This is a genomic window from Pollutimonas nitritireducens (assembly GCF_002849615.1).
GTDB classification, from domain to species: Bacteria; Pseudomonadota; Gammaproteobacteria; order Burkholderiales; family Burkholderiaceae_B; genus Pollutimonas; species Pollutimonas nitritireducens.
This window is the reverse complement of sequence record NZ_PDNV01000003.1, coordinates 343,813-386,865: the sequence shown is the minus strand read 5'-3', so window position 1 is coordinate 386,865 and position 43,053 is coordinate 343,813. Positions and strand designations below refer to the sequence as shown.

Genomic DNA, 43,053 nt, shown 5'->3' with positions numbered 1-43,053 from the left:
AACGTGAAACGCCTTTGCGCCGATGATAGTGGACGTACGTCTGTGAAAGTAGGTCATCGTCAAGCTCTTATGCAGTAAGAAAACCCCCGCCCGTCTCAACGTGCGGGGGTTTTTGTTTGGGCGCGCGAAACGGACAGATCAAGCCGGATGCGGTCTTGCAAGGTCGCAACATCCAGACAGGCTCGGTACCAGGCTGGCTATCACACCAGAGCACGTGCCAGAACACAGGCCACGTGTACGGCATGGCTGTTCGATTCGCCGTGCCCAATGCCATGTGATATCTGGTGCCGGCAGCTGGTTCCATCTGCAATCAGTAATGTGTCGGGTTCCGCCTTACGAATAGCCGGAAGCAACGAGAGTTCGGCCATTTGCATCGATGCCTCGTAGTGATTTGCTTCATAGCCAAAACTCCCGGCCATGCCGCAGCAGCTGGATTCGATCAGTTCTGTTGTCAGATCCGGGATCAACGCCAGTACTTGCTGTATGGGCTTGACGGCATCGAACGCTTTCTGATGACAGTGGCCGTGCAGCAAGGCGCGCTTTTCTGGCAGTGGACCCAGCTTCAAATTCAGGCGTCCCGCTTCATGTTCGTGAGCCAGAAATTCCTCGAATAGAAATGCATTTCTTGCCACTAATTGCGCATCGTCGCCCAAGCCCATTACCAGGAACTCGTCGCGGAGGGTCAACAGGCAGGATGGCTCTAGGCCGACAACGGGAATCCCGTGGCTTACGAAAGGCTGCAGGGCTTCCACAACCCGGCGCGCTTCCTGTTTCGCCTGGTCAACCATGCCGGCCGATAAGTAAGTGCGGCCGCAACATAGCGGCCTTTTTGGATTTGCATCGGTGGAAGACGGCCCTGCAATATGCACCCGGTAGCCAGCAGCCTGCAAGACTTTGTAGGCGGCAATTGCATTTTCAGACTCAAAATAATTATTGAACGTATCAACAAACAGAACGACGTTGGCGGTTTGGGCATCTGTCGCCGAAGCTTGCTTCAAGAACGTGTCGTCACGCCACGTTGGCAATGAGCGTTTTGCGGAAAAGCCCAGATATCGTTCCGATAGCGCCGCAGCGCCCGGGAGTGTATCGCGCAGATTGAACAGGAAGGGAAAGCGGGCAGCCCAGGGTGCCCAGCGTGGCAATGTCGCAATCAGTTTGTCTTTAAGTTTTAGTCCATACTTTCCTTGCCATTGATACAAAAACTCAACCTTCATTTTGGCCATATCGACGCCTGTCGGACAGTCTCGTTTACAGCCTTTGCAGCTTACGCATAAATCCAGTGTTGCCCGCATTTCATCCGATGTGAAAGCATCGGGGCCAAGTTGCCCCGATAGCGCCAGCCGCAGCGTATTGGCGCGACCGCGCGTCAAGTGCTGCTCATCCCGCGTAATGCGATAGCTGGGACACATCGTGCCGGCATCGAACTTGCGGCAGTGGCCGTTGTTGTTGCACATGTCCACAGCCTTGGCAAAGCCGTGGGTGGGGTCGCCTCCTGTTCCTGGCGGCGTAGTGGTGCCGGTGGACGGGTCATTGCTGACATTCCACACGGACCAGTCCAGAGCCGGCTTGAAGGAGATGGTTTTATAGCCTGGTGCGTAACGGAACAGGGATTTATCGTCCATTCTGCCGCAACGGACGATCTTGCCGGGGTTCATCAGGCCATCGGGATCGAAGATATCTTTGATCTCTTCAAACGCCTTTGTCAATCGAGGCCCGAATTGCCATGATACCCATTCGCTACGCACCAGGCCGTCTCCGTGCTCGCCGGAGAACGCCCCTTTGTACTGGCGTACCATTTCGGACGCCTCTTGGGCTATTGCACGCATCTTTTCAGCCCCGCCGGCTCGCATATCCAGAATAGGACGTACATGCAGCGTGCCTACAGATGCATGCGCATACCAAGTGCCCCGCGTGCCGTGCCGTTGGAACACTTCAGTCAGTTTGCTGGTGTACTCGGCCAGATGTTCCAGCGGGACGGCGCAGTCTTCAATGAAAGAAACCGGTTTGCCATCGCCGCGCATGCTCATCATGATGTTCAGACCGGCCTTGCGCACTTCCCATAGCGCTTTCTGTGACGCGACATCGCTCATTTCGACCACGGATCCGGCCAAGCCCAGATCTCCCATCAGCTCAACCAGTTCTGCGAGCTTGCGGAGTTGCTCTGCTTTCGATTCGCCGGCAAACTCGACCAGCAATATGGCTTCGGGAGCACCGATCAAGGCCTGATCGATAACCGGCTTGAACGCCGGGTTGCTTCGAGCCAGCTCTATCATCGTGCGGTCCACCAGTTCTACCGCACAGGGGTCCAGCTTGACGATATGGCGTGTCAGGTCCATGGCCTGGTAAAAGGTGGGAAAGTTGACAACGCCCAGCGTTTTGTTTGCCGGCAAGGGTGCCAGTTTCAAGGTGATTTTTTTTGAATACGCAAGTGTGCCCTCGCTGCCTACCAGCATATGCGCCAGGTTGACTCCGCCATCGCTGGTATATGGCCTTGGACTCTGCGGATGGAAGATATCCAGGTTATAGCCGCCGACTCTGCGCATGACTGACGGTACCCGGATTTCAATTTGTTCGCGCTCGCGTTCGGCTATTGCATACAGGCGAGACACGAGTTCGGTGATGCGTGGCGAAGGATTGCGCATTTGCGTTTTGTCGCCAAAAATCGCTTCGGTGCCATCGGACAACAGGGCGTCGATACTATGGACGTTATGCACCATGTTGCCATAGGCGATCGAGCGCGATCCACAGGAATTGTTGCCTGTCATTCCGCCCAGAGTGCATTGGGCGGCTGTACTGACGTCGACGGGAAACCATACTCCGTGAGGTTTGAGCCAGGTATTCAGGTGATCAAGCACAGTGCCTGGTTCAACCGTTACGGTCATGGCGTCAAGGTCGAGATCGCCGATATGGTTCAGGTACTTGCTATTGTCGATGACGAGGGCCGCGCCAACGGTTTGACCGCATTGCGAGGTGCCCCCGCCGCGAGCCAAAACCGGGATACCCAGCTGTCGGCACAGGCTTAGCGCCGCTCGTACATCATCGATGCTTTTGGGTATCAGTACGCCTACCGGTTCAATTTGATAAATAGATGCATCGGTCGCATAGCGCCCTCGTGATACTTTATCGAACAAGACCTCGCCTTCGACTTCAAGCTGCAGGCGAGCCGCCAGTTCTTTCATATCTGCGGCCGAATGCAGGTGGGGCTGCCGAGTTAAGGGGACGTTCATCGGATTCCTGTTTCAAGTCTTGCTTGATTCGCTCAAGCCGGGTCAGGGGGAGTTGGACGATGCGGGTTTCAGGCTTTCGAGTACAGCTTCGCCTTTGCGCTGGAGGTGCAGGCGCATGATGGACGCTAAGCGGGCGCCATCGCGCGCGGCGAGGGCATTGACCATGTCGACATGTTCGAGCATGGCCTTGTCCCATTTGTCGTGGTTCAGGTTGGAGCGAAAGCGCAGGTTCTGCAGCCTAAGGTTGATGGTTGTGTAAACCTGCGACAGCAATTGATTTTTTCCCGCGGCATTGATGCGGTCGTGGATTTCGCGATTGACGTGGTAATACGCCGGAAGATCGCGGCGCGCATGGCAGGCCTGCATTTCAAAGGTAAGCGCCTTGATTTCGGCAATTTCCTGGTCGGTGATGTGCATGCAGGCGAGGTCGCCGGAAAGCGCTTCGAGAGCGCCCATTACTTCGAAGCTTTCACGGATGTCTCTTTCGGACAAGGCTATGACTTGGGCGCCCTTGTTAGGCTGTATCTGAACCAGCCCGTCGGCGGCAAGCAGGCGGAATGCTTCCCGTAGCGGCGTGCGCGAGACTTGCAGTTGGTCACACAAGGCGCGTTCGTTCAACCGTGTACCAGCTGGAAGCTGACCTTCGATAATCATTTCACGCAGACGTTCGGCGACCGCCGTTGGCAGGGTACGCCGATCAACCGCCAGCGTAGTAGCGGTTTCGACGGCGGGTGATGGTGGACCTTCAATTGTGCTGCCTGGTTGTTCGATTTTCATTTGGTATACAAAATGTGAGGGTTGTTTTGTATGTTGGATGAGGGATCCATACGGAGATGCAGGTGATTTTTCGCCATTCTGTCGATTGTAAGCCACTTTCCCGACACATTTATAGTGTGATGCAGCATAGATAGTTCTTGCATGCGGCTTGCTTCCTGTCTATTATTTACTGGAATTTGTATCTTGTATACCAAGTAAAGCGCGAGGCCCAATTATGATTCCGTTGCATTCCCATTCCTCCGGGCGCCATTTTTTGCAGATTCCGGGGCCCACCAATGTGCCTGACCGTGTGCTGCGTGCCATTGATAACGTCACCATCGACCATCGAGGTCCGGAGTTCGGAGTGCTGGGTAAAGCCGTTCTGGCTGGCATGAAGAAAGTGTTCAAGACAAAGGCGGATGTGGTTATTTACCCGGCCTCAGGTACAGGAGCCTGGGAAGCGGCGCTAGTCAATACGCTTTCGCCCGATGACCTCGTGCTCATGGTGGAAACAGGTCATTTTGCAACGCTTTGGAAGAGGATGGCGAGCAAGCTCGGATTGAAGGTCGAATTTTTGGCGGGTGATTGGCGTCACGGCATCGACTCTGCGCAAATCGGCGCGCGTCTGAAAGCGGATAAAGACCACCAGATCAAGGCGGTTTGTGCTGTGCATAACGAGACCGCAACAGGCGTTACCAGCAATATTGCTGCGTTGCGTAAGGCTATCGACAGCAGCGGGCACCCGGCCTTGTTGATGGTCGACACCATTTCGTCTCTGGGCTCAATGGATTACCGCCATGATGAGTGGGGCGTCGATGTGACGGTTGCCGGGTCACAAAAGGGACTGATGCTGCCTCCTGGTCTGGCGTTCAATGCAATAAGCGCCAAGGCATTGGCAGCGTCTGAAACTGCGGCGTTGCAGCGTTCGTATTGGGATTGGAAAGAGATGCTCGCCATCAACCCCTCGGGCTATTTTCCCTATACGCCGGCCACCAATTTGTTGTACGGACTACATGAAGCACTGGAAATGTTATTTGCCGAAGGGCTGGATAAGGTTTTCGTCCGGCACTATCGTTTTGGCGAAGCAACGCGGCGGGCGGTGCGAGCATGGGGACTGGAGATTCTGTGCCTGAACCCAGACGAATATAGTTCAGCCCTGACAGCCGTGGTCGTACCCGATGGTCATAGTGCCGATGCATTCCGAAAGACCGTCCTTCACCATTTCAATATGTCGCTGGGCCAGGGGTTGAGCAAACTGTCCGATAAAGTATTTCGGATCGGCCATCTTGGCGATCTGAACGAACTGACCTTGTGTGGCACGCTGGCAGGCGTGGAAATGGGTCTGGAAATATCAGGAATACCGCATAAAAAAGGCGGAGTACAAGCTGCAATGGATTACCTGAGCGAATCAAGTATGGCGGCCTTGACGCGAGCTGCGTAGACCGTTTTCGTAGCACCAACCGGAGGAGACACCACATGAAGCATCTGACTCGCAGGCTAGCAAATAAAACCTATATGCTGTCGCCATTGGCCATGCTGGCCAGCCTCGGCATGGCATCTGCCCATGCCGCCTGGGAACCCACCAGGTCGGTCGAAGTTATTGTTCCTGCCGGTGCGGGCGGGGCTTCCGATCAAATGGCCAGGACGATCCAAAGCATCATCCTCAAGCATAAGCTGATGAAGCAGTCCACCCTGGTTATGAACAAGGGAGGAGCCAGCGGGGCCGAGGGCATCATGGATACCAAAGCCTCGAAGGGGGATCCGCATAAACTCATGGTTGCCTTCTCGGCTATCTACACGTTGCCTATTGCGGTCGACCTGCCATTCAACTGGACGGATCTGAATCCGGTTGCCATGATTGCGCAAGACGAGTTCCTGCTCTGGACCAATGCCGGGGATGGCTACAAGACCGCGGCAGATTACTTGAGCGCCGTGAAAGCCGCGCCTCCAGGATCGTTCAAAATGGGTGGAACGGGCGCCAAGCGTGAAGACCAGATTATTACCGTCGCGCTGGAAAAAGCGGCAGGTGTCAAATTCACCTATGTACCCTATAAAAGTGGCGGGGAGGCCGCCACCCAGCTGGTAGGCAAGCATACCAATTCCAACGTCAACAATCCCAGCGAGAATATTGCTCAATGGCGAGCTGGCCAGATAAGCGCTTTATGCGTGTTTTCCGATGAACGCATGGCTTATAAAGATAAAGTCACCAAGGACCTTTCCTGGAATGATATTCCCACATGCAAGGAAGCTGGCTATGACGTTCAGTATCAGATGCTGCGCGGCTTTTTCCTGCCTGGCGGTACGACGCCCGAGCAGGTTGCGTATTACGCTGATTTGCTCAAGAAAGTGACCGATACGCAAGAGTGGAAAGATTATCTGGCCAAACAGGCGTTGAACGGCCAGTACCTGGCCGGCAACGATTATGTGGAGTTCTTGAAAAAGGATGAAGCCAAGCACAAGGCCTTGATGCAGGAAGCCGGACTGGCCAGCAAGAAATAGGCAGGAGGCCCGTATGAAGCATGAGCACACAGGCAGCAACCCGTCGGGCGGCGGGTTGTCTTATAGCGCCGTCGATGCAATGACAGCGGTCGTGATCTTTGCGATAGGCGTAGTCATGATGGTGGACAATCATCGTATCGGTTCGAATTGGGGCGCGGATGGGCCGGAATCAGGTTACTTCCCATATCATATCGGCCTTATCTTGTGCATAGCCGGTGTGGCCGTGCTGTTGAAATCCTTATTCGGCAAGCAGCGTAATCGTACGGTTTTTGTCAGTTGGACAAGATTCAGATTGGTGCTGATGGTTTTGGTGCCGACGGCGCTTTATGTGCTCGCAATACAGTTTGTCGGCATTTACCTTGCCTCGGTATTATTTATTGCAGCTTTCATGCGTGTACTGGGCAAGATCAGCTGGTTCAAGACGGTGTTGATTAGTGTGGGCGTAAACCTGCTGTTGTTCTGGATGTTTGAAATCCAGTTCATGGTGCCGCTACCCAAAGGTCCATTCGAGGCCTTAATCGGTTATTGAAACCAACGGCAGGAGAATCGTCACGTGGATGAAGTCAATGCGTTATTTCATGGATTTGCCACCGTATTAAGCTGGTACAACATCGGCATGATGCTGATAGGCTTGGTGTTGGGAGTGATAATAGGTGTTCTGCCCGGGCTTGGTGGGCCGAACGGCGTTGCGATCCTGCTGCCGCTTACATTCACCATGCCGCCGACCTCCGCCATCATCATGCTGTCATGCATATATTGGGGGTCGCTGTTTGCCGGTGCAATTACGTCCATCTTATTCAATATACCGGGCGAGACATCATCAGTGGCGACAACGTTCGATGGTTATCCACTGGCTCAGCAAGGCAAAGCCGGCAATGCGCTGACTGCGTCCTTTACAGGATCGTTTTTTGGCGCCTTGTCCGGTGTGTTGCTTATTACCTTCTTGGCTCCGCTGGTGTCCAAGTTCGCGCTCAGGTTCGGTCCGCCCGAATTCTTCGCGGTATTCCTGCTGACCTTTTGCAGCTTCGTCGGGACTGACAAGAAAACTCCCTTTAAGACCGTCATATCCATGATGCTGGGCTTTGGTTTGGCTGCGATAGGAATGGATACCGTCAGTGGTGGACTGCGGATGACATTCGGTTGGTCCGAGCTATTGCGCGGTGTGGATTTCCTTGTCGTCGTTATTGGGTTGTTTGGGATAGGCGAAATCCTCGTCAGCATGGAGGAAGGGCTGGCGTTCGAAGGCAAGAACGGAAAGATCAATCTCAAAGTGGTGCTGCAAACCTGGAAAGAAATGCCCAAGTATTGGGTGACCTTGATCCGCAGCACGGTTGTCGGATGCTGGATGGGGATTACGCCGGGCGGGGCGACTGCTGCATCGTTCATGGGGTATGGGTTGGCGCAACGATTCTCACGCAATGGGCATAAGTTCGGCACGGGGGAGCTAGAAGGCGTTATCGCGCCGGAAACGGCGGCCCATGCCTCGGGAACTTCTGCGTTGTTGCCCATGTTGGCGCTAGGCATTCCAGGGTCGGCGACGGCGGCGGTGCTGCTGGGTGGGCTGATGATTTGGGGGCTCCAGCCGGGGCCATTGCTGTTTGTCGAACAGAAAGAGTTTGTGTGGGGCCTGATTGCCAGTATGTACTTGGGCAATTTCGTAGGCTTGATACTTGTATTGAGTACAGTGCCTTTGTTTGCCGCGATTCTGCGTATTCCCTTTGCCATCGTCGCGCCGATTATTATTGTGGTTTGCGCTATTGGCGCCTATTCCGTGCATAACGCCATGCTGGATGTGTGGTTTATGTTGCTTTTCGGGGCGGTGGGTTATGTGCTGAAAAAACTGTCTTATCCATTGGCGCCCATGATTCTGGCGTTGGTCCTCGGCGATCGTATGGAAGATGCTTTCCGGCAGTCCATGCTGGGGCCCAATACAGGTCTGCACGTATTCTGGTCGAATTCGCTGGTCGGTACAATCACCACGCTGGCCCTGGTCATGCTGTTCTGGCCTGTTGTTCACTGGCTGTGGCGTTCAGCGCGCAGGACGGCTGGAGGGAAGCCTGGAATTGACGGTGTCGATGGTGTAGATACCGAGGCTAGCCGATAAGCGATCTGATACCGGTTGGAAATCAAGACTCTGCCTGGCAGGATTGCAGAAGCCGCCAGGTTTCAAATGCAGGCAAGCCCATGACGCCGGTGTAGCTACCTGCGATATGTTCAATAAATACAGCTGCCTTGCCTTGTATGCCATAAGCACCTGCTTTGCCCATGGGTTCGTCCGTTACGCAATACGCCTCGATTTCTGTCTGCGACAATCTCTTGAATCGCACCTGAGTCACCGATACATCGTCCACCAGTTGACTACCGCGGGAGAGGACCACCGCCGTGTGGACGGTATGGGTAACTCCAGAGAGGCGGGCCAGCATTCGTCGCGCATCGTCGCGACCGGTTGGCTTGCCCAGAATATCGTCGCCCAGTACGACCGTCGTATCGGCGGACAGTATGGCCCGGGTGGCATCCAGTCCCGACGCCGCGCGCGATGGGTGCTCGACCAGCCACTGTCTCGCCCGTATGGCTTTCTCGCGTGCGGTGCGCAACACATAATCGGCCGGTGCTTCACCCAGCAGGCGTGGTTCGTCCTCACCCGCCGGAGCGGGCACATCGAGAACCTCATGTTCGACTCCGATCTGGACGAGGATTTCATGCCGACGCGGGCTCGCCGACGCAAGATAGATGAGCGATGCTTTCATTGCTTCCAGTTCTGGAATAAGGTGATCGGGCGAATGACTCAGCTCACTTTGAGAATTTTCATTGCGTTCGTACCGCCGCTGTTGCTGTAGAAGTCGCCCTTGGTCAGTATGATCCAGTCACCTTCCTCCAAAAGCGACTGCTCTTTGAGCTTTTCGATGGCGGCGTCGCTCACCAGGGCCGGATCCAGTTGTGCTGCGTCGAACGCGACGGGGTAAACGCCGCGGAACATGGCTGCGCGACGTAAGGTGCCTGGATGGCGCGTATAGCAATAGATGGGTACGCCGGAACGTATGCGCGACATGATCAGCGGCGTATGGCCGCTTTCCGTGAGGGTGATGATGGCCTTCACGCCTGGAAAATGATTCGCGGCATACATGGTGGCCAGCGCAATGGTTTCATCGCAGCGTGTAAAGGCTTCGCCCAGCCTATGCTGAGAACGCGTCGTGGTGGGCTCTTGTTCCGCGCCCAGGCAGACCCGGGCCATGGCCGTCACAGCTTCGACCGGATACAGTCCGGATGCGCTCTCCGCCGAAAGCATTACGGCGTCCGTATGATCCAGTACCGCATTGGCCACGTCAGACACTTCTGCGCGTGTTGGCAAAGGACTGTTGATCATCGATTCCATCATCTGCGTTGCTGTAATGACCAATTTGTTATGGGTGCGGGCATGCTGGATGATGCGCTTTTGAATGCCGACCAGCCGAGCGTCGCCCACTTCGACGCCCAAATCGCCGCGCGCCACCATGACACCGTCGCTGACCATGATGATGGCATCGAGTGCGCGATCATCAGCGACGGCCTCGGCTCGCTCTATCTTCGCAATGATCCACGCCTGGCTGCCGGCGGCTTCCACCAGTGCGCGCGCTTCTTCGATATCGTGCCCATAACGCGGAAAGGACACGGCGACGTAGTCCATTTCAAGTTCGGCCGCCAGCTTGATGTCTTCGCGATCTTTGTCGGTAAGGCTGGGAGCTGAAATTCCACCTCCCCGACGGTTGATGCCTTTGTTATTGGAAAGAGGCCCACCGACGGTCACCACCGTGTGCACGGAGTACTCATCGACCTTTTCCACCATCAGGACGACCCGTCCGTCATCCAGCAGCAGCTCGTCGCCTGGATGGCAATCCTGGACCAGGCTGGGGTAATCGATACCGACGATGGTTTCGTTGCCTTCTTCGGACGGGTGCGCATTCGATAGCGTAAAAGGCTGGCCGGCCACGAGCGTAACATTGGCGTTCAAGAACCGGGCGATGCGTATCTTTGGCCCTTGCAGGTCACCCATGATGGCCACATAGCGGCCGTGTTTTTCAGCCAGCTCGCGCACGAGCCTGGCCCGATTGCGGTGATCGTCAGGCTCGCCATGAGAGAAGTTCAGGCGGGCCACGTCCATGCCTGCCAGGATGAGCTGTTCGATTTTATCCGGACTGGAGCTGGCTGGCCCCAAGGTCGCTACGATTTTAGTGCGGCGTCTAGTCATGAAAGCAAGGAGTCCAGGTATGGCGCCTGTCAGGCGCGATGATAAGGATGACCAGTCATGATAGCCCACGCACGGTAGAGTTGCTCCGCCAATACGACACGAACCATGGGGTGGGGAAGAGTGAGCGAAGACAGCCGCAGGCGGCTGGTGCAGCTGCGTTTGAGGGCGGCATCTAGGCCATCCGGTCCACCGATCAGGAAAACGATATCCTGGCCGCCGCCGCGCCAGCCCTCGAGCTCGCGGGCCAACTGCATGGTGTTCAGATCCTTGCCATGTTCGTCGAGCGCAATACGCATGGCTTGTGCGGGGATGGCGGCTTCAATGCGGCGCGCTTCCGCCTGCATCATCTGGGCGGGAGTTTTGCCGGATGTCCGAGGTTCGGGCTTGATTTCTTTCAGTTCAAGAGCACAGTCCGGGGGCATGCGCCGCGAATAATCGCGCCAGGCGGTTTCGACCCAGTCTGGCATGCGCATTCCCACCGCGACGATGATCAATTTCATCGACGGCTCTGTTATTGCTCGTCGTCGTAGTCGAAGGATTCCGGCATGCTGGGCTGCATGGATTGCGGGAGCAGTTTTACATTGACGGGCCTGCCGCCCCAGATTTCCTCCAGGTTGTAGTATTGGCGAATTGCCGGGGTCATGCAGTGAACGACGATATCACCCAGGTCGACCAGGACCCACTCACCGGTGTCTTCGCCTTCGTAGGCGACGATGGGAATCTTGTGGCTCCGTGCGCTATCGGCGACACTTGAGGCGATTGCGCGTGTCTGGCGATTGGACGAACCCGTCGTGATGACGACGCGGTCGAACAGTCCGGTTATATGGGTTGTGTTGAAGATTTTGATGTCCTGCGCTTTGACGTCTTCAAGGGCGTCAATGACAAGGCGTTGCAATTTTTGAATTTCCATGGGTGAACTATACCGTGAGACGTTAGGCAACAGGCGCTTGGTAGAGCCCATTTTGTTTAATATATTGCGCCACAGCAACATCGAGCAGCCCGTTAGTGGACTGGCCGCGAGCCAGGCGCTGGCGCACCAGAGTCGCCGAGATCTCCGTGGGCTCGAAAGGCAGCTCGATTAACTGGCGGTCGAGTTTTTTCAGATGCTCGATGAGTGGCTGGGCCGGCGTTAGGCGGGCCCCAGGCCGTTGAGCGACCGCCAGTGTGACCAAACTGATAATTTCCTGCCAATGCTGCCATGAACAGAAGTTTTCCAGCTGATCAGCGCCCAGTATCCAGAAATAATCAGCGCTGGCGGGAAGTTCACGCAGGGTATCTATGGTGTAGGTCGGGCCCCCACGCTGGATTTCAAGTGGATTGACATGGATATGGGCACGGCCGGTGACGGCGATATGCAGCATGGCGAGCCGGTGCGCCGCAGACGCCGCAAGCGGACCGCGTTGCCAAGGATCGGCGGCTGGTATCAATTGAACCTCGTCCAGGTCCAGCGTCGTTCTGGCGGTTTCGGCAAGGGCAATATGCGCAAGGTGTACGGGGTCGAAGCTTCCGCCGAGCAGGCCCGTTCGTCTTAAAGCCATTCGCGTGGCTTCAGGTAACGGGAAAGGGCCGCTTCGGGCGTTCCTTCTTCCGGCGACCAACTGTAGCGCCATGCCGCCATGGGCGGCATCGACAGCAGGATGGATTCGGTGCGCCCGCCGGACTGCAGGCCAAAGAGGGTGCCGCGGTCAAATACCAGGTTGAACTCGACGTAGCGGCCTCGTCGATAGGCTTGGAATTCGCGCTGCCTGTCAGTATAAGGGGTGGATTCTCGTTTTTCCACGATAGGCATGTAGGCGTCGAGAAAGCAATTTCCCACCGCGCTCGTCAGTGCCAAGCATTGATCGAAGCCGCCTTCATTCAGGTCATCGAAGAACAATCCGCCAATACCGCGGGTTTCGTCGCGATGCTTCAAATAGAAATATTGATCGCACCACGTTTTGTACGCCGGATACTTATCGGCACCGAAGGGTGCCAGCGCATCGCTGCAGACTCGATGGAAGTGGCGGGCGTCCTCGTCGAAGGGGTAGTAGGGCGTCAAGTCTAATCCTCCTCCGAACCAGAAGACATCCTCTTGTCCTTCCTGCATGGCCCGGGCGACGAATAGACGGACATTCATATGCACGGTCGGAACATAGGGATTGCGGGGGTGCAATACCAGGGAGACACCCATCGCTTCCCAGGCGCGGCCGGCAAGTTCACTGCGGTGCGCGCTGGCTGACGGCGGCAAGGTCTTGCCCTGGACGTGACTGAACAGCACACCTGCGCGTTCGAACACGGAACCCCCCTCGAGGTAGCGCGACAAGCCGCCCCCGCCTTCAGGGCGAGTCCATTGGTCTGCCTTGAAGCTGCTGCCGTCGGATGCCTCCAGGGCTGCCACGATACGAGCCTGGAGACCCAGAAAATAGTCATGGGCAGCGGAAATCGGAACGGTCAAATCGGGCTCCTTACGTTGAACTGTTTCCGGCCGGTATGGCGCGCCATCCGATGTCCTTGCGGTATTGCATTCCGGCAAAGTGGGTCTGTGCTATTGCAGCATAAGCCGCAGCCTGGGCCGATTTGACTGAGTCGGCCAACGCGGTTACGCACAGCACCCGTCCCCCCGACGTCTTGAGTGTGCCATTATCGAGCACGGTTCCCGCATGAAATACCATGCATTCGGGGGTGTCCTGGGGTAATCGGCTGATCGTGTCACCATTGCGCGGTGTCGACGGATAGTTGTGAGCCGCCAAGACGACGCCCAGCGCTGTGCGCGGATCCCAATCTATGCTGGCTTCATTCAGGCGCTGGTCAACGGCAAGCGCGAACACCTGCGCAAGGTCGTTTTTTATGCGCATTACGATGGGTTGCGTTTCGGGGTCGCCCATACGGCAATTGAACTCGAGCACCTTTAGTGTGCGCGCGGCGTCCGGGCCGCCGCCTATCATGAGGCCAGCATACAGGAAACCGGTATAGGGTGTTCCGTCTTTGGCCATGCCGGCGATCGTCGGATCGATGACCTCGCGCATGATCCGGTCATGAAGGGCAGCGCTGATGACCGGCGCCGGGGAATAAGCGCCCATTCCTCCTGTATTGGGACCCAGATCGTTGTCGTTGAGCCGTTTATGATCCTGGCTGGTGGCCAGCGCCAGCACGCTGCGTCCATCGCACATGACGATGAAGCTGGCTTCTTCACCGAGCAGACACTCTTCGATGACTACGCGCGCACCCGCCGCACCCAGCGATCCGTCGCCCAGCATCTGATCAATGGCGTCGAAGGCTTCGTCCGTGGTCGCCGCGACGACCACACCTTTCCCGGCCGCCAGGCCATCGGCCTTGATGACGATGGGCGCGCCTTGTTCGGCGATATAGGCTTTGGCCCGTGCCGGATCGGTGAAGGTCCGGTAGGCCGCGGTAGGGATATGGTGACGCACCATGAACGCCTTCGCATAATCTTTTGAACTTTCAAGTTGTGCCGCTGCCCGGGTAGGCCCGAATATTTTCAAACCGGCTGCCTGAAACGCGTCGACGACACCGGCCGCCAACGGCGCTTCCGGACCCACCACGGCAAACGCAATCTGTTCCTTTCGGGCGAAAGCAACGAGTTCGTCAATATTGACCAATGGTACGTTTTGCAATCGTTCCGACCGCGCAGTCCCGCCGTTGCCCGGCGCGACATATACCGTTTCCACGCGGGAGGATTGGGCCAGTTTCCAGGCCAGGGCGTGTTCGCGACCACCGCCACCGATTACAAGTAGTTTCATAGTGTGAGTTGTTTATGGTAAGACGTATTGAGTAAATGGCGGGTTCGTTCAAATGCCTTAGTCGGCTTCATCCAGGACGGCGGTGGTAAAGACATCCTGCACATCGTCCAGCCCTTCGAGCACATCCAGCATTTTCTGCATTTTCATGGCGTCTTCGCCGGTGAGTTCCGTTTCGCTCAGCGCCTTCATGATGACGCCCTGGACCTCCGGTACCAGCGATGCCTGTTCGAACGCCGCCTTCACGGCAGCGTAGTCGGCAGGCGAACAAATGACTTCGATCATGCCTTCGTCATCGGTCTGAATGTCTTCGGCGCCCGCTTCCAAAGCGGCTTCCATGACGCGTTCCTCCGACGTTCCCGGCGCGAACAGGAATTGGCCGCAATGCTGGAACATGAAGGCTACGGAGCCCTCCTGCCCAAGGTTGCCGCCATGCTTGCTTAATGCATGACGCACTTCGGCGACCGTGCGGGTGCGATTATCGGTCATGCAGTCGATAATGACCGCGGCTCCGCCCACACCATAACCCTCATAGCGGATTTCTTCGTAATTTGCGCCGTCGGCGCCGCCGGCGCCGCGCTGGATCGCACGCTGGATATTCTCTTTCGGCATATTGGCAGCCATGCCTTTGTCCCATGCCATCCGCAGGCGCGGATTGGAATCAGGGTCGGCGCCACCGGCGCGCGCAGCGACCGTGATCTCGCGAATGATTTTTGTCCAGAGTTTGCCTCTCTTGGCATCTTGGCGCCCCTTGCGGTGCTGGATGTTCGCCCATTTACTGTGACCGGCCATAAAGTGTCATTTAATTCAAGAGAAAGAAGGGATTTTAACGCGTGCACAGGAAGTGGCATCGAATTACACTTGGCATTCTTTTTAGTCTTGTCCGAAATGGTGGAATACGAATGGCCGATCCCGTTGTTATTGCAAAGAATGCCGGTGCCGACACGTTTCTGTTGCCGCAACTTGCCAATCGCCATGGATGCATTACTGGCGCCACCGGCACGGGAAAAACAGTGACATTACAGCTGCTGGCCGAGGCGTTCTCGCGCATGGGCACTGCTGTGTTCGTGGCGGACGTCAAGGGCGATCTCAGCGGCATCTCGCAATCAGGCGCATCCAGTCCCAAGCTGCAAGAGCGGTTGGCAAAGCTCGGCTTGCCCGAGCCCGTATGGGGAGGCTGCCCTGTCGTGTTCTGGGATATTTTCGGCGAGCAAGGACATCCGGTACGCGCCACAGTTTCCGACATGGGGCCCTTGCTATTGGCGCGTATGCTGGAACTGAACGACACCCAGGAAGGCGTGCTCAGCCTGGTATTCAAGGTCGCCGACGATGAAGGCCAGCTCATTCTCGACCTGAAAGACCTGCGTGCCATGCTTGAGCATATTGCCGATCGTTCATCGGAACTGCGAACCCGCTATGGCAACGTGTCGTCCGCATCCATCGGGGCCATACAGCGCAGCCTGCTGCGCCTGGAGTCTCAGGGAGCCGATGGTTTCTTCGGTGAACCCATGTTGAATATTTTCGACTGGATACGTGTCAATGAAAAAGGACAGGGTATTGTCAATATCCTGGCGGCCGACAAACTCATGCAGTCGCCGCGTCTGTATGCAGTATTCCTCCTCTGGATGCTCGCCGATTTGTACGAGGGGCTTCCCGAAGTCGGAGACCCCGAGAAGCCAAAGTTTGTATTCTTCTTTGACGAGGCGCATTTGCTGTTCAACGACGCACCCAAGGCTTTGCTGGAAAAAATAGAACAAGTCGTGCGGTTGGTGCGATCAAAAGGCGTGGGCGTTTATTTTGTCACCCAGAATCCGCTGGATATTCCCGACACCGTTCTTGGCCAATTGGGGAACCGCGTGCAGCATGCGTTGCGGGCGTTCACGCCGCGTGATCAGAAAGCAGTCAAGACCGCCGCCCAGACCATGCGCCCTAATCCCGGCCTCGATATCGAGGCGGCAATCACCGAGCTGGGCGTGGGCGAGGCTCTGGTTTCGATGCTGGATGCCAAAGGCCGCCCCATGCCCACTGAACGGGTATGGATGCTTGCTCCGGGAAGCCGGATAGGTGCAGCCACCGACGCCGAGCGCCAGGCCGTGCGTGCCGCATCCATGCTTGGTGGCAAGTATGAGCAAACCGTCGATCGCGAATCGGCGTACGAGATCCTGAGAAAGCGTGCCGCGTCCCCACCTGCCGACGCCGCAGTGTCCGCGGGTACCGGCGAGCCAGCAAACGCACCCGGCGCCGACGGAGGGCTGATGGGCACTGTCAACGATTTCCTTTTTGGCTCGACAGGGCCACGGGGAGGGCGCCGCGACGGCATTGTCCAGTCGGCGTTCAAAAGTGCTGCGCGGAGTGCCGCCAATCGATTGGTGCGGGGGGTCCTGGGATCGCTGATCGGGCGCAAGTAGATCGCGCTGTACCGCATTGTTCTGTTGCAAGCAGGATTGCATAACCATTTTCATAACTGATAAGAGAGATCAAGGTGACCAATAACGTTCACAGTATCGCCGTCATCGCGGGTGATGGAATCGGCAAAGAAGTCATGCCCGAGGGGGTGCGCGTGCTGGATGCCGTGGCAGCTCGTCACGATATCCGCTTCGAATGGGAGCAGCTCGACTGGAGCTGCGATCATTACGCCAAGCACGGCCGCATGATGCCGGAAGACTGGAAAGAGCGCCTCAGCAAGCATGAAGCCATTTTCTTTGGCGCCATAGGCTGGCCCGACCTGGTGCCTGATCACGTCGCGCTTTGGGAGTCATTGTTCAAATTCCGACGTGAATTCGACCAATACATCAACTTGAGGCCGGTGCGTCTGATGCCGGGCGTCAAATCGCCCTTGGCCGACCGCAAGCCCGGAGATATCGATTTTTTCATTGTCCGCGAAAACACCGAGGGCGAATACTCCAACAGCGGTGGACGATTGTTTGAAGGCACTCAACGCGAGGTGGTGATTCAAGAAAGCGTGTTCACCCGTATCGGTGCGGAGCGCGTCCTCAAGTTCGCGTTCGAGCTTGCCCAAAAACGCGGCAAGCACCTGACCGCAGCGACCAAATCCAATGGCATCTCAATTTCCATGCCCTGGTGGGACGATCGCGTGGCCGAGATGGCGCAACACTATCCCGACGTCCGCTGGGACAAATATCACATCGATATCCTATGCGCCCACTTCGTCCAGCATCCGGATCGCTTCGATGTGGTAGTGGCCTCCAACCTGTTCGGAGACATTCTCTCGGACCTTGGCCCGGCTTGCACTGGCACCATAGGTATAGCGCCCTCCGCCAACCTTAACCCGGAGCGAAAGTTTCCATCTTTGTTCGAGCCAGTGCACGGTTCGGCGCCGGATATCTACGGCAAAGGCATTGCCAATCCTATAGGCCAGATCTGGAGCGGTGCGATGATGCTGGATTTCTTGGGTTATCCCCAGGCGGCGCAGGAAGTTGTGAAGGCCATCGAGACTGTCCTGGAAAACGGTCCGCGTACGCCCGATATGAAGGGAAGCGCCAGCACCCGGGATGTCGGCCAGGCCATCGTGGATGTGATCAGCCGGTCCTGATCGACGGGTCTTTGCTTACGGGACTGACTTGCCGGCGTGGGTGCCGGTCTTGCGCAGTCCCGACCATACAATGGCGCCTATCATGAGCGATCCTCCAAACAACGCCCGGTTCGACGGATATTGGGCAAACAGGATCGCGGCAAAGAAAATAGCATAGAGCGGTTCCAGCGCAATCACGATACCTGCGCTGCGCGCCTTGAGCGTCATCAGGCTCGATACCAGCAAATAATGCGACAGGGCAGTGCAAAAAACGCCCAACAACGCGATCCACAGCCAGTTGATGGCATCCAGTTGCGCGATCGCCGGGAAAGAGAAGGGCAGCGTCAGCAGTGCCACCACCAGGTTTTCCCAACAGGCAACCTGTTGCGCGGGGATATGGGCGGCCGCACGCCGGTTGATCAGTGTGAAGATGGCAAAGGACAGGCCCGACAGAATCGCCCAGGCAAGTCCCACGGTGGCTTCATCGCGAAAGTCGAAGGATGGCGTGACCAGCATCAGGCCGAGCGTGACCAGGCCAAGGATCAACCATTCCGCCATTCGGACCTTTTCCTTGAAGAATACGCATTCGCATAACGTGATGAATGCAGGGAAGCTGGCGAAGCCCAAGGTCGCGACCGCGACACCAGCGATCTTTACGCTGATGAAGAACGTAACCCAGTGCAGGGCCAGCATGGCCCCTGCGGCCGCCAGGACGCCGATGTTCCGGAGTCTGAAGCCTTGCATCAGGGAACCGCCCTGGTATCGAATGAACGCGAGCAGGGCGAGGACCGCGAAGCTTGCACGGCCCGCAGTAATGACGAGGGCATCGGCCTGGATGAGTTCACCGAATATGCCGGTCAGGCCAAATAATACGGCGGCGACATGAATCGCAAAGAGAGCACGCTGACGATTCATTTTTTCAGGTACAGGGTTGCAATAAGGAATTAAACTAAGCGCTTATTGCGCCCTAAACATCTATCTAAGGAGTTCGTCTTGGAAAACCAGGTCAAAGCTATACGAATCGAAGAAAACGGTGGCCCGGAAGTATTGAAACTTGTTTCGGTAGGGGTTCCGGCGCCCGAGAAAAATGAAGTAACTATACGCCAGAAAGCGGTTGGCCTGAACTTCATCGATATCTACTACCGCACCGGGCTGTACAAGCATCCGTTGCCCTGTGGCCTGGGCTTCGAGGCGTCGGGCGTGATCGAGGCAGTCGGCGCCGATGTCAGGCACCTGAAGGTCGGTGATCGCGTCGCGTATGGCCAAAGCCCACTGGGCGCTTACGCCGAAGCGCGCAATGTTCCCGCCGATCGGGTCGTCAAGCTTCCCAAGGGCGTCAGTTTCGAACAGGCTGCCGCCATGATGCTCAAGGGGCTCACGGTTCAGTATCTGTTTCGCCAGACGTATCGCCTGCAAGGTGGCGAAACGATACTATTTCACGCCGCCGCAGGCGGCGTCGGGCTCATCGCTTGCCAATGGGCCAAGGCCCTGGGCGTCAAACTTATCGGCACGGCATCCAGCCCCGAAAAAGCCGCATTGGCAAAATCCCATGGTGCGTGGGAAGTTATCGACTACTCCCGCGAAAATGTCGTCGACCGCGTCAATGAGCTCACGAATGGCAAAAAAGTGCCCGTCGTCTACGACGGCGTCGGCAAGGACACATGGCTTACCTCGCTCGACTGCCTCGAACCACGAGGCCTGATGGTCAGTTTCGGTAACGCATCCGGGTCTGTCGAAGGGGTGAACCTGGGCATATTGGCCAGCAAAGGTTCTTTGTACGTTACACGTCCAACCCTGGCTACCCACGTACCGACGCGCGAAAAAATGCAGGCGGCATCGGATGAGCTTTTCGGCCTGGTCGCAAAAAAGAAGATCGACATCATCATTGGCCAGCGATTTCCCCTGGAAGACGCCGGCCAGGCTCAACAGGCTTTGCAAGGCCGCAAGACTACCGGCGCCACCATTCTGACACTCGATTGAGTGTGATCCGGACGGCTTTGGCCCGTCCGAATCCTTGCAAGCTCATTTGCGATGCTGGCACCGGTTTTCCGGACCCGCATCGCGCGTGCTTATAGCGCTTCGTTGTGATAACGCTTGACACGTTCCACTTCTTCCTTCGACCCCAATATCACCCCTATGCGTTGATGCAAGGTGGTGGGTTGAACATCCAGTATGCGCTGGTTGCCATCGTGGGCAGCTCCGCCCGCCTGCTCAATAAGGAAGCTCATGGGATTGGCTTCATACATGAGGCGCAGTTTCCCTTTTTTGCCTGAAGGGCGTTGGTCGCGGGGGTACATGAAAATGCCGCCACGGGTAAGAATGCGGTGCACGTCGGCAACCATGGACGCGACCCATCGCATGTTGTAGTCCTTGCCCAGAGGTCCGCTCGCGCCGGCCAGACAATCATCAATATAGCGTTTGACGGGTGCTTCCCAATGACGCATGTTCGACATGTTGATGGCGAACTCGGCGGTTTGTTCCGGAATGGTAATGTTGGGGTCCGTCAGTACCCATGAACCCATTTCGCGATCCAGCGTGAAGCCCATCACGCCTGTACCCACCGTCAGCACCAGCATGGTTTGCGGCCCGTACACCGCATAGCCGGCTGCAACCTGGCGTACACCGGGCTGCAGGAAGTCGTCTTCATCCACGTCCCGCCCTGAAGCATGGTGCGGGGCGTGCAGCACCGAGAATATAGTGCCAATGGATACGTTCACATCGATATTGGACGAGCCGTCCAAGGGATCGAACAGAAGCAGATATTCGCCCTTGGGGTAGCGATTTGGAATCCTGTGTATCGTTTCCATTTCTTCTGAGGCCATGGCAGCCAGGTGACCGCCCCACTCATTGGCTTCCAGCAATATTTCGTTGGACAGTACGTCCAGTTTCTTTTGCACTTCGCCTTGAACGTTTTCGCTTTCCAGGCTGCCCAGAACGCCACCCAGTGCGCCTTTGCTGACCGCATGCCCGATGGCCTTGCACGCCCGCGACACCGTCTCTATGAGGAGGCGGACTTCCGCTGAAACTGCCTGTTCTTTTCTCTGCTGCTCGACCAAGTACTGGGTCAATGTTGTGCGCTTCATTTTTGCTCCTGCTGTATTTTCAATGCTTTGGAAACTATTTCGCTTACGTTGCGCGACAGTGTGGGGTGTTGCTGGATGCGTTGCAAGGCGGCCCGGATGGCTTCCCGGTTTCTGGCGGTGTAGCGGGCCCAGTTGTCGAACGCCCGTGCCAGGCGTGCTGCGATTTCAGGGTTGAGCTGATCCAGGGCAATGACCTGGTCGGCCCAGAATGCGTATCCTTCGGGCGTATGCACACCCTGCAGGCTGTTCATGCAGAATTGAAAAATCAGGGAGCGCGCCCGGTTGGGATTGCGCAAGGAAAACGCGGGGTGCAGCATTAATGACTTTATGGTTTCGACCGTCGCGCCGGGGGCGGATGCCTGCAAAGCGAACCATTTATCGATCACCAGGGGGTCCTGTTGCCACTGCTCGTAGAAGTGGTTCAGCGCTTCCTGGCGCTGCGGCGAGTCGGAAAAGTGTACCAATGCCGATAGGCCGCCCATGCGGTCGGTCATGTTGGTCGCATCGTAGTATTGGGCCACGGCCAGCGGCTGTGCATCGGGGTGGCCGGCGGCCATCAAGTAATGCAGGCAGAGATTGTGCAAGGACCGGCGCCCGGAAGAAAGCGGGTCAGGCCGGTATGCGTCGTCGTTACCCGAAGTGGCACGGTAGATGTCCAACCAGTCGGGTGCCAGCGCGCGGCCCAGCTGTTCACGCATGTGTTTGCCTGCCTTCACCACCGCTGCCGGATCCATGGGGCTGGTTTTTTCCAGCAGCTCTTTCTCTGTCGGTTGGCTGAGTATCCGTGTCTTATAAGCCGCGCTCAGGTTGGGGTCGTGCAATAGTCGTTTCCACGTTTCGGTCAGGCCCGACGCGATGTCGGACTGTCGTTCATCGCTTATCGACCGGGTCAGACAAAGCAGTTGACGCGTGGCCAATTCCTGCACGGCTTCCCAGCGGGCGAAAGGATCGGTGTCGTGTTGCGCCAGGAGTATAAGCTCGGATTCCTGTCGTTCAATATCGACGATTACGGGTGCGGAAAAGTTGCGCAATAGCGAGGGTATCGGTTTGTGCGCAATGTTTTCGAAGACCCACGTTTGCCGTTCTTCGGTCAATTCGAGCAACACCGTTTCGGCGGCTTTTCCATCGTGCTCAAGTGGCAGTGGCTTTCCTTGTTGATCCAGAAGGCCCAAGGCGAAGGGAATGTGCAAAGGCGGTTTGGGCAATACCGGCGACTGCAGTCGCTCGATGCCAACGGCTTCATTGTGCTGGGCCAAGGTGATGGAACATGTATGGGCTTCGGCGTCGTAAGCCAGGTCGACTTTGACCCGGGGCGTGCCGGCCTGGCTGTACCAACGACGGAAGACGTCCAGGTTTTTTCCGGGATTCCGCTGTACGTATACTGATTCCATGGCACTGACGAAGTCATCGCAGGTAACCGCGGCCCCGTCATGGCGGCGGAAGTATTCGTCAATACCAGCGCGGAATCCCGTCTCTCCAAGTATTGTGTGTTGCATGCGTATGACTTCGGCGCCTTTCTCGTACACGGTGGCGGTGTAGAAATTGCCAATTTCCTGATAACTTTCAGGCCGGATCGGATGGGCCATGGGCCCGGCATCTTCCGGAAACTGTGCGATGCGCAGCGTGCTGACGTCATCAATGCGCTTGACAGCACGGGCGCTGGCCGCCTCGGCGCCGGACAAGTCGTGCGCCAACATATCGGCCGAGAACTCCTGGTCGCGGAAAACAGTCAGCCCTTCTTTCAGGGACAACTGGAACCAGTCGCGGCAGGTCACGCGATTGCCCGTCCAGTTGTGAAAGTATTCGTGCCCGATTACGGCTTCGATGGCTCGATACGCCGCATCGGTTGCGGAGTCCTTATCGGCCAGCACGTAGGCGGAATTGAAAATGTTAAGGCCTTTATTTTCCATCGCCCCCATGTTGAAGTCTCTTGCAGCAACTACCATGAAGCGGTCCAGATCGAGCTCCAGCCCGAACCGTTGCTCGTCCCATTGGAGTGATCTTATCAGGCAGTCCAGCGCCCATTGTGTCTTGGGCTCCGAGCCGCGATCGCTATAAATCTGCAACAGCGCGTCGCGCTTGCCGTGTGTCTTGACGGTTTGCTCGCGGCAGGCGAAATCGCCCGCCACCAAGGCAAACAGATAGCTGGGCTTGGGGTGAGGATCTTCCCAGACGGCCTGGTGTCGGCCGTCTGGCAAATCGACGGATTCCAGCAGATTGCCATTGGAGAGCAATAAGGGGTAATGCATACGGTCAGCGCGAAGGGTGACGCGATAGCGCGACATGACATCGGGGCGATCCGGAAACCATGTAATACGTCTGAAACCCTCGGCCTCGCATTGAGTGAACAATTTGTCGCCCGACACATACAAACCCATCAGAGACGAATTGTCTGCCGGTTTGCAAAGGCTCGTAATCTGGAGTGTGAAGCTTGCCTTCGTCGGGAACAGGGTGAGGGTTTCGTCCTGTAGCCGGTATGCCTGGGGCGCGAGTGTCTGTCCGTCGAGCATCACCGACTCCAGGACCAGATCTTGCCCATTGAGAAGCAAGGGTTCGTTCACGTTGCCTACGCGTTCAAACTCGAGCCGGGAACTGACGCGCGTCTGCAGCGGATCGAGGTCGAATTCGAGGGCGACATGCGGAAGGCGATAGGGGTAAGGTTGATAGTCGTGGCGGGATATGGTGGGGATTGTGTCGGTGCGCATGGCTGTAGACTCGCTGTTCGATGTTGAGGCTATTGTAGTATTTGCGCAGCATCGGTTTTTTAGAATGACGATGCAACCTTTGTTTGAGTGTAATGGTCTTAGTAACAGTAACGCCACCATGCCGAATCTCGATTCGCAGGGCTGGTTACGATCAACAAGATATTTGGGGTAAATCATGGGGCATTGTTCACACCGGTCTTCATTATCCGTTTGGCGGTTTTGGGCGGTCATGGCAAGCCTGTTATTGGTGTCGGGGTGTGCATCGACGCTCTCGGCCCGGGTCACCAGTTATCAGCAGTGGCCTGCCAATGTGGAAGGCCAGTTCTACAGAATAGTGCCCGTCGCCAGTCAGACCAACAACCTGGAATTCCAATCCGTTGCCGACATGGTCCGCGCATCCATAGGGCCTACAGGACTCGTCGAGGCCCGTTCCGGGCAATCAGCACGATTCGATGTCACTATTGTTTATAGCAATCCGATCAGTACTACCCTGGTCCAGCGCTCTTACGATCCCTATATGGACGGCTGGGGATTTGGCCCTGCATTTGGCGGCTATTATGGTGGTTACCGGGGATGGGGTGGCGGCATTTATATGACACCACCGGCTTATACAGTGCCGGTCGACGTTTATAAAAATACGCTGACGGTGATTATCAAGGATAATCAAAATGGCGGTGCCGAGGTATATAGATCTACTGCGGTAAACGTCAGTACGTCCGATAATCTTGCACAGGCCATGCCTTACCTGGCACAGGCCGTGTTCGATGGCTTCCCGGGCAACAATGGTGAGGTTCGCGAGGTAAATTACGAGCGCGGGCGCTAAGATGCCTGGTCGGTCTTGATAAGAAATTCGTTTCGAGTCTGGCCTTCCGCTTCGGCGGCAGTTACCCAGCGCGGCGCTTTGCCACGGCCAGTCCAGGTTGCGCCGGTTTGCGGGTGCCGGTATTTGGCCGGCACGGGTCGTTTGCTTTTCGCAGCCACTTGATTCGTTTTGGAGGCTGGGGCTTTCACTATCTTCCTGCTGTAGGCCTCGGCGATTTCCTCCGGAGTAATCTCATAATCGCGCATCGAGCGGATAATAGAGGTGATAACGGGACCGCGTTGTTTTGCTTGTAAAGCTTGGGCTTGTTTTTGAAGTTTCTGTATTTCTTTTTCTATTTTCTGTTTTGCCGATAAATAGGTTTCGCGGACCATGAATATTCCTGAATCGAGTGTTGGTATTAATTACTGCGCATAATAAACTAAAGTTCCTGTGGAGTTCTGTTAAATTTACTATAGATAATCAACATGGTATCAATTAAAGATGATTTCCGCGTGGCGGCCATCCAGACTGTTTCATCCACTCAGCTTGCGCAAAATCTCGATCAAGCCTCATTGCTGATCCAACAGGCTGTCGATGGTGGCGCCCAACTCATCGTGCTGCCGGAATATTTCTGCCTGATGGGGAACAAGGACAGGGACAAGCTCGCCATCAGGGAAACGCTGGGGCACGGTCCTATTCAGGAATTCCTATGCGCCCAGGCTTTGCTGCACGGTATCTGGTTGGTGGGAGGCACGTTGCCGCTTGATTGCGGCGAGCCCGACCGCATCTACAATACGACATTGGTTTATGACCCCTCCGGCTTGCGTATTGCGCGATACGACAAAATCCACCTGTTCGGCTACAAGAAGGGCGCCGAGTCCTACGACGAATCTGTATCCATTCGGCCTGGTGAAAATTCACCACAAACATTCACGGCGCCTTGTGGCAGTGTGGGCCTTTCCATTTGTTACGATTTACGTTTCCCTGAATTTTTCCGCGCCCTTGGTCAGGTAAACCTCATGGTGGTGCCCGCTGCCTTCACCTATACGACCGGCTCCGCCCACTGGGACGTACTGCTGCGCGCGCGCGCGATCGAAAATCAATGCTATGTGCTGGCGGCGGCTCAGGGCGGGAAGCACGAGAACGGTCGCCGGACCTGGGGCCATTCTGTTCTAATTGATCCATGGGGCGACGTTGTCGACAGTATTGCGGAAGGTTCGGGAATCGCCATGGGCGACATAAACCTTCAGCACTTGCACGACGTTCGGGAATCCTTACCCGCCCTCAAACATCGAACGATGTAATTTGTCGTTGTTACGGTACTTTTTATGAAACTTGTTGATCCTGCTTTCAGTGCCCTGGCCACCGCGAAATCGGTTCTGCTCGACCCCTGGGGTTTGAGCGAAGACGATATGGCGCGCGCGCTGGGCGAAATATTCACGCACAAGGTCGATTACGCCGACCTGTACTTTCAATACACGCGAAGCGAAGGCTGGAGCCTTGAAGAGGGTATCGTCAAGACCGGTAGCTTCTCCATCGAACAGGGCGTGGGTGTTCGCGCGATCAGTGGTGAGAAAACAGCGTTTGCCTATTCCGACACACTGTCGTCCGACGCACTTCTGTCGTCCGCGCGTGTGGTACGCAGCATCGCCCGCCAGGGGGCGGGACGCCAGAAAGTCATTTCAGGACATCCTCCCGCAGGCCATGATCTCTATCCCGCAATTGATCCCGTCAATACCTTGTCAGCACCGGATAAGGTAGCGTTGCTCGAACGCATCGAGGCCATGGCGCGGGCCGCGGATCCTCATATCATCCAGGTGATGGCGGGCCTGGGCGCGGAATACGATGTGATCCTGGTCGCCGGCAGCGACGGGCGGCTGGCCGCCGATGTCCGCCCGCTGGTTCGTCTTTCCCTCACCGTCATTGCCGAACGCAATGGTCGCCGCGAAATGGGCCACGGCGGCGGGGGAGGTCGTAGCGGCCTTGCGTTTTTTACCGACGATGTGCTGCGATCCTATGTGCAGCGGGCCACTCACGAAGCGCTCGTCAACCTTGATGCCAGGGCGGCGCCCGCCGGCGAAATGACTGTGGTGCTTGGCTCGGGCTGGCCAGGGATCTTGCTGCACGAGGCGGTAGGGCACGGCCTCGAGGGCGATTTCAATCGCAAGGGTTCCAGCATCTTTGCCGGCCGCATCGGTGAACGCGTGGCATCCAAGGGTGTGACTGTCATTGATGATGGCACATTAGCCGATCGTCGCGGCTCATTGAATATCGACGATGAAGGCAATACCACGCAACGCAATGTGCTGATCGAAGACGGTATCCTGAAAGGGTATATGCAGGACTCGATGAATGCCCGCTTGATGAAAATGCCGGTCACCGGCAACGGGCGGCGCGAATCGTATGCGCACCTGCCTATGCCGCGTATGACGAATACCTTCATGCTGCCGGGTCACGTGCCGCCGCCGGAAATTATTGCATCGGTGAAGAAGGGTCTGTATGCCGTGAACTTTGGCGGGGGACAAGTCGATATTACGAGTGGCAAGTTTGTATTCTCCACTTCCGAAGCCTATATGATCGAGAACGGCAAGGTTACCTATCCTGTAAAAGGAGCCACACTGATCGGCAACGGTCCAGATGCGATGAATCGGGTCAGCCTGATTGGTAATGATTTACAACTCGATCCAGGGGTGGGAACCTGCGGAAAAGAGGGTCAGAGCGTTCCGGTGGGTGTCGGAATGCCCACCGTCCGGATGGACGGACTCACAGTCGGGGGCACCGGGACGGCTTAGGGGCCGGTACACCATCAAAAGGAGGACGAAACCCATCTTGCCTGGCGGTCCGCCCAAGCTACCTTAACGGCACCAGGCAAGGCTAGTCGACCCGTACACTGCGAGTTGATCAAGGCAGTTTGGGTTGACATAGACGCTTTGCGCGCATATCATTTCTGTTGAAATCAATTTAACTGAACTATTTCGCGTGATGACTAAATCAATGGAAGATCAGCAGTTCGATCTGCGCATCCTGCGGGCACTGCGGCGTATTACGCGTTCTATCGCCTTGCATTCCCGTCAATTGGCAGCATGCAGCAATATCACGGCCCCTCAGCTGGTTTGCCTGCGCGCCGTCATTGAGCATGGCTTGCTCACAGCCACAGCCATCAGCCGTGAAATTCATGTCAGCCCCAGCACTGTGGTCGGCATACTCGATCGTCTGGAAGACAAGGGCCTTGTCCGACGCGAGCGTGGGCGCGAAGATCGCCGTATTGTGTTTGTTTCGGCCACCGACGCCGGACGGGCACTGGCGCTTGACACGCCGTCGCCGTTGCAGCAGAAACTGTCCGACGCACTGAAGTCTCTGCCCGAACTCGAGCAAGCCACAATCACGTTGTCTCTCGAGCGTATCGTCCATCTCATGGAGTCGGACGGGACTGCGCTTGCCGAGCAACCGGGTGAAATGGCCTCGCCCATCCTGGATGTGCCGACTGGCGGCGTTCCGCCAGAATCAGGACTGGTGGTGTGAAGGATCTAAATACCTTCACACCTCTATTCCAGCCTTCCGCCGAGGGTGGCACCCCTCGGCACCTTGTCCCAGTCTTGCGCGCCCCCAACAAGCGTGATGCGGCAGCCATCCACACTTTAGTGTCGCAGTGTCCGCCGCTGGACCTCAACTCCCTCTATACCTACCTGCTGTTGAGCGAACATTTCCGCGATACCTGCGTCGTGGCGGAGGACAGCGACGGCATCGAAGCCTTCGTCTCCGCTTACGTGCCGCCAGGACGGGCTGACGTCCTGTTCGTCTGGCAGGTAGCGGTGCATGAACGGGCGCGCTCCAAAGGTCTGGCGCGGCACATGCTGACCGATCTGTTGCGTCGGCCCGAGCTTGGCGGCATCAAATATATCGAAACCACGGTGGATCCGGATAATCACGCCTCGCGCAGCCTGTTCGCCTCCATGGCGCGCCAGTTGGGTGCCCATTCATTCGAAACGTCGTTATTCGAAGGCCATTTATTTGGTATGCAGCAGCATCCCGATGAACCCCTTATACGCATAGGCCCTTTCCGGCCTGCGTAGTCGATGGTGCTTAACGCGCCAATATTCTTCAAACAGAGGCGCCAGCCAGTGGCGGGAGCATTGTTTCGCTTCGTCCCGGCGCTTCGCCAAAAGAGAGGAAGAAACATGATGGATTTAAAAATATTTGACCGGATGGAGTCGGAAGTACGGGGCTACATCCGGTCGTTCCCTGTCATCTTCAAACAGGCACGCGGATCCATACTGATTGATGAGGATGATAAGCAGTACATTGATTTCTTCAGTGGCGCGGGGACATTGAACTACGGCCATAACAATCCGGTGTTCAAGGCAAAGGTTATCGAATACCTGGATACCGACGGCCTAATTCATGGTCTGGACATGGCGACAACAGCCAAAAAGAATTTCCTCGAGACGGTCGATCGCGTTTTGTTCAAGCCCCGTGGCTGGAACTACACCTTGCAGTTTACCGGTCCCACAGGCACCAATGCCGTTGAAGCGGCGTTGAAGCTTGCCCGTCAGGTCAAGGGCAGGCAAAACGTCATTTCGTTCACGCATGGCTTTCATGGCGTAAGCGGCGGCTCGCTGGCGGTGACGGCCAACTCCAAATTTCGGAATGCCGCAGGCGTCTCGCTCGCCAATACCACCTTCATGCCTTTTGACGGCTACATGGGACCGGACATCAATACGATGGCTTATCTGGAACGCATGCTGGACGATCCCAGTAGTGGGCTGGATCATCCGGCGGCCGTCATCGTGGAAACGGTGCAGGGCGAAGGCGGCGTCAACGTGGCGACATGGCGTTGGCTCAAGGAACTTGAGAAGCTCTGCCGTCGGCACGACATGTTGTTGATCGTTGACGACATCCAGGTTGGCTGCGGTCGAACCGGCAACTTTTTCAGCTTCGAATCGGCAGGCATCCAGCCTGACATCATTACATTGTCCAAATCCCTCTCGGGCTTCGGTCTTCCCATGTCGCTCGTGCTGATGAAACCCGAGCTCGATATATGGAAGCCCGGTGCGCATAGCGGAACGTTCCGTGGCAATAACCTGGCATTCGTTACCGCAGCCCAGGCGCTCGATACTTATTGGAGCGATGGGGCTTTTTCCGAAGAAATTCAGCGCAAGGAAGGTCTGGTGCGCGACTGGCTGGAAAACCTGGTCCACAGCTACCCGATGGCGGGGTTGAGCGTGCGCGGCCGTGGCCTTATCCAGGGGTTGATCACTTCCGCCGACGACGACGTCGCGGCGCAGGTGGCAAAGAAGGCATTCGGATATGGCCTCGTGATCGAAACTTCAGGCGCGCATGATGAAGTCCTCAAGGTCCTTCCTGCACTCACGATAGAAGATGATCTGCTTTCGCGCGGACTGGAAATCATTGAGCGTAGCGTTGCCGAAGTGTTGGCAGAGAAGGGCGTAAGCGCCCACGTATTGAAATTTGGAGGTAGAGCGCGATGATCGTACGGAATGTGAACGAAGTCATAGGTACCGAACATGAGGTCATAACGGAAAACTGGCTCAGCAGACGGGTGCTGTTGCAAAAGGATGGCATGGGCTTCTCTTTTCACGAGACCGTGATATTTCCCGGTACCGAAACACATATCCACTATCAGAACCATCTCGAAGCCGTATGGTGCATAGAAGGGGATGGCGAAATCGAGACCATTGCCGACGGCAAGAAATACGCACTGGGGCCTGGCGTCGTTTACGCCCTCAACGAAAATGATGAGCATTGGCTGCGGGGCGGCAAGGAGCCGCTACGAGTGATTTGCGTATTCAATCCGCCCTTGACCGGCTTTGAAGTGCATGATGAAAAAGGGGTCTACCCGGCAGACGCGCGCGCCGCGTGAAAGTTAAGGAGTTATTAATGAGAAAACCCATTGCAGACTGGTATGCCTCGCGCAATGATCGCGGTTCGGCGATCATTGCCAGGCAGGATCCAGTAATCTATGAAGGCGGCAATTATGCCGACGCCGTGGAAGAAAGCCAGATAGCGGCTTACGAGCGCGATGGCTTTCTGTTGCTCGAAGATATTTTCAGCAACGCCGAGACGCAGGTTCTCCTGGATGAAGTCAAGCGCATGAGCGCCGATTCCTCCATCGTGTCGATGGAGGAATCCATCACAGAGCCTGGTAGCAACGAAGTGCGTTCAATCTTCCGGGTTCATGAACTCAGCGATATGCTTGGGAATCTTGCCCGTGATCCTCGTTTGATCAATGTGGCGCGCCAGATTCTGGGTTCGGAAGTCTATATGCACCAGTCGCGCGCCAACATGAAGCCCGGCTTCAAAGGCAAAGAGTTCTACTGGCATTCCGATTTCGAAACCTGGCACGTCGAAGACGGCATGCCACGCATGCGGGCGCTGAGTTGTTCGGTATTGCTGAGCGACAACAATGCCTGCAACGGCCCGCTTATGCTGGTACCGGGATCGCATCAGCAGTTCGTATCCTGCCAGGGCCAGACGCCTGACGACCACTACAAGCAATCGCTCAAGAAGCAGGAGTATGGTGTGCCTGATCCTTTGAGCCTGCAATTACTGGTCGAGCAAGGCGGAATCAGGCCCATGACGGCAAAGGCCGGATCGGTCGTTTTTTTTGACTGCAATACCATGCATGGATCCAATGGCAACATTTCGCCATGGCCTCGTGCCAATGTTTTCATGGTATACAACAGTACCGAGAATGCACTGGGTGCCCCGATGCATGGGCTGAAGCCCCGGCCCGAGCATATTGCCGCGCGCCGCGATTTCTCGGCCCTGGTTCCACAAGAAGCGCCTTTGGCGCTTGCCTAGCGTACAGGCTGAAAGGCCGCCAAGGCCGGCTTTAGCGTCGGACCCTTCCTATTCCTGATTAATGAAATTCTTCAGGAATTCGCGGGTCCGTTCTTCTTTGGGGCTGGTATACAGGATTTCCGGTGGACCTTCTTCCACAATCTTGCCTTTGTCGAAGAAGCAAACACGGTCGGAAATCTGCTTGGCGAATTGCATTTCGTGGGTCACGAGCAGCATGGTCAAGTCATGCTCTTCGGCCAGGCGCTGGATGACTGTCAGCACTTCGCCGACCAGCTCAGGGTCCAGTGAAGACGTAGGCTCATCAAACAGCATGATGTTCGGACGCATGGCCAGGGCGCGCGCAATGCCTACGCGCTGTTGCTGTCCTCCCGACAACTGCCTGGGGAATTTGTCCGCCTGATCAGACAGGCCCACCAGATCGAGGTATTCTTCAGCGCGCTGGTTAGCTTCAGCTTTTGACAAGCCCAGCACTTGCACTGGCGCTTCGGTCACATTGCGGCGTACCGTCATGTGCGGAAACAGGTTGAACTGCTGGAACACCATGCCCATCTCCTTGCGCATTTCGCGCAGGTGACCTTCGCTGGCAGGCACCAGCCTATCGTCCTTGTATTCATGCCAGAGCGGCTTGCCGGCCACGTGGATTATGCCTTCATTGATGGCTTCCAGCGTCATCAGGATGCGCAACACTGTGGATTTACCAGACCCGGACGGGCCGATAATGGTGACTTTTTCACCTTTCTGAACCTGGAAGTTCAGGGAATCCAGCACAGTGATATCGCCAAAGCGTTTGACGACATTATCGAATTTTATAATGGGTTCATTCATCGCAGGGGCAGTCCTTGCTTGGGAAGGCGGGTATCCAGGTATCGAATGGCACCTGAGGCAAACAAGGTGAGCACGAGATACAAGCCGCCCACCATCGAGAGGGGAATCAGGTAGTTGAAGGTCCGGTCGCCGATAATCTTGGCTACGTTCAACATTTCAAGGACCGACACGACCGACAGCACTGGCACATCCTTCATGATTGACACCAGGTAGTTGCCCAGGGCCGGCACGATACGAGGAATGGCTTGCGGCACAATAATGAAGAAAAAAGTTCGAAGTGCAGACAGGTCCAGCGCGCGGGCCGCTTCGGTTTGTCCGCGGGAAACCGACTCGATGCCGGCCCGGTACACTTCCGACATGTAGGCGCTGTACTGAACGCCCAAGGCAAGCGCCCCGGTCAGAAATGCCGGCAGCACAATACCGTATTCCGGCAGCACGTAGTAAAGGAAAAACAGCTGAATCAATAGCGGCGTGTCGCGAACAAACTCGGTAATCAGGCGGGCCGGCCACGAGATAATGCGCAGCCGTGCCGATTTCAGGGCGGCCAGCACCAGACCCAGCACTGCAGCCACGGCAAAACCCAGAACGGTAGCCTGGATGGTTACGACCAGGCCCTTTAGCAGTATGGGAAATATGGATCCGGCAAATAGCCAGTTATTACTTGTGTCCCACTCTATGCCGAATAGCATGGTCAGGCCCTCCCCGAGCGCCAGCGCCCGACCGAACGCTCGATCAGTTTCATGATGGCGGTCAATACCAATGCCATACCGAAGTACATGAATAGCAGCAGCGTATAGATGGTGGTGCTGTCCTGGGTGAAGTTGCGAATCTGCTCGGCGCGAAAAGCCAGGTCTCCCAGACTGATGAGCGATACGAGGGCGGTGTCTTTAAGATTTTGCACGGCAAGATTGCCGAAGCTTGGCATCATCTCCGGAACGGCCTGCGGTAACAAAATACGCCACAGAGTTTGCCGGGGAGTAAAGTCCAGTGCTTTCGCCGCCTCGTGCTGCGAATGAGGCACAGCCTGGATGGCGCCACGCACCACTTCAGCGCCATAGGCACCGATATTGAGGGCAAGAGCCAATGTGCCGGCAACCACAGGGGGCAGGCGCAAGTCTATGCCTATGGCCTGACCCAGTATCGGTAAGGCGAAATAAAGCCAGAAAAGCTGCACCAGCAGTGATGTGCCGCGGAATATCTCGATAAAGAAAACCGAAATGCCTTTAGCCACCCAGTTCCGGGAAAGTTTGCCAATGCCGAACGCAAAGGAAAAGAAAGCGCCCAGTATGGTCGAGTACAGCGTCAGCTGCACTGTTACCCAGGCACCTTCAAGCAGCGGCTTGCTGTAACTGAGCCATTCCATCAGCGCTTCAACTTTATGTTGTCAATAAAAGAAGGGCAGCCGCCTAACCGGCGCATAGCTGTTCGGTGGCTTTGTTGAACGACTCTTTTGCATCGGTTGCGCTGAAGCCATAGTGCGACATGGTCTTTTGCCAACCGTCTGTCTTTTTAAACTTTGCCAATTCGGCACTGACCGCGTCGCGCAGATCCTGGGAATCCTGGGTGAATGTGAATGCCCCCCAACTGCGTGCAGGTTGGCCGCCGATAACCGGGTCGGTGAAGTTGGCTGCCGGCTCGACCTTGTCACTTTTTCCAGCCAGCTCGCTTACGGTCAGGCTGGTCGCTGCATAGGCGCTTGCTCTACCAGTGGCTACGGTGGAAATGGCGTCGGCATTATTTGAAATGGTCACCATGCGATCGGACGGTACGCCCAGGGACTGCAGCATCTCAAGCTGGTCGGCACCGGCCATGATGGCAATTTTCTTGTCGCTTTTGGCGAATGCCTCGAAGCTATGGATGTCGTCGGGATTTCCCTTGGCCACCAGCAGTCCTTCGCCATACGAACTGTTCGGTTCCGAAAAAAGAACCTCTTTGCATCGTTGCGGAAGAATAGCCATTTCAGCGGCCACCATATCGAAGCGATTTGCGCGCAATCCTGGAATCAAGGAGCCGAAATTGGTCGTGACCCATTTGATCTCATTAATACCCAACTGCTCCATGACGTGTTTGGCGACGTCAGGCCCCACCCCCTTGGCTTTGCCGTCCATATCCATGTAACCATAAGGAATTTCATTGGCGATTGCCACGCGGATGTAGCCGCGCTCCTTGACTTGTGCGAGGGTGGCAGCAGAAGCCGGGCGTGCTGCGACCATCAGCAGTGTCGCAGCCAGGGTGCATAGAGCGATGGTGGATTTATTTTTCATGTGCATGTCCTGTTTGTTGAGCGGGTGTGTGACGAGGACTCGCCGCAGTATCTGTTCGTATGAAACGATAGCTGCAAAAATCATACACTACATAATCATTTCTACTCAAATGAATGTTGTACGAGGCAGTGACCAAAACGATGAATTTATTATTAATTTTTTGATTGGCAGAAGGCAGTACTCTGTGCTAGAGTTTGAATATGACGCACGCTTTCGCCTACTTTTTCTTTTATTTTTTTAGTTTTCCAAAGCCGCTGGTGGAGGAAGGGAAGCGTTGTACGCAGTAAAAAAGAACCAAATTCCCAAAAAGCCGCCAGCGACGCTAGGCGGCTTTTTTTGTACCGCTTGCGAAGTTGGCAATTACACTGGAGTTAAGAAGTGACCCACAATACTGACGATTTACGCATCCGGGAAATCAAGGAGCTCAGTCCTCCGGCACATATCATGCGCGAGTTCCCCTGCACCACCGAGGTCTCGGCAACCGTCTATGGTGCGCGCCACGCCGTGCACGATATCTTGCAGGGGATCGACGACAGGTTGGTGGTCGTAATCGGGCCATGTTCCATACACAACACCGCGGGCGCACTGGAGTACGCCAAGCGCCTGGTGGCGCAACGGGAACGCTTCAAAGGCGAGCTTGAAATCATCATGCGCGTCTATTTCGAAAAGCCGCGTACTACCGTGGGCTGGAAGGGCCTTATCAATGATCCCGGGCTCGATGGCAGCTTCAATATCAATCAGGGGCTGCGTACCGCGCGTGAGTTGCTGATAGACGTCAACCAGATGGGCATCCCCGCCGGCTGCGAATTTCTCGACATGATCACGCCGCAATACATTGCCGACCTGGTTTCCTGGGGTGCGATCGGCGCGCGCACCACAGAAAGCCAGGTCCACAGGGAACTGGCGTCAGGGCTGTCATGTCCAGTGGGTTTCAAGAATGGCACCGATGGCAATATCAAGATAGCCATCGACGCCATCAAGGCGGCTTCCCAGCCTCACCATTTCCTTTCCGTGACCAAAGGCGGACACTCGGCCATCGTGTCCACCGTGGGCAACGAAGACTGCCATGTCATCCTGCGCGGTGGGAAAAATCCCAATTACGATGCGGCAAATGTCGAGGCCGCGTGCCAAACGCTCGATAAAGCGGGTTTGCGGGCGCAGATCATGGTGGACGCAAGCCATGCCAACAGTAATAAAGACTACTTGAACCAGCCCTTGGTTATCGACGACGTCGCCGTCCAGCTCGAAGCAGGCGATGACCGTATTTTTGGCGTCATGGTCGAAAGTCATCTGGTTGGCGGTCGCCAGGACTTGACCCCTGGACAGCCCCTGGTCTATGGCCAGAGCATTACCGACGGCTGTATAGACTGGGATGCTTCGGTCAAGGTGCTGGAGCGCTTGTCCCTGGCCGTGAAGGGCAGGCGCAAAGTATTGGAAGGGCGGCGAGACCTGCTCGCGCAATCAGCAAATGCCCTGATCGGCAGCCAGGCTTAAAAGTCGTAGTATTGGTGTGTCAACATACCAGCGAAGTATAAGGAGCAGTGCATGAACGCCCCCGCTTTTGCGCAAAATTTACGCCGTGCGATTCCAGCTGGGTTTCTCGATACGCTCAAGATGCGTTTCGGTTCCCGGTTTTCCACGGCACACGCAGTGTGCGAACATCACGGGCGCGATGAATCTCCCTATCCGCCCATGCTCCCCGATGCTGTCGTGTTTGCGCTGACGACAGAAGAAGTCGCCTGGGTCGCGCGGCATTGCAACCAGCATAAAGTCCCGCTCATTCCTTATGGCGTCGGCTCGTCGCTGGAGGGACATTTGCTGGCGATTCAGGGCGGTATCAGCCTTGACCTCTCTGGAATGAATAAGGTGGTGGCCGTCCACGCCGAAGATTTCACCGCGACGGTGCAGGCGGGCGTGACCCGCAAACAGCTCAACGACGAGATCCGCGACACCGGTCTGTTTTTCCCCATCGACCCCGGAGCGGATGCCAGCCTGGGCGGCATGGCCGCCACGCGTGCGTCAGGAACGAATGCGGTGCGTTACGGCACCATGCGCGAAAACGTCATGTCGTTGAAAGTGGTCACCGCCGATGGACGCATCATCGAAACGGCCAACCGGGCGCGCAAATCGTCTGCCGGCTACGACTTGACCCGCATTTTCGTTGGCAGCGAGGGCACGCTTGGCATTATCACGGAAGTCACTATTCGTTTGTATCCACAGCCTGAAGCCATCTCGGCCGCGATATGCAATTTCAGCACGCTCGATACGGCGGTGCAAAGTGTCATAGAGATCATCCAGATGGGTGTGCCCGTGGCGCGGGTGGAGTTCATGGACACAGCCGCCGTCAAGGCCACCAATGCCTATAGCAAACTCGATCTAAAGGAATCACCACTGCTGCTTTTCGAATTCCACGGCAGCCCGGCGGGCGTCAAGGAACAGGCGGAAATCGTGCAGGGCATTACGCACGATAACGGCGGAATGGATTTCCAATGGGCCGAACAGCCCGAAGACCGGAGTCGCTTGTGGACGGCGCGCCATAATGCATATTTTGCCGGTTTGCAGCTGCGACCGGGCTGCCGCGCCAGTACCACGGACGTTTGCGTACCCATTTCCCGCCTGGCCGAGTGCGTGTCCGAAACGGCGGCGGAACTTGATCAGGCCAGCTTTCCCTATACCATCGTCGGGCACGTCGGTGATGGCAACTTTCACGTCCTTATGCTGCTTGATTCCGATAGTCCCCAGGAATGGGAAGAGTCTGAACAGTTGAACCACAGGCTCGTCCAGCGCGCGATCGACATGGATGGCACGTGCACCGGAGAGCACGGGGTAGGGCTTCATAAAATGGAATTCATGACTGCCGAACATGGGCGCGATGCGCTCGATCTGATGGCGAGCTTGAAAAAGGCCTTTGATCCCAACGATATCCTGAACCCCGGGAAGATTATTCCGCTAGCCTGAGTTCCGGCCACGGTATACCGTAAAAAAATATAAAGAAGCGAGACAATGAACGATACGACGATGAATCCGGTGCCGGGACCGGTGCCCGGTCCGGTTCCGGATCCTGCACCGGATTTTGCGGGTCTGTTCGCGCGGCTGAAAGCACATATTCCCGAGCACTGCATACTGTCCAAGGTCGAAGACACCCGTCCTTACGAGTGCGATGGTTTGTCCTTGTATCGCTGCCTTCCGCCCGTCGTTGTGCTGCCCGAAACCGAAGCGCAAGTCATTGCGGTGTTGCAGGCGTGCAGGGCGTTCAATATTCCCATCGTCGCCCGCGGAGCCGGAACAGGTCTGTCGGGTGGGGCGATGCCCCATGCACAAGGCATATTGATGGGGCTCGCCAAGCTGAACCGAATCAAGAAAATAGATCTGGAATCGGCCACTGCCGTTGTCGAGCCAGGCGTGCGCAATCTTGCCATTTCGGAAGCGGCGGCGCCTTATGGCCTGTATTACGCGCCCGATCCTTCCAGCCAGATTGCCTGTTCCATCGGCGGGAATATTGCCGAAAACTCCGGCGGTGTGCATTGCCTAAAATACGGCCTGACCATACACAATGTGTTGCAGGTGCGCATGATCACCATTGACGGCGATGTGGTCGAGCTGGGGTCGGGCGCACCCGATAGTCCCGGACTGGACTTGCTGGCGGCCTTCATAGGTTCGGAAGGCATGTTGGGCATTGTGACGGAAGTCACGGTACGCCTGATTCCCAAGCCGCCATGTGCCCAGGTCATCATGGCCAGTTTTTCCAGTGTCGACGCGGCCAGCCTGGCCGTCACCAATATTATTGCCGGCGGCATCATTCCAGCCGGGCTCGAAATGATGGACAAGCGTGCCGTGCATATGGTTGAGCCCTTCGTCAAGGCGGGCTACGACCTCGAAGCAGCGGCAATTCTGCTTTGCGAATCCGACGGTACTCCCGATGAAGTCAGCGACGAAGTGGCCCGAATGGAACAGGTCTTTCGTCTTGCAGGCGCCACGCGCTTGCAGGTGTCGGGCTCGGAAGAGGAGCGTCTCCTGTTCTGGGCCGGGCGCAAGAACGCATTCCCGGCGGCCGGCCGTGTTTCGCCAGATTACTATTGCATGGATGGGACCATTCCGCGTCGTCACCTGGGACGCGTGCTGGGCGCCATAGAGCAGATGGAAGACGAATACCGCTTGCGCTGCGCCAACGTGTTCCATGCCGGTGACGGCAACCTGCATCCTTTGATCATGTTCGATTCCAACCAGCCCAGCGAAGTCGAGCGCGCCGAAAAATTCGGCGCTGCCATCCTCGAGCTGTGCGTGGAAGTAGGCGGGACGGTGACCGGCGAGCATGGTGTCGGCATCGAGAAAATCGACCAGATGTGCATACAATTCACGCGCGAAGAACTTGATTTTTTCTCCGCCCTGAAAAGAGGCTTTGATCCTTACGGCCTGCTGAATCCAGATAAAGTGATCCCCGTGCTGGCGCGCTGCGCCGAGTACGGCAAGATGCATGTGCATAGCGGCCAGATCCGCTTTTCCGACTTGCCTCGTTTTTAAGAACAGACCATGAAATTTGTTTTATCTGAACTTTGTCAGCAAGTCATGACCGCCCGTGCCGGTGTCCGGCCTGTCTGCATACAGGGCGGTGGGACCAAACACTTCTACGGCGAACCGGGTGATCGCGACACCATCAGCGATACGGCGGTGCTTGACCTGTCCGGCTACCATGGCGTCGTCAATTATCAGCCGTCCGAGCTGGTCATCACGGCCCGCGCCGGTACGCTGCTAAGCGATATCGAGCGCACCCTCGACGAACAGAACCAAATGCTGGCCTTCGAGCCGCCCCGTTTCGGCCCCGGATCGACCATCGGCGGCTGTATCGCCAGCGGCCTGTCGGGCCCGCGTCGCATGGCTTCGGGCAGCGTCCGGGATTTCGTCCTGGGCGCGAAGCTGCTCGATTCTTCAGGCAGCGTCTTGTCCTTTGGCGGCGAAGTCATGAAGAACGTTGCAGGCTATGACGTATCCCGCCTGCTGGCCGGTTCGATGGGTATTTTCGGTGCACTGATCGAGGTGTCGATCAAAGTGGCTCCCAAGCCGTTCCAGGAAAGAACACTCGTCTTCGAGACGGACGAATCCGGCGCGCTGAGCCTGTTCACGCAATGGCGCAACCAGCCATTACCAATATCGGCGACCAGTTGGTTGGCCTTGCAAGACAGTGATACAGGGCTGTTGCATGTCCGTTTGTCAGGTAGCGTAGCGGCCGTCCAGAATGCCACGACAAGACTCGGTGGCGAAGCACTTGAGGCCGCCAGTGCTTCGGCGTTCTGGGACAGTCTACGGGATCAAACGCATTCGTTTTTCCAGGCCCGTCCGTTATGGCGTGTGGCCATGCCTCCGCATACGCAGGCGCTGAATCTGGGCAGTACCCTGGTCGAGTGGAACGGCGGCTTGCGATGGTTGGCCGGCATAGAAGGCGGACACGAGTTGCGCAGCACGGTAGCTCGGCTGGGCGGCCATGCAACGCTGTATCGCTACGAATCCAAGCCAGCCGACCTGAGCGTATTTCATCCCGTGGCACCGGCTGTCAGGAACATCAGCCTGCGCCTGAAGCAAGAAATCGATCCTGTCGGTATTTTCAATCCGAAACGCCTGTTCGCTGACTTCTGAGAATCCATCATGCAAACTAATCTGGCATCCTGGCTGCGTGATACTGACCAAGGCCAAGAAGCCGACGAAATCCTGCGCCGTTGCGTGCATTGCGGTTTCTGTCTGGCAACCTGTCCGACCTACCAGATTCTGGGAGATGAACGCGACAGCCCGCGCGGTCGCATTTACCTGATGAAACAGGTGCTTGAAGGCGTTGAGCCTACCCAGGCGACACAGGAACATCTTGACCGTTGTCTGACTTGCCGAAACTGCGAGACCACCTGTCCGTCGGGCGTGGAATACGGCGCCCTGGTCGATATCGGCCGCAATCTGGTCGACCAGCAGGTGCGACGGCCTTTCGGGCAGCGTGTTACACGTGCGGTATTGCGGTATACCTTGAATTCGCGCTTGTTTGGTCCGGCAATGAAGCTGGGCCGCTTGCTGCGTCCGGCACTTCCCGAAGTTCTGAAAAATAAAATTCCACGTAGCCGTCCTGTCGGTGTATTGCCGGCCAACGGCAGCCGGCATCCCAGGCAGGTGCTGATGCTGGCGGGTTGCGTGCAACCGGCCATGATGCCCACCATAGACGCGGCCACCATACGCGTGCTGGACGCGTTGGGAATAGGCACGCGTATTGTCCCCGGTGCGGGCTGTTGCGGCGCCATCAACTTTCATCTTGACGCCCAGGATGCCGCGCTTGGACAGATGCGGGCCAACATAGATGCCTGGCTGCCGCTATTGGACAGTGGCGAGGCAGAGGCCATAGTCATGAACGCGTCAGGCTGTGGAGCCATGGTCAAGGAATATGCGCACCATCTGCGTCATGATCGCGACTATGTCATCAAGGCACTGCGATTGGTCGACAAGGTGCGGGACGTGGCCGAACTCGTGGCGCCGCATGCCAGCGCTCTGCGCCAGCGCATGAAAGCGGCGCCTGCAGCCGTTGCCTTCCATCCCCCGTGCACGCTTCAGCACTGGCAGGGTCTGCGCGGCGTCAGTGAGCGCATGCTGATCGATCTTGGCTTCACGCTGCAGCCATTCGCGGAATCGCACTTATGCTGTGGCTCGGCAGGCACCTATTCCGTTACCCAGCCGGAGCTTTCGAAATCGCTGCGCAACCGTAAGCTGAGCGCCATACAGGCGGTGGAGCCCGCTTGCATCATCTCATCCAACATCGGTTGTATCACGCACCTGCAGAGCGGTACGGCCACACCGGTGCGCCACTGGATCGAAATCGTCGACGATGCCCTCGAGACAGGCCCGGACGACTCGCTTTCGTAAGAGGCAGAAGCGTCTAAAATAGCTGCATGGCTAAATTAACTGCATCAAAAGGGCGGGTCGTGGTAGGTATGTCAGGGGGCGTCGATTCCTCGGTGACTGCATGGCTTTTGAAAGAACAAGGCTATGAGGTCGTCGGACTGTTCATGAAAAACTGGGAAGACGACGACGACTCCGAGTACTGTTCAAGCCGCCAGGATTGGCTGGACGCGGCCAGCGTGGCGGACCTGATTGGCGTCGATATCGAGGCGGTGAACTTTGCCGCGGAATACAAGGACCGTGTGTTTGCGGACTTCCTGCGCGAGTATTCGGCTGGGCGCACGCCTAATCCAGATGTCCTGTGCAATGCCGAAATCAAGTTCAAGGCCTTTCTCGATCATGCGATGTCATTGGGTGCCGAGCATATTGCAACTGGGCATTACGCCCGTGTGCGCTCTGTCCAGACTGAGACCGGTCTGCAGCATCAACTGCTCAAGGCACTCGACCATACCAAGGATCAAAGCTATTTTCTGCATCGCCTCAATCAAGGCCAACTTGCCAGGACGCTATTTCCGCTGGGTGAAATTGCCAAGACCGAAGTGCGGCGCATGGCACAGGCGCTTGATCTGCCCAATGCGGCCAAGAAGGACTCCACGGGTATCTGCTTTATCGGCGAGCGTCCTTTTCGCGAGTTCCTTAATCGCTACCTGCCGACCAAGCCCGGGCCCATCAAGACTCCCGAAGGCGCGATAGTGGGTGAACACCAAGGTTTGGCATTCTATACGCTGGGCCAGCGCAAGGGACTGGGTATTGGCGGCATCAAAGGGCGCCAGCGTGAAGACGGAACCGCCGACGCCTGGTTCACCGCGCGCAAAGATATTCCCCACAACACGCTATATGTCGTGCAGGGGCATGACCATCCGTGGCTGCTGGGCCAATCACTGCAAGCACAAGACGCCAGTTGGGTCGCCGGGCACGCTCCGACACCCGGCTCGTATGCCGCCAAGACCCGCTACCGGCAAGCCGATGCAAGCTGCATTCTGGGTGATGCCAGGGACGACGGCTTCAGACTGTCGTTCGAACAGGAACAGTGGGCGGTCACACCTGGACAGTCGGCCGTGTTGTACTCGGGCGATGTCTGCCTTGGGGGCGGCATCATCGTTTAGTACAGGCATGCTATAAAGCCGCCTCGATACACAGGTTTTCTTCATTTCATCCGTTCTTCAATTTCAAGGTTTATATGGATCCGGTCTTTATTGTCAGCCTGGCTTGCCTGGGCGCCGCGGTGGGTTTTGCTGCCGGATTATTGGGAATCGGGGGCGGAATGATACTCGTGCCGTTTCTCACAATGTTGTTCCCTTTGTATGGTGTCAGTGACGACCTCATCGTGCACGCGGCAATCGCCACCTCGATGACCACCATCATCTTCACCTCAATTTCCAGCATGCGAGCTCACCACGCCAAAGGCGCCATACGTTGGGATATCGTCTGGGTCATGGCGCCGGGCATGATAGTGGGTGGCCTATTATCGGGCGGCGCCGTGTTTTCCTACATCAGCGCGAACTGGCTGGCTCTGATCTTCGCGGTGTTTGTCGCCTACTCGGGCGTGAAAATGCTCAGCGGAAAGCCCCCTGTCGTCGGAAGAACCATGCCGGGCAAGGTTGCGACGGCCAGTGTGGGTGCGGGGATCGGATTTGCCTCGGGCCTTC

40 protein-coding genes (1 of these 40 only partly in view) are annotated in these 43,053 nt (G+C 56.6%); 22 read left to right on the top strand and 18 right to left on the bottom strand.

All coding sequences use genetic code 11. From position 1 onward, the window contains the following. Positions 1-200 precede the first annotated feature (200 nt). On the bottom strand, positions 201-3,227 hold the full coding sequence (locus CR155_RS06320) for an FAD-binding and (Fe-S)-binding domain-containing protein (protein ID WP_102069136.1): 3,027 nt from the start codon (positions 3,225-3,227) through the stop codon (positions 201-203). Positions 3,228-3,269: 42 nt separating this feature from the next. Further along, on the bottom strand, positions 3,270-4,004 hold the full coding sequence (locus CR155_RS06315) for a GntR family transcriptional regulator (RefSeq protein WP_102069135.1): 735 nt from the start codon (positions 4,002-4,004) through the stop codon (positions 3,270-3,272). Positions 4,005-4,218: 214 nt separating this feature from the next. Here CR155_RS06315 and CR155_RS06305 point away from each other — a divergent pair, with 214 nt between their 5' ends. From CR155_RS06305 to CR155_RS06290, 4 genes are read left to right on the top strand one after another with little or no spacing between them, the layout of a single operon-like run. Further along, positions 4,219-5,424: a pyridoxal-phosphate-dependent aminotransferase family protein gene (locus CR155_RS06305; protein WP_102069133.1), complete on the top strand. Its 1,206-nt coding sequence runs from the start codon at positions 4,219-4,221 to the stop codon at positions 5,422-5,424. Between the two features lie 35 nt (positions 5,425-5,459). After that, positions 5,460-6,482: a Bug family tripartite tricarboxylate transporter substrate binding protein gene (locus tag CR155_RS06300; RefSeq protein WP_102069132.1), complete on the top strand. Its 1,023-nt coding sequence runs from the start codon at positions 5,460-5,462 to the stop codon at positions 6,480-6,482. Positions 6,483-6,495: 13 nt separating this feature from the next. Then, complete coding sequence (locus tag CR155_RS06295; RefSeq protein ID WP_102069131.1) at positions 6,496-7,011, top strand: tripartite tricarboxylate transporter TctB family protein; 516 nt, start codon at positions 6,496-6,498, stop codon at positions 7,009-7,011. Between the two features lie 24 nt (positions 7,012-7,035). Next, on the top strand, positions 7,036-8,586 hold the full coding sequence (locus CR155_RS06290) for a tripartite tricarboxylate transporter permease (protein WP_102069130.1): 1,551 nt from the start codon (positions 7,036-7,038) through the stop codon (positions 8,584-8,586). Between the two features lie 22 nt (positions 8,587-8,608). Here CR155_RS06290 and CR155_RS06285 read toward each other — a convergent pair whose 3' ends face one another. The 8 genes from CR155_RS06285 to CR155_RS06250 are packed head-to-tail and all read right to left on the bottom strand — an operon-like array spanning position 8,609 to position 15,236. Beyond that, positions 8,609-9,229 carry a Maf family protein gene (locus tag CR155_RS06285; protein ID WP_102069129.1) on the bottom strand — a complete coding sequence of 207 codons (621 nt, stop codon included), beginning with the start codon at positions 9,227-9,229 and terminating at the stop codon, positions 8,609-8,611. A 38-nt stretch (positions 9,230-9,267) separates the two neighbouring features. Beyond that, positions 9,268-10,707: a pyruvate kinase gene (gene pyk / locus CR155_RS06280; protein WP_102069128.1), complete on the bottom strand. Its 1,440-nt coding sequence runs from the start codon at positions 10,705-10,707 to the stop codon at positions 9,268-9,270. A 29-nt stretch (positions 10,708-10,736) separates the two neighbouring features. Then, entirely contained in the window at positions 10,737-11,207 is a 471-nt protein-coding gene (gene rlmH / locus CR155_RS06275) for a 23S rRNA (pseudouridine(1915)-N(3))-methyltransferase RlmH (protein WP_102069127.1), read from the bottom strand. An 11-nt stretch (positions 11,208-11,218) separates the two neighbouring features. Continuing rightward, entirely contained in the window at positions 11,219-11,617 is a 399-nt protein-coding gene (gene rsfS, locus CR155_RS06270) for a ribosome silencing factor (RefSeq protein WP_102069126.1), read from the bottom strand. Positions 11,618-11,639: 22 nt separating this feature from the next. After that, positions 11,640-12,245, bottom strand: a complete 606-nt coding sequence (gene nadD, locus CR155_RS06265; protein ID WP_102069125.1) for a nicotinate (nicotinamide) nucleotide adenylyltransferase — start codon at positions 12,243-12,245, stop codon at positions 11,640-11,642. Next, positions 12,236-13,141: an oxygen-dependent coproporphyrinogen oxidase gene (gene hemF, locus CR155_RS06260; protein ID WP_102069124.1), complete on the bottom strand. Its 906-nt coding sequence runs from the start codon at positions 13,139-13,141 to the stop codon at positions 12,236-12,238. Before hemF ends, nadD begins: the two co-directional genes overlap by 10 nt. A gap of 10 nt (positions 13,142-13,151) precedes the next feature. Continuing rightward, entirely contained in the window at positions 13,152-14,447 is a 1,296-nt protein-coding gene (gene purD, locus CR155_RS06255) for a phosphoribosylamine--glycine ligase (RefSeq protein WP_102069123.1), read from the bottom strand. A gap of 57 nt (positions 14,448-14,504) precedes the next feature. Further along, positions 14,505-15,236, bottom strand: coding sequence for a YebC/PmpR family DNA-binding transcriptional regulator (locus CR155_RS06250; protein WP_102069122.1), 732 nt, complete (start codon positions 15,234-15,236; stop codon positions 14,505-14,507). A gap of 110 nt (positions 15,237-15,346) precedes the next feature. Between CR155_RS06250 and CR155_RS06245 the strand changes: the two genes are divergently transcribed. Together CR155_RS06245 and CR155_RS06240 are read left to right on the top strand one after the other, a co-directional pair. Next, complete coding sequence (locus tag CR155_RS06245) at positions 15,347-16,852, top strand: helicase HerA-like C-terminal domain-containing protein (protein WP_102069121.1); 1,506 nt, start codon at positions 15,347-15,349, stop codon at positions 16,850-16,852. 74 nt (positions 16,853-16,926) lie between these two features. Continuing rightward, the gene (locus CR155_RS06240) at positions 16,927-17,997 is read left to right on the top strand and encodes a tartrate dehydrogenase (RefSeq protein WP_255399178.1); all 1,071 of its coding nucleotides are present in this window, start codon (positions 16,927-16,929) and stop codon (positions 17,995-17,997) included. 15 nt (positions 17,998-18,012) lie between these two features. Here the strand turns inward: CR155_RS06240 and CR155_RS06235 are convergent, their stop codons facing one another. Further along, positions 18,013-18,891: a DMT family transporter gene (locus CR155_RS06235; protein WP_102069120.1), complete on the bottom strand. Its 879-nt coding sequence runs from the start codon at positions 18,889-18,891 to the stop codon at positions 18,013-18,015. Between the two features lie 78 nt (positions 18,892-18,969). Between CR155_RS06235 and CR155_RS06230 the strand changes: the two genes are divergently transcribed. Then, complete coding sequence (locus CR155_RS06230) at positions 18,970-19,956, top strand: quinone oxidoreductase family protein (RefSeq protein WP_199171690.1); 987 nt, start codon at positions 18,970-18,972, stop codon at positions 19,954-19,956. Positions 19,957-20,045: 89 nt separating this feature from the next. Here CR155_RS06230 and CR155_RS06225 read toward each other — a convergent pair whose 3' ends face one another. Together CR155_RS06225 and pepN are read right to left on the bottom strand one after the other, a co-directional pair. Next, positions 20,046-21,059: a class 1 fructose-bisphosphatase gene (locus CR155_RS06225; protein WP_102069118.1), complete on the bottom strand. Its 1,014-nt coding sequence runs from the start codon at positions 21,057-21,059 to the stop codon at positions 20,046-20,048. Beyond that, positions 21,056-23,764: an aminopeptidase N gene (gene pepN, locus CR155_RS06220; RefSeq protein WP_102069117.1), complete on the bottom strand. Its 2,709-nt coding sequence runs from the start codon at positions 23,762-23,764 to the stop codon at positions 21,056-21,058. The genes CR155_RS06225 and pepN overlap by 4 nt, the downstream gene beginning before the upstream one ends. Positions 23,765-23,993: 229 nt before the next feature. Between pepN and CR155_RS06215 the strand changes: the two genes are divergently transcribed. Beyond that, a complete protein-coding gene (locus tag CR155_RS06215; protein ID WP_233213940.1) occupies positions 23,994-24,587 on the top strand; it encodes a DUF4136 domain-containing protein in 594 nt (197 codons plus the stop codon). Here the strand turns inward: CR155_RS06215 and CR155_RS06210 are convergent. Further along, entirely contained in the window at positions 24,584-24,958 is a 375-nt protein-coding gene (locus CR155_RS06210) for an H-NS histone family protein (protein ID WP_102069115.1), read from the bottom strand. The genes CR155_RS06215 and CR155_RS06210 overlap by 4 nt on opposite strands. Positions 24,959-25,051: 93 nt before the next feature. Here CR155_RS06210 and CR155_RS06205 point away from each other — a divergent pair, with 93 nt between their 5' ends. The 7 genes from CR155_RS06205 (at position 25,052) to thpD (ending at position 31,388) form a co-directional block, all read left to right on the top strand. Next, positions 25,052-25,870, top strand: a complete 819-nt coding sequence (locus tag CR155_RS06205) for a carbon-nitrogen hydrolase family protein (RefSeq protein ID WP_102069114.1) — start codon at positions 25,052-25,054, stop codon at positions 25,868-25,870. Positions 25,871-25,894: 24 nt separating this feature from the next. Next, entirely contained in the window at positions 25,895-27,358 is a 1,464-nt protein-coding gene (gene tldD, locus CR155_RS06200; protein ID WP_102069113.1) for a metalloprotease TldD, read from the top strand. Between the two features lie 202 nt (positions 27,359-27,560). Further along, a complete protein-coding gene (locus tag CR155_RS06195; RefSeq protein WP_233213939.1) occupies positions 27,561-28,088 on the top strand; it encodes a MarR family winged helix-turn-helix transcriptional regulator in 528 nt (175 codons plus the stop codon). Continuing rightward, the gene (gene ectA / locus CR155_RS06190; protein ID WP_102069111.1) at positions 28,085-28,639 is read left to right on the top strand and encodes a diaminobutyrate acetyltransferase; all 555 of its coding nucleotides are present in this window, start codon (positions 28,085-28,087) and stop codon (positions 28,637-28,639) included. The genes CR155_RS06195 and ectA overlap by 4 nt, the downstream gene beginning before the upstream one ends. A gap of 108 nt (positions 28,640-28,747) precedes the next feature. Beyond that, positions 28,748-30,055 carry a diaminobutyrate--2-oxoglutarate transaminase gene (ectB, locus tag CR155_RS06185; RefSeq protein WP_102069167.1) on the top strand — a complete coding sequence of 436 codons (1,308 nt, stop codon included), beginning with the start codon at positions 28,748-28,750 and terminating at the stop codon, positions 30,053-30,055. Next, complete coding sequence (locus CR155_RS06180) at positions 30,052-30,447, top strand: ectoine synthase (protein ID WP_102069110.1); 396 nt, start codon at positions 30,052-30,054, stop codon at positions 30,445-30,447. Before ectB ends, CR155_RS06180 begins: the two co-directional genes overlap by 4 nt. Positions 30,448-30,464: 17 nt before the next feature. Beyond that, positions 30,465-31,388 carry an ectoine hydroxylase gene (thpD, locus tag CR155_RS06175; RefSeq protein WP_102069109.1) on the top strand — a complete coding sequence of 308 codons (924 nt, stop codon included), beginning with the start codon at positions 30,465-30,467 and terminating at the stop codon, positions 31,386-31,388. A 48-nt stretch (positions 31,389-31,436) separates the two neighbouring features. On the opposite strand, the gene ehuA is transcribed toward thpD, so the two are convergent. Genes ehuA through ehuB form a run of 4 tightly spaced genes read right to left on the bottom strand, consistent with a single transcriptional unit; the run spans position 31,437 to position 34,477 of the window. After that, positions 31,437-32,213, bottom strand: coding sequence for an ectoine/hydroxyectoine ABC transporter ATP-binding protein EhuA (gene ehuA / locus CR155_RS06170; RefSeq protein WP_102069108.1), 777 nt, complete (start codon positions 32,211-32,213; stop codon positions 31,437-31,439). Then, positions 32,210-32,902, bottom strand: coding sequence for an ectoine/hydroxyectoine ABC transporter permease subunit EhuD (gene ehuD / locus CR155_RS06165; protein WP_102069107.1), 693 nt, complete (start codon positions 32,900-32,902; stop codon positions 32,210-32,212). Before ehuD ends, ehuA begins: the two co-directional genes overlap by 4 nt. Positions 32,903-32,904: 2 nt before the next feature. Then, positions 32,905-33,576, bottom strand: a complete 672-nt coding sequence (ehuC, locus tag CR155_RS06160) for an ectoine/hydroxyectoine ABC transporter permease subunit EhuC (protein WP_102069106.1) — start codon at positions 33,574-33,576, stop codon at positions 32,905-32,907. A 43-nt stretch (positions 33,577-33,619) separates the two neighbouring features. Beyond that, positions 33,620-34,477 (bottom strand): ectoine/hydroxyectoine ABC transporter substrate-binding protein EhuB, encoded by an 858-nt coding sequence (gene ehuB, locus CR155_RS06155; protein ID WP_102069166.1) that lies wholly within the window; start codon positions 34,475-34,477, stop codon positions 33,620-33,622. A 378-nt stretch (positions 34,478-34,855) separates the two neighbouring features. Between ehuB and aroG the strand changes: the two genes are divergently transcribed. From aroG to CR155_RS06120, 7 genes are all read left to right on the top strand, one after another. Next, positions 34,856-35,971: a 3-deoxy-7-phosphoheptulonate synthase AroG gene (gene aroG, locus CR155_RS06150; RefSeq protein WP_102069105.1), complete on the top strand. Its 1,116-nt coding sequence runs from the start codon at positions 34,856-34,858 to the stop codon at positions 35,969-35,971. A gap of 51 nt (positions 35,972-36,022) precedes the next feature. Further along, positions 36,023-37,435: an FAD-binding oxidoreductase gene (locus CR155_RS06145; RefSeq protein WP_102069104.1), complete on the top strand. Its 1,413-nt coding sequence runs from the start codon at positions 36,023-36,025 to the stop codon at positions 37,433-37,435. Between the two features lie 45 nt (positions 37,436-37,480). Next, complete coding sequence (locus tag CR155_RS06140; RefSeq protein WP_199171689.1) at positions 37,481-38,998, top strand: FAD-linked oxidase C-terminal domain-containing protein; 1,518 nt, start codon at positions 37,481-37,483, stop codon at positions 38,996-38,998. Positions 38,999-39,007: 9 nt separating this feature from the next. Next, complete coding sequence (gene glcE, locus CR155_RS06135) at positions 39,008-40,108, top strand: glycolate oxidase subunit GlcE (RefSeq protein WP_102069103.1); 1,101 nt, start codon at positions 39,008-39,010, stop codon at positions 40,106-40,108. A 9-nt stretch (positions 40,109-40,117) separates the two neighbouring features. Beyond that, positions 40,118-41,368: a glycolate oxidase subunit GlcF gene (glcF, locus tag CR155_RS06130; RefSeq protein WP_102069102.1), complete on the top strand. Its 1,251-nt coding sequence runs from the start codon at positions 40,118-40,120 to the stop codon at positions 41,366-41,368. 26 nt (positions 41,369-41,394) lie between these two features. Then, entirely contained in the window at positions 41,395-42,510 is a 1,116-nt protein-coding gene (mnmA, locus tag CR155_RS06125) for a tRNA 2-thiouridine(34) synthase MnmA (RefSeq protein WP_102069101.1), read from the top strand. A gap of 74 nt (positions 42,511-42,584) precedes the next feature. Next, positions 42,585-43,053 carry the 5' portion of a sulfite exporter TauE/SafE family protein gene (locus tag CR155_RS06120; protein WP_102069100.1) on the top strand. The gene runs 347 nt beyond the window's last position, so the window shows 469 of its 816 coding nt (coding positions 1-469); the start codon lies at positions 42,585-42,587; the stop codon falls past the right edge of the window.

Coding starts and splice junctions, on each gene's coding strand:
- CR155_RS06225 (WP_102069118.1), bottom strand. CDS start 21,059: ATGAAGCGCACAACATTGACCCAGTACTTGGTCGAGCAGCAGAGAAAA.
- ehuC (WP_102069106.1), bottom strand. CDS start 33,576: ATGGAATGGCTCAGTTACAGCAAGCCGCTGCTTGAAGGTGCCTGGGTA.
- CR155_RS06300 (WP_102069132.1), top strand. CDS start 5,460: ATGAAGCATCTGACTCGCAGGCTAGCAAATAAAACCTATATGCTGTCG.
- CR155_RS06320 (WP_102069136.1), bottom strand. CDS start 3,227: ATGAACGTCCCCTTAACTCGGCAGCCCCACCTGCATTCGGCCGCAGAT.
- CR155_RS06250 (WP_102069122.1), bottom strand. CDS start 15,236: ATGGCCGGTCACAGTAAATGGGCGAACATCCAGCACCGCAAGGGGCGC.
- CR155_RS06315 (WP_102069135.1), bottom strand. CDS start 4,004: ATGAAAATCGAACAACCAGGCAGCACAATTGAAGGTCCACCATCACCC.
- CR155_RS06215 (WP_233213940.1), top strand. CDS start 23,994: ATGGCAAGCCTGTTATTGGTGTCGGGGTGTGCATCGACGCTCTCGGCC.
- CR155_RS06285 (WP_102069129.1), bottom strand. CDS start 9,229: ATGAAAGCATCGCTCATCTATCTTGCGTCGGCGAGCCCGCGTCGGCAT.
- CR155_RS06195 (WP_233213939.1), top strand. CDS start 27,561: ATGGAAGATCAGCAGTTCGATCTGCGCATCCTGCGGGCACTGCGGCGT.
- tldD (WP_102069113.1), top strand. CDS start 25,895: ATGAAACTTGTTGATCCTGCTTTCAGTGCCCTGGCCACCGCGAAATCG.
- purD (WP_102069123.1), bottom strand. CDS start 14,447: ATGAAACTACTTGTAATCGGTGGCGGTGGTCGCGAACACGCCCTGGCC.
- CR155_RS06235 (WP_102069120.1), bottom strand. CDS start 18,891: ATGAATCGTCAGCGTGCTCTCTTTGCGATTCATGTCGCCGCCGTATTA.
- nadD (WP_102069125.1), bottom strand. CDS start 12,245: ATGGCTTTAAGACGAACGGGCCTGCTCGGCGGAAGCTTCGACCCCGTA.
- glcE (WP_102069103.1), top strand. CDS start 39,008: ATGAAATTTGTTTTATCTGAACTTTGTCAGCAAGTCATGACCGCCCGT.
- mnmA (WP_102069101.1), top strand. CDS start 41,395: ATGGCTAAATTAACTGCATCAAAAGGGCGGGTCGTGGTAGGTATGTCA.
- CR155_RS06210 (WP_102069115.1), bottom strand. CDS start 24,958: ATGGTCCGCGAAACCTATTTATCGGCAAAACAGAAAATAGAAAAAGAA.
- ehuD (WP_102069107.1), bottom strand. CDS start 32,902: ATGCTATTCGGCATAGAGTGGGACACAAGTAATAACTGGCTATTTGCC.
- thpD (WP_102069109.1), top strand. CDS start 30,465: ATGAGAAAACCCATTGCAGACTGGTATGCCTCGCGCAATGATCGCGGT.
- CR155_RS06145 (WP_102069104.1), top strand. CDS start 36,023: ATGAACGCCCCCGCTTTTGCGCAAAATTTACGCCGTGCGATTCCAGCT.
- CR155_RS06140 (WP_199171689.1), top strand. CDS start 37,481: ATGAACGATACGACGATGAATCCGGTGCCGGGACCGGTGCCCGGTCCG.
- ehuB (WP_102069166.1), bottom strand. CDS start 34,477: ATGAAAAATAAATCCACCATCGCTCTATGCACCCTGGCTGCGACACTG.
- CR155_RS06305 (WP_102069133.1), top strand. CDS start 4,219: ATGATTCCGTTGCATTCCCATTCCTCCGGGCGCCATTTTTTGCAGATT.
- CR155_RS06180 (WP_102069110.1), top strand. CDS start 30,052: ATGATCGTACGGAATGTGAACGAAGTCATAGGTACCGAACATGAGGTC.
- CR155_RS06295 (WP_102069131.1), top strand. CDS start 6,496: ATGAAGCATGAGCACACAGGCAGCAACCCGTCGGGCGGCGGGTTGTCT.
- pyk (WP_102069128.1), bottom strand. CDS start 10,707: ATGACTAGACGCCGCACTAAAATCGTAGCGACCTTGGGGCCAGCCAGC.
- CR155_RS06205 (WP_102069114.1), top strand. CDS start 25,052: ATGGTATCAATTAAAGATGATTTCCGCGTGGCGGCCATCCAGACTGTT.
- pepN (WP_102069117.1), bottom strand. CDS start 23,764: ATGCGCACCGACACAATCCCCACCATATCCCGCCACGACTATCAACCT.
- glcF (WP_102069102.1), top strand. CDS start 40,118: ATGCAAACTAATCTGGCATCCTGGCTGCGTGATACTGACCAAGGCCAA.
- ectB (WP_102069167.1), top strand. CDS start 28,748: ATGGATTTAAAAATATTTGACCGGATGGAGTCGGAAGTACGGGGCTAC.
- rlmH (WP_102069127.1), bottom strand. CDS start 11,207: ATGAAATTGATCATCGTCGCGGTGGGAATGCGCATGCCAGACTGGGTC.
- CR155_RS06245 (WP_102069121.1), top strand. CDS start 15,347: ATGGCCGATCCCGTTGTTATTGCAAAGAATGCCGGTGCCGACACGTTT.
- ehuA (WP_102069108.1), bottom strand. CDS start 32,213: ATGAATGAACCCATTATAAAATTCGATAATGTCGTCAAACGCTTTGGC.
- rsfS (WP_102069126.1), bottom strand. CDS start 11,617: ATGGAAATTCAAAAATTGCAACGCCTTGTCATTGACGCCCTTGAAGAC.